Origin of the sequence: Ekhidna sp., from assembly GCF_040223195.1 — a bacterium.
In the GTDB taxonomy this organism is placed as follows: domain Bacteria; phylum Bacteroidota; class Bacteroidia; order Cytophagales; family Cyclobacteriaceae; genus Ekhidna.
The window spans coordinates 56,643-114,107 of the sequence record NZ_JAVKDX010000014.1 but is presented as its reverse complement, the minus strand read 5'-3'; the positions used below and the strand labels follow the sequence as shown (position 1 = coordinate 114,107).

Genomic DNA, 57,465 nt, shown 5'->3' with positions numbered 1-57,465 from the left:
GTCAGCCATATCGGATTGGTGCCAATGATGATGCCCTTATATTCATTTACCCGCGGCAGAAAGTAACGGAGACCTCTTTTTTCCGGGTGGTAGTTGGGTTTATCCAGTGATTCTTTTTCTTCCAAATCGCTCGTTACCCTTGACTTGAAGATTGGTTTTTCATCCTCATAAATAGGGTGGTAGGTGCCGGCCGTGCTTCCATCAGGATTATAAAGTATCCATTCCCCGGTGCGCTTGTCATCTTTGATTTGTCCCTTCATTTTCACGCTTCCATCAGGGTAGTAGCCAATGTATTCTCCCTCACCGTCCTTCAGGTCAGCCTCTCCTTCCAGTTGGCCCTGGTCGCTGTAATAGTACCATTTCCCTGTTTTTTGTCCATCAATGATCGTTCCCTTGGCTTTCTGGTTTCCACTGGGATAATATTCATTGAATTCTCCGTCACCGACATCAAATCGGGCTTCTCCCAGCAATTCGCCGGTAGGGTAGAAAAGCTTCCAGTATCCGTCTTTGTTATCATTGACCAGTGTGCCGGATTGGCTCAATTTTCCATTTTCATGAAAGTATTGCCACTCACCCTCTCTCATCCCATTTTTGTAGGTGCCGGTGGCCGCTTGCTCACCGTTTTTATGGTAGTATTTCCATACTCCAGTCTTCAGCCCATTAGAAAATTCACCGATTGCTTCAATCTCTCCGTTTTCATAATAATAAGTCCATTCTCCTTCGCTTTTATCATCCACATTCCGGCCTTCCATTCTTCGGTTTCCTGATGGATAGAACTCTGTGTACCGTCCTGATCCACTCTCAATAATTGCCTGGCCTTTCAAAGCGCCATCCTCGTAGAAATAATTCCAGATGCCAGTTTTTTGGTCGTTTTCATAGTTTCCATGACTTTTCTCACCATCATTTTCATAGTAAAATTTCCATGGGCCTTCTTTGGAGTTCCCTTCCAGTCGCCCTTCGGATTTGATATTTCCATTTTCATAATAGTATTTCCATGGTCCATTGGGCACTCCATTTTTAAATCTTCCTGTCGCTTTTTTTCGGCCGTTTTCATAGAAATAGGTCCAGACGCTATCCGGTTCATTTCCTTCATACCAGCCATAAATTTTGAGTGATCCATTCAGATAGAAAGACTCGTAAGCTCCTTGCAATGTGGAATCTTTTTCAGAGTAGTGATATACCTCACGTATTTGCGAGCTGTCTGAATCAAAGAAGTTCTTACCCTGCTTGACCTGGGCATCAGCAAAGTATGCCACACACAGGATGATGGCGATATAGCCACCAATTTTACGCATGGGGGCTCGCCAGTGCTCTTTTGAATTTTTGTCCCCACTCTTTGGTTTCTTCTGTAGTCCAAAGGTTGGGGAAGAAGATGATTCTTTGTCTTCTTGGAGGAAGGTATTTCTGCCAGTTAGTACCGCCAGATGCTTTGATGACCTCAGGGTCTCTTTGAAGGTATCGGGTCGCCGACTTGAGGTGTTGGAGAGGCCAGTCTACATTGGCTTTTTGATCCAGCTTTTTCATTTCTGATTTTATTACCTCATTTCCGATGTAATTCTCTTCAAATTTTCTTAAAAGATTACAAGTCTTTACATCCTCTCCCAGTCCGATAAACTCTTTGCTATACTTGGCTTCAAACTGCCTCAAAGTGAGCGTTTTCTTACCCGTGGCAAGCTCTGTTGCTCCAGCTTTCCAGTAGAGTGATTCGTATAATTTGGAGATGTCCTTCTCGCCTTTTAGTTCACCTCTTTTCTCAATATTTGTGAGGTTTTGGAAGTCAGTGGCCAGGATTTCGATTTTTCGGTACTGGGCAGACTGAAAGCCGCTGGCCGGCAAAAGTGCCATGCGGAAGGCCAGAAATTGCTCCTGATCCATACCATCAGTCATCACATCGAAAGAATCGATCAGGTGATCCAGGTAGCGGTTTACCCTTTTCAGTCTTTTCAGGAACGTCTCCTCACCAATTGGATCTGTGAATACTGCCTGTTCCATTTCATTGAGGATCATTCGAAAATACAACTCCGTCACCTGATGATAGAGAATGAAGATTTTTTCATCGGGAATCGCTGTGCGGGGGGACTGGAGGCTGAGGAGCGTATCCAGATGAATATAGTCCCAATAGGTCAGATAATCGGAGTAAAGAAGGCCATCCAAATAGCTGGATAAGTCCTGCCCCATGGACTCATACTTCTCTTCAAGTTTGGTAAGCTGCTTCAGAATTTTTTCGTCAATCTTCTTTTCTCCCATCGTATATCCAGTTGAGTTTTATGGTTGTAAATTTGCGCCAAAATTTTAACAACAGATATAAAAACCCACCCTCTGATGAGTGCTGAAAAGAGAAATTTTGTAGATGAATTTGAATCACCGGATTTTTACGCAATCGATGATCTACTGACTGATGAGCATAAATTGATCCGCTCTTCCGTAAGGGATTTTGTGAAGAAAGAGATCACTCCATTCATAGAAGGATGGGCAGAAAAAAACCACTTTCCGGTAGAAATCGTGAAGAAATTTGGTGATGTTGGCGCTTTTGGCCCAACCATTCCTGCAGAATATGGTGGCGGAGGAATGGACTACATTTCCTATGGTCTCATCATGCAGGAAATAGAAAGAGGTGACTCGGGAATGCGATCCACCGCATCTGTGCAGGGTTCGCTGGTGATGTATCCAATCTATGCCTATGGCTCAGAGGAGCAGAGAAAGAAATACTTACCAAAACTTGCTTCCGGTGAGATGTTGGGCTGTTTTGGCTTGACAGAGCCTAATCACGGCTCAAACCCGAGTGGGATGGAAACAAACTTCAAGGACATGGGTGATCACTATCTGTTGAACGGCGCTAAGATGTGGATTTCCAATTCGCCAAAGGCCGATATAGCCGTAGTGTGGGCAAAGAATGAGGAAGGAAGAATTCACGGCCTGATCGTGGAGCGTGGCATGGAAGGTTTTACAACACCGGAAACACACGGCAAGTGGTCGTTAAGAGCATCATGTACGGGTGAGTTGGTATTTAGTGATGTGAAAGTGCCAAAAGAAAATCTGCTTCCCGGAAAAAATGGACTGGGTGCTCCAATGGGCTGTTTGGATAAAGCAAGATACGGAATCGCATGGGGTGCAATAGGTGCTGCGATGGATTGCTATGACTCTGCAAGAAGGTACTCTTTGGAAAGGGAGCAGTTTGGCAAACCAATCGGATCATTCCAATTGGTACAGAAAAAGCTGGCAGAGATGCTTACTGAAATCACCAAAGCACAGCTGGTAAACTGGAAGCTGGGGAAAATGATGGATGAAGGAAAAGCCACAACATCGCAAATCTCCATGGCCAAAAGAAACAGCGTGGAAGTGGCGTTGAATATCGCTCGGGAAGCTCGTCAGATCCATGGTGGAATGGGAATCACAGGTGAATATCCAATGATGCGGCACATGATGAACCTAGAGTCAGTAGTGACTTATGAAGGAACTCACGATATACATCTGCTTATATTGGGTGCGGAGATTACTGGAATCCCGGCATTCAAATAATTGAAAGGAATATTGAACTTTAAGAAAGCTGCTCGGGAGGGCAGCTTTTTTTTGGAACCCGGGACAAAAAAAGGCCCGGTTTACGCAGATGATGCATCGCCGGGCCAACCAACTATCCTTAAGATAGATTAGTAGGTATCAACCGATTAGGTGATCCTATATTTTTAACCAATTACATGCCGAGGTTAATCACTTTTGGCGATATCTGACTATCAATCAGCGTGAAACTTTTTGAAAATACCCAGAAGTGGGTAGCGTTATTGGCTAAATTTTATCAAGTGATAATGGAAGAGCACTTAATCCAACTCAAAATCATCCCAGACTTTACATCCTTTTCATCAGCTCTTTGAGCAGCGCAACCAGGTCTTTTTCGGCAGCTTTTGCAGTTGCTATGATGTCTTCAATGTCGATTGGTTGAAGGTTGTCAGGATCACATTCATCTGTAAGGACAGAAATTGCAGAAACTGGTAATCCCATCTGGTTGGCCGCAATTACTTCAGGCACGGTGCTCATGCCCACCACATCGCCCCCAATCATTTTTAGAAAGCGATACTCAGCTTTGGTTTCCAGGCTCGGCCCTACCACCGAAACATATACCCCCTTGTTGAGCGCAATACCTTTTTCGCTGGCGATGGCAAGCAGCTTCTCGTTCATTTCAGTATCGTAGGGCTGGCTCATGTCTGTGAATATCTGACCAAAAGCCGTCGCTTCATGCCCTCTTAGCGGATTGTCTGGCTGTAAGTTGATGTGATCTTCGATCAGCATCAGTTCCCCTTTTTTCCAGTTGAGGTTCATGCATCCGCCAGCGTTTGAAATCAGGAGTTTTTTGATTCCCAGGCTTTGCATCACTCTTACTGGAAAAACCACCTGTCCCATGCTGTGGCCTTCATAATAGTGAAATCGCCCCTGCATTGCCACCACGGTTTTTCCCTCCAGCTTTCCGTAGATCAGCTTGCCCCTGTGAAACTCCACCGTGGCAATGGGAAAGTGAGGAATATTCGCATAGACAAATTCCTTTTCTACTTCGATTTCATCAGCAAGTGCTCCCAATCCTGTGCCCAGGATAATTCCCACCTCCGGCTTTTCAACCCCTTTTTCCTTTAAAAACTTTACCGCCGCACTTACTTTTTCAATCATTAGCATATCCTGTTTGTCTTAAGTTTATATTCACTGATTCTTCAGAAATCTCTAAATTGACCTGAAATTAATTAGACTCCAATCACAATGAAAAAAATTCTTTTCGCTTCACTGTTCTTTGTCAGCTTGCTGAGTTTTTCTCAAGATCCGATCACATCTACGAAAATGCAGCTGTTTGGGGATCATATTTTTGTTCACTTGAGTGTGGATGGTTCTGAACCCCTTGATTTCATCTTCGATACGGGGGATGGGCTTCCGGTGATTGACCTGGACGTGGCAAATGAGCTTGGGTTGAACCTCGATCATTCGGCTTCAAAGACAAGTGCACAGGGTGCGGTGAAGGGAGCATTGATTGACCACAACACCATCGAACTGAATGGAATAGAGCTCGAAAAGGATATCCAGCTGTATGCAACAAGCCTTCGCCATCTGGAAATGAGTATTGGTAAAAATATTGACGGCATCATCGGGTATGACCTACTGCACCATTATGTAGTGAGGCTCGATTATGACAATGGCATGTTTGAGCTGTATGATCAGGCAAGCTTTAATTATGATGGAGTGGGAGAGAGCTTTGAGTTTCGGCTGGACAACTACATTCCGCACATAGCGGGAGAGGTGACACTGAACGATGGAGCAGTGCTGAAAGGGGACTTTTTCTTAAACACAGGAGCTGGCACCACACTAGACTTCAATACCAAATTTGCAGCGAAGAATAAGATCATCGACCGAACCGGAGAGCACTTTTCCTACCCGGTGGCTGGTTTGAGTGATCAGGAGACGCTACACTATGAAGGTCGTGTGCAGAATTTTGGTTTCGGAACCTTTGATTTTGGGAATATGCCGGTAGGGATCAGTACTGCGAATCATGGTATTCAGAACAACAAAAAAGTGGCCGGTATACTTGGCAATAAAGTGCTGAAACGATTTAATATCACTTTCGACTATTCCAGGGAGAAGATCTACTTTGTGAAGAATCAGAATTTTGGTGATGATTTTACCGTAAATGCCAGCGGGATTTACCTTCAGCTGAGCAAAGATATGAGCAAAGTATTGGTGCATAGAGTGTATGAAGAAGGCCCGGCTATGAAAGCAGGGATCGAAACGGATGCTGAGATTGTGAAAATAAACGGAAAAGAAGTGAAGGATTATACCCTGCCGCAGTTGCGAGAGCTATTGGAAAATAAAGGTTCAACTGTAGAAATGGTGATCAATCAAAATGGGGCAGAGAAGGTAGTTTCTCTTACATTGGCAGAGTTGATTTAGGCAAAAAACTAAACCTGATCTATGGCCTGCAATATGATGTTGCAGGCTTTTTTTATTTCCTCTTCAGTTATAATCAGAGGTGGTGCGATACGCATGGATCGATCATCAAACAGAAACCAGTCTGTAACCGCGCCAAGCTCAATGGCTTTATCAATGATTGGCTTCAGAACGTCAAAAGACTCAAACTCTATTGCCATCATCAATCCTTTGCTTCGAATTTCCCTGATTTTGGGATGCTTTAAGAGCTGATGGAAAAGTTGCTCTTTTTGAGAAACTCCACGCAATAAGTCTTCTTCGTGGATCACTTGCAAGGTGGCTAATGAAGCTGCTGCAGAGACAGGATGCCCCCCAAAGGTAGAAATATGCCCAAGCACGGGGTTTTCTGTAAAAACGTGCATAATCTCTCTATCCGAGATGAAACACCCGATCGGCATGCCACCGCCCATTCCTTTGGCACTCACAAGTACGTCCGGTTGAATGCCATAATGCTCAAATGCCCAGAATTTCCCCGTTCTTCCAAACCCACATTGAATCTCGTCCAGAATAAGCAACGTGCCGGTTTCGTCACAGCGTTTTCTCACCTCTGTCCAGTAGCTTTTGTCCGCCTGTCTTACTCCAGCTTCCCCCTGTACGGTTTCCACCACAAAGGCGGCTGTTTCCTCGGTTATGTTTGTGAGTTCAGCTTTGTTTCCAAATTCGATGTGGGAAATGCCCGGAAGGAGCGGACGGTAATTTCTTTTGAAGGACTCGCTTCCGGTGAGGGAAAGTGCCCCGTGGGAAGAACCATGATACGCATTTTTGCATGCTACCAGCCCTGATCTGCCGGTATACCTTTTGGCGAGTTTCATTGCCCCCTCAATGGCTTCACTTCCTGAGTTGACCAGGTAGACCGAATTAAGCTTCTCAGGCAGTGTTTTGGACAGTGCCTCGGCCAGCTGCACTTGCGGACTCTGCACGAATTCTCCATATACCATCACATGGAGGTGCTTATCTACCTGGTTTTTGATTGCCTCCACCACTTTAGGATGCCGATGGCCTACATTAGATACCCCAATCCCTGATATTAGATCCAAGTATTTCTTCCCATCCACATCCGTCATGTAAACCCCCTCTGCAGAGGTCATTTCCAACATTAGCGGAGCATCCGAAGTTTGAGCCAGATGGTTGAGAAAGAGCTGTCTTTGAGATGGCATGCTGCAAAGATGCAAAACGATCGCTATTTAATTATTCCGTCTCCACATTTCATTATTTGAAGAATCTGCCAGTTAACCTTTTAGTTATGTTTGATATTGAATACCTTTCGCTAGATACTCACTAATCACACTAACCAACCATGACACTTTCAGTCCCAAAATTGGGTAGGAGAAATGCTGTACTTTTCACTACCTTATTCCTGATACTTGCCACCTTTGCTTATTATTTCCTGGTTTATGTCAAAATCAACGAGTCAAGATTTATAGATCGGGCGTACCGGGTGCTGGATCGCAAAGCCACCAATATTGAAAATAAGCATGACGGATATAAGAGCTACCTCACCTTCGTTTTTAATTCCGTAAAAAATGAATTGACCGAGATCATTTCTGCCGGAGGCGGAGATCAAAGAAAAATCCAGGAGCTCAATGGCAAAATCGATGAGCTTTATGCGGAAATAGAGCGTGAATACGCCACGGATAAGATCAACTATGAAGGCATCAATGAGAAGTATGAAAAAATAGACCGGTATCAAAAGAGCATCAATCAGGTCACTGCCGGACTGGATGCAAAGGTAAAGGTGCGAATAAAGGAAATCCTGGAGGATGCTACTCCTGAGAACGTGAGGCTTGACTACTTCTTTAAGGAAAATGTGGGTTATGAACGCACCGGCTACTACATGGATGGAGCCGGGTTTATCTGGAATATTGAATCGCCTGACACCTCTTATGTGAGCTTCAGCGAGGGTGCCGAATCCTTTGTTTCAGCACTACTTTCCAATGGCCTTTTTGACGAATACATTCTGCTAAAGGAAGTGACAGAATACGATGAATCCGGTGAGCGGGAAGGATATTCGATGGTCTATCAGACATTTGATAACCCGATCGACCTGGAGTCTATTGGTTCACGATTGCAGCATAATGTAGTCAATCTCTCAGAGGGCGACTCTACCTACCTGGGTATGGGGCCTAAAATGGTCAAGCCTGTTGATGTAAACCTTTTTAATAACGGATATAAGCTACTTTTTCACCGCCTGGAAATTGAAGAAAATACCTACTACCTGGGTGGATTTGTCAGGAATTCAGTGTTTAAAAAGGAGTCCCAGAAGGTAGAGGTCTTTCTGGTCGTGATCGCCATTCTTTTTATCCTGCTGCTCCTGATTGCCATGCCGGTGCTCAAGCTGGTGTACATGAGCTCCATCGAACGCCTGCATATCAGCAATGTGGTCATGACTGGCGGATCTATGGTGCTTGGGGTGCCAATTGTGCTGCTTATCATCTTCAGTATTTACGAGTTTGTGATTAAGGGCAATAAGGAAATAGACGATAATCTAAAAGATATTTCCAGCCAGATTGAAACCAATTTTGAGAATGAGATTGGCACAATTATCACTAAGCTCAATGAATTTGACCGACAGTTAAAAAATCATCCTGACAATCTGGATGAACTCAAGTTTGAACCATATACAGAATTCAATCATATTTTCTGGATTGATGAAGGTGGTGTGGCTCGTGCCAATATGCAGCATACCTTGCTGAACCTGGAGACTTCCCAAATTGAGGTATCCAGGCGGGATTATTTTCAGCGCATCGTCAATGACCGGATGTGGCGATTCACCACAGACTCGGTGGATCTTGATTTTTACCTGCAATCGATCGTTTCATGGAACGACTTTACGAATGAGGCTGCAATCTCTATTCCTTCCAGATTGGCCGATTCATCCAAATTTGAAAATAAATACCCGGTGGCGGTCATGACGAGCCAGCTGCACTCAGTCATGGACCCCATCATGCAGGAGGGGTATGGTTTTGCTATTATTGATAGCCGGGGGCAGGTGCAGTTTCATAGCGATCGTGATAGGATATTGCAGGAAAACTTTCTGGAGGAAACGGGGCATTCGGCAAGTATCCGATCGGCTATGTATTCCCGCACGACGATGGATGCGGATATCAAGTATCGAAATGTGAACCACCGGGCTTTCATAGAGCCCATAAACTCACTTCCGCTCTATCTGGTCACGTTTTATAACAATGAGTATCGGAATGCCAAGATTCAGGGAGTGGTCAGCCTTTCCGTCATTCTGCTGTTTGTAACCTTTGCTGTGGTTTGTATGATGATGCTGCTCCTGTGGGTCATTCAGCGCAGAAGATCCAAGCTCCGGATCAGCACATTCCTTTTTCACTGGATCAAGCCGGATGAGACCAAGCATCTTCAATATCAATTCCTGACCATACTTTTCGGATTGATTGGAGGGGCAATGCTTTTGATGATAGCCAATGACCGGATCACTGAACAGGACATCCTGTTTACCTTCATCATTACCAATGCCTACCTGTTTTTGATCAGCTTTACCTGGCTGGCCCCCAAGCAGACCATGCGATATACTGAGAGACCAAGCGAGCGCAGGAATTTCAACATTGCTTTCATCTCCTTCATCGTAGTGGCGGATATTGCATATGCGCCTTTATCCGGTGGGCCTACCTGGTGGATCGTGTATCAGCTGATGCTTACAGCCCTGGTGATTTTCAGCAGAAACTTTGATCGATGGGTGAAATGGGCGCAACGAAAGTTGCCTCAGAGATTTGAGATACAGCAGGTTTTTAGAAAAAACTCATACAATACTTTCCTTTTTAGCTGGCTGGTGATCAGTAGTGTGCTGCCGATCTTTTTCATCTTCATGGTTTCTCACAATGAGGAGGAGATCATTTGGCAAAAGCACAACCAGATGAAAGTAGCGGAGCAATATGAAAAAAAGGTCAGAGCCCTTGATCAGCGGACAAAAGCACTGAAGAATATTGACACACTGAAAACACATTTTTTTGATCAGAAACTGAATGGCGGCATCTATCTGTTAAATACCAGATTGTCTACAGAGGAAAAAAGCCAGTTTCCTATATGTGCAGATAGCAATACCGAGGCTGATTACCTGCTCACGAAAATCCGACCCCACTACAGCGACTTGATCGTGGAGAGCAAAGGTCTCGCCTTTGATGTTTCGGACGAACGAAATAGAAAATGGTGCTTCCCTGCAGTAAATGATAAATCGAGTGTGCAACTAACCTACAAGGAGACAGAATCCCCAACCTCCAGAAAGGCAAACCGAAACCTATTCATCACGACTGATCTTGATCTGTTGCTCTTTGGTCAGATTCGGACTATGGATGAAGAGTTCACCTCTCACTATAAGTGGATTTTCAGGCTATCAATTATCCTGATCCTTATCTGCATCTATGCGCTCATTGATTATTGCACCAACAAAATTTATGGTAGGGAGTACAACAATTTTAAGAATACCCTTCCTCTGACCGTAGAAAACTTCAAGCGGATTTCCATTGGTGATGATAGCATTACCCATCATAAGCAGCGGCAGATTTTCTTGCTGGGATTGCCCAAATCAAACAAAAGCAACCTGATAAAGTCGATCGAAGGGAACCTGCTACAAGTGGACATGATGTGGATGAACACCGAAGAAAAGTGGGAGGAAATAATGAAGGTGAAGCTGGATGGTTATGATGGGGTAGTGTTGGAAAATTTTGAATATGGCATCAGCTCGCACAAGGCTAATACATTGCGGTTGAAGCTCCTCGAAAAGCTTACTTGTGACCACTCCATCCAGTTGATCATCTCCTCCAATGTCCATCCTAGCTTCATTACGGATTTTTATGAGAACAAGCTTAGACTGGCTGAGTCTGAAGAGCAAATGATGGAAGAATACGAACATTCACTTGAAACCTGGAGACATGTCCTTGGAGGCTTCATTGTGGTGCACAATCCCATCAAGGAAAACACAAAAATCAATGGCTTTCTCAAATCGTCTTGGATTCAGAGCGAGATACTCAAGCAACTGTTCAGGCTTGAACTTAACAAAGGCAGCTTTCTCCCCAATCTTCTTCCAGGCGTTAAGGATTACTTCGTAAAATTGAAAAAGAATGCTGGTGGTGATGAGTCTAAAATTGATAAGGAGGACATCATTTTGCGAATTCAGCTTTTGGCAGAGAGCTATTATCTGGGATTGTGGAATACACTTTCCAAAGAAGAAAAGTACATCATTTATGATCTGGCAAAGGATCGATTTGTAAATATTAACAACAAAAATGGCATTCGCAGTTTGCTGGAAAAAGGACTTCTTATTTATGACAATGAGCTCAGGATCATGAATGAGAGCTTCACCAATTTTGTCCTTTCGATCATCAAAAAAGAGGAGGCCCTGAAGATGGAGAAAGAAGTGCGTGATAAAGGAGCGTGGAGCACCATCAGCTCCGTGCTGGTACTTGCCGTGGTGGGTATTTTGGCATTCCTGTTTTGGGAAATCCAGACTTCTTTCAGGACTTCAATGCGCTGATTAGTGTATTGCTGGCAATTGCGGGGCTGGTACCCAGATTAGGAGGGCTTTTCAGCTTTGTGAAGAGCCCTGCAACGGGAGAGGGTTCTTAGCCTTTTCTGGCTATCGCCTTTTTAACTTTCTCTACAATGTCATTGGTGCCCAAGCCATATTTGTCGAGTAGCTCTGTCGGCATGCCGCTTTCTCCGAATTGGTCATTTACAGCCACAAACTCCTGCGGCACCAGGTGGTTTCTCACGATTGTCTGGGCAATGCTCTCACCCAGTCCTCCGGCTATCTGATGTTCCTCGGCTGAAACAGCACAACCTGTCTTGGCAATGGATTTCAGGATTGCGGCCTCATCCAGTGGCTTGATTGTATGAATATTGATGACCTCAGCGGAGATGCCTTGCTCAGCAAGAATCGCCTCTGCCTCAATCGCCTTCCAAACTAGGTGACCCGTCGCAAAAATGGAAACGTCAGTTCCTTCTACTAAGGTGATCGCCTTGCCAATCTCGAAGGGCTGATCTTGCATAAACATTGGCCATCCCGGACGTCCAAATCTCAGATATACCGGACCATGATGGTCAGCGATCGCAAGTGTGGCAGCTTTAGTTTGATGATAATCACATGGATTAATTACGGTGAAATTTGGGAGCATTTTGGTCATCCCAATATCTTCCAGCACCTGGTGGGTTGCCCCATCTTCGCCCAGCGTGAGCCCGGCATGGGAAGCGCAGACTTTCACGTTTTTTTCGGAGTAAGCGATTGATTGTCTTAACTGGTCATATACACGGCTGGTTGAGAAGTTGGCGAAGGTTCCGGTGAAAGGAATCTTACCTGCGGTGGCCAGACCGGCAGCAATTCCCATCATGTTTGCTTCTGCAATACCCACCTGAAAGAACCGTTCTGGGAATGCATCCTGAAAAGCGTTCATTTTTAGGGACCCGGTAAGGTCAGCACAAAGGCCAACAATATCGGGGTTCTTTTTAGCTGCTTCTAGCAAGCCATCACCAAATCCTGATCGGGTATCTTTCTTGTCGGTATAGGTAAGTTTTGTTTTCATTACTTCAGAAGTGAGTGGATCAAATAGTTAATTTTAGTAATGTATGAATTTCAGGGGCTTCTATATTTCTTAATTCGCCAGCCGCGCTGCGGCTAATAGTCTCCTAAAGTTTCTTCCAATTGGCCAAGGGCATCTGCAAGCTGCTCATCATTTGGAGCCACCCCGTGCCACTTGTGGGTGCCTTCCATGAAGTCCACGCCCTTGCCCATTTCGGTTTTCATCAGGATCATTACAGGTTTTCCATTTCCTGTTTTTGATCGTGCGTCTTCGAGTGTTTGGATCAACTCTCCAAGGTTATTTCCATCGCACTCCAATACCATCCATCCGAAAGATTCATATTTTCCTTTCAGGTCTCCCAGAGAATTCACTTCTTCTAAAGGACCATCAATTTGCTGACCATTGTAATCGATCGTGGCAATGAGATTGTCAATTTTATTGTGAGCGGCAAACATGGCTGCCTCCCAGACTTGGCCCTCCTGCTGTTCTCCATCGCCCATCAGCACAAATACATTCCGGTCATCCCCATCCAGTTTCTTCGCTAATGCCACACCCGCAGCAACGGAAAGCCCTTGACCTAATGATCCGGATGCAATTCGTACACCGGGGAGCCCTTCTTCGGTGGCCGGATGCCCTTGCAGGCGCGATCCGATTTTTCTGAAAGTTGCAAGCTCAGAAATCTCAAAAAAGCCTGCCCTGGCGAGTGTGCTGTAGAAAACCGGAGAAATATGTCCATTGGAAAGGAAGAAAACATCCTCGCCTTTTCCCTCCATATTGAAGGAGGAATCATACTTCATGATGTGATTGTAAAGCGTCACAAAATACTCCGTACAGCCCAAGGATCCTCCGGGGTGACCAGAGTTCACAGCGTGTACCATTCGCACAATATCACGCCGCACTTGTGAGCAAATTTTCTGGAGATTTTCGAGGTTAGGTGGGTTAGACATGGAGGTTATATTTTCAAGAGGGGCAAATCTAATCAATCGAAAAAACTGATCGAACAAGAGTGTGTTGATATTGTTAACTTGTGAGTAAAAATTCAAGCTATGAGATTCTCTATTTTAGTATGGATACTGTTTTTTAGTTTCCAAAGTCTAGCACAAACGCCTTATGAAATAATAGATGAGGTGAGTGCGGAACGAATAGAAACAGACATTAGAAAGCTGGTTTCCTTTGGTACCAGACATACCATGTCCGAAACCGAGTCTGGCACCAGAGGGATAGGTGCTGCCAGACGATGGATCAAATCTGAATTTGAAAAAATCTCTGAATCCTGTGGAGGCTGCTATGAGGTATCCATGCAGCGAACCTTGGAGAAGGGAAATGCCAAAACCCGGATCACTCAGGACACAGAGGTGGTAAATGTGCTGGCTATCAAGCGAGGTACAAAGTATCCAAACAGGTACGTAATCATGGCCGGCGATATCGATAGCCGTATCTCTGATCCATTGAACTTTACTGATGATTCACCGGGTGCCAACGATAATGCATCAGGAATGGCTGGGGTGATTGAAGCTGCAAGGGTGTTGGCTAAATATGATTTTGAAAGTAGCATTCTATTGGTTGGATTGTCTGGAGAGGAGCAGGGACTATACGGAGGAAAGCACCTGGCTGCCAAAGCAGTGGAAGAAGGATGGGAGATTGTTGGTGTCCTTAACAATGACATGATCGGGAATATTGAGGGGGTAGATGGTGTGATTGACAACCGGACATTCAGGATTTTCTCAGAGCCTACCAATCCGACAGACACGGATTTTCAGCAGCAAATGAGAAGGTATTATGGAGGTGAGGTCGACGGGATTTCCAGACAGCTTGCGAGGTATGTTTACACAATGACTAAAACCTTTATGCCTGAGATGAATCCGATGATGATTTATCGACTGGACCGATTTGGAAGGGGAGGGCACCACCGTCCGTTTTGTGATGCAGGCTTTGCCGGGGTACGAATCATGGAGGCTCATGAAAATTATAACCGTCAGCACCAGGATATCCGGGTGGAAGATGGAATCGAATATGGAGATGTGATCGAAGGAGTGAATTTTGAGTATGCGAAGAAACTGACGGCAGTAAATGCCATCACGCTTGCTGCACTTGCTTCAGCTCCACCTGCTCCCAAGAATGTAGCCATTAGCGGTGCTGTTGAGCCCTCGACAACTTTATATTGGGAAGCAATGGAAGATGATAACCTTGCGGGATACCGTGTTTATTTCAGAGACACAACCTCACCAACCTGGGACAGCTATTTTGATGTGGACAAAGACAAAACCGAATTCACTCTGAAAGGAATCGTGATCGACAACTACTTCTTTGGTGTCTCAGCAGTAGGAAAAGATGGCAATGAAAGCTTGGTGGTGTTTCCTGGGGAGGTGAAGAGATAGTAAAGTTGAAAGTAATAGTAGTAAGTACACGGTTATTGCTTTGTACTTACTACTTTCTACTTGTTCCTAATTCATTTCAATATCTGCGAAGTGTGATCCTTCGTCTTCACCTTTTCAATCACCTCTTCGATTTTCCCATCTCCGTCAATCACAAAGGTGGTTCTGAGTGTACCCATGTACTCTTTGCCCATGAACTTCTTCATGTCCCAGGTGCCGTAAGCTTTATGTACAGACTTATCTTCATCAGCGATCAACTTAAATGGTAGCTCATACTTATCGATGAATTTCTGATGGGACTTTTCTCCGTCGCTACTAACGCCAAGCACTTCGTATCCTTGCTTTTGTAGTGCCTGGTAGTTGTCTCGCAGGTTGCAGGACTCTGCCGTGCATCCGGGGGTGTTATCCTTCGGGTAGAAATAGAGCACTACTTTCTTGCCTTTATAATCTGAAAGTTTGATGGGGTTTCCGTCCTGATCTTTACTGGTGAAATCCGGAGCTTTGTCGCCTGGTTTTAATGTGATCATAGTTCTTTGGTATATATGGTTCCGTTGTTCGAATTATCGATTACCTCTAGCATAAACCTCCCTCGGAAAGGAATGTTTTGATTGAGCTTTTGAGACCAAATAAGATTTTTCTTTGGCTCGTAGTGCATCAACACAAATTCTCCGTTGATGGTTGCTTTGAAGCTCTTGATCCCGGATAGTTCATCATCAATGGTGAATCTGAGTTGGTCGGCATTTGCAAGCTTCATCTTTATAGAAGGAGGGATCGTATCTTCCAAAACGGTGTAGGTGACCAGATCCCGAGTAGAAAAAGTGATGTGCTCATTTCCCCATTCCCCACCCATGTAGTTGAACCGATTTCCAAATACGGAGTAGACTGCAGCCTTGTCCTGGCTGTACGTCTTTTCAGTATTTAAAGTAATATCCACATTTGATCTTAGTGGATCAGAATGGTTCTTAAAGTGAAAAAGCTCCAGGTTTCGGGTAGAATCTATTTCCTTCTCAAACGCCAGATACAATGTATCGAACAAAGAGCGATGAGACATGTTCAGGGTAAACTCCTGCTGTACATAGCTGATCTTTTGATTGGAAGGAATCAAACCTACCAGATTGGTTGAAATCGTTTTTCCATCTATAAAAAGACTTCTGGGCGTTCCTTTTCTCAAGTCCCAGAGATAAAACTGGTCTTCGCCATCCTGAACATACGGTTGCATAGACACCCACTCATCCAGCATGACTGATCCTTGCTGCTTTGATTTGAAGTGTAGGTAATTTCCAATTTGCTCAGGTTCATTCAGCCGTGGTGGGGAACTGACCTCTTCATCACTCAGCAGTATCCGGGTATTCGAGGTGTTGCCATAGCTATCCTCCGTTTCGATGAGGATTTCATTTTGATCCCTAAAATCAATTCCCCGGTTAACGACCGTGTACATGTTATGCTCATTGCCATCGGCGAGGTACAGTTTATTAAACCGTCTGCTTCCCTGCTTATATGCCGGATAATTGTAATGTACCAGAATATTTCGCTGCATGCTGAAGTTGAAAGTTTCCTTGTGCTCAGCAAAAAGCGTGTCGCCATCCAATTGAAAGGTAGTTTTCACCACCCCGTTTTTATTCGGAATTCCATCCATGGGATCGTAGGAGTAGATTTCCACACCAATTTTTCCTTTCAAATTGATCGGCTCTTTGGTTTGATACCAATTCGGGGTTTTGATCAGGTCAAATTCATACCGACCGAAAAAACCATTTATTCTTGCTTCACCGTCCAGCGTTACGAAGGCAACTTTTTGCACCACCGGAGGAATGTTGTCCCTGATTTCTTTGAAGCCCAGGCTCAGCACATCGATTGGTTGATGATTGGCATCACGAATTTCAAAATGCAGATGGGGGCCACTGGAGGAGCCGGTGTTTCCGGAGTAGCCAATGATGTCCCCGCGCTTGAAGGCAAACTGGCTTTCCTCAGGGAAGAGGTCCACCTCAAATGATTGCTTTCGATATTGCTCCTTTAAGGCCCACTCAGCAATCTTCGTATCAAAAGCTTCCAGATGAGCATACACGGAGAAGGTACCATTGGGATGTTTCATGTAGAGCGCATACCCATAGCCTGACCCTGAAACCTTGATCCTGGAAATATGCCCATCAGCAACTGCATACACAGGAAGCCCGGTCCCACCACCGGTTTTCACGTCTATACCCGTGTGAAAGTGAGAACTTCGGATTTCGCCTACCGTCCCGGCCAGGTAGTTCTGCTGTCCCGGGTTGATTGGAAACTGGTATTCAATGGCGTTGAAATCCTGAGCGTGGGTGCCCAGAAACAGAAAAATTAAAATGCATGTAGATGTTAGTCGCACAAATTACTTAACCTCAAAATCAAACATCTGTTGTCCTTCCAAATATCCTACCAATCGGTCTCCGATCTGAACCGGGCCGACCCCTTTCGGGGTACCGGTGAATATGATGTCACCAGTCTTTAATAGGATGAATTTGGAAACGTAAGATATAATTTCATCCACAGGCCACAGCATCAGGCCGGTGTTTCCATTCTGCACTTCCTCACCATTTTTCTCCAGTCGGAAATTTACATCGGTCATATCCCTGTCCCCCTTCGGGATGAAATCGGAAACAGGCGCAGACCCATTAAAGGCTTTGGCGATTTCCCATGGGTATCCTTTTTCCTTTACAATCGTCTGCCAGTCACGGGCGGTAAAGTCTATACCCAGCCCAACTTCATCATAGTATTGGTGGGCAAATTCCTTCTGAACGGATTTTCCCTCCTTTTTGATCTTCACCAGCAACTCCACCTCATGGTGGATATCCTTTGAAAAGTCTGGATAGTAGAAGGGTTCGTTATTTCTGATGAGGGCGGTATCAGGCTTCAGGAAAATGATGGGATGTTCCGGGCGTTCATTTCCCAACTCTTCAATGTGTTCAGCATAGTTCCTGCCGATGCAGATTATTTTCATAGTCAATTGTGTTGACTCAAAAATATAAATGATTTAGGGTCATTCTGAACTTGTTTCAGAATCTTTTAAACGATCGGAATAGATGCTGAAATAAATTCAGCATAGCAGGTAAATTTAGTGAGCCAGGACCTCTTCCGGCTCCTCCACTTCCACGTGACCTTCGGCATTGATGGAGCGCAGGGTTACAGTTTTCAGCTCATTGATCAAAATTGGATCGTATTTGGCAGCCACGCGCACATAGTTTTCTGTAAACCCATGCATGATACCATCCTGAATTTCTTCCTCAAAAAGCACGTCAAAAGTTTTATTCAGCTGTTGTTCGTAGAAATATCTTCTCTTTTTTTCTGAGAGGCCTCTTAGCATTTTGGATCGCTTATTTCTGTCAGCCTGATCAACCACACCATCCATTTCAATGGCTTGCGTATTTGGCCTTTCCGAATAGGTAAAAACGTGCAGGTAAGAGATATCAAGTTCATTCAGGAAGTTGTAAGTAGTCAGGAATTCCTCTTCTGTTTCCCCCGGAAACCCAACTATCACATCCACGCCAATACAGCAATCCGGCATCACCGATTTGATTTTTTCTACCCTGCTGCGGTAGAGGTCGCTTAGGTAACGACGGTTCATTTTCTGCAGGATGGTATCGCTTCCGGATTGCAACGGAATGTGAAAATGTGGGACAAATCGTTGAGACCTGGCCACAAACTCAATTACTTCATTGGAAAGCAGGTTTGGCTCAATGGATGAAATCCTGAATCGATCGATCCCCTCCACCTCGTCAAGTGCTTTGATTAGATCAATGAACTTCTCTTTCCTTCGTCCGTCCTGAATACCGAAATCGCCAATATTCACGCCCGTAAGTACAACCTCCTTCACTTCCGTTTTGGCGATTTCCTCTGCCTGTGCCACAATGTTGGCGATGCTATCGCTCCTGCTTTTCCCTCTGGCCAATGGGATGGTACAAAACGCACATCCATAATTACAGCCATCCTGCACTTTCAGGAAAGTACGGGTGCGGTCTGCAATGGAGTAGGAGGCATTGTAGGCTTTGGCTTCCTTGATCTCAGAGGCAAAAACTCCCCCTTTGGTAAAATCGTCCAGGTAGTCAAACAGTCTGAATTTTTCCGCTGCACCAAGCACAGCATCCACACCGGGGATTTCTGAAATTTCTTTAGGCTTCAATTGTGCATAGCAACCGATGATGGTGACGAAGCTATCTGGTGAAATCTTCTTAGCCTCCTTTACGATCTTCTTACATTTTTTATCGGCATTTTCTGTCACTGAGCATGTGTTGATAATGAAGATATCCGGTTGATCGGTGAAATCAACTTTTGCATAGCCCCGATCCTCAAACATCCGTGAGATGGAGGAGGTCTCGGAGTAGTTTAGCTTACAGCCCAATGTATAAAATGCGACTTTTTGCATAGCGGTGCGCAAAGTTAAATCGAATAAACATTATGTACAGAAGTGCGGGTGATTATTCCATATCTTACTAAATTAGACTACCATCCGCCCACTCTTGATGAAGAGATTTTTCCAAATAGTCGCATTCGTAAGTAGTGCTTTAGCTTTTGCGCAGAAAACTGAACTCGACAGTTTGCGTGAGGAATTAATCAACTCTAACCGTGACACTACACGGGTTTTGCTTCAACTGAAAATAGGCTTCAGGTATTATCAAACCTCACCAGATTCACTTATAAAATATACTAGCCAGGCCATGGAACTAGCCGAAGAACTGGGCTACAGAAGAGGCCTGGCCAACGGATACAACAACCTTGGAACGCTTGCCTACGCCAGGTCAGAGTTTGACAAGGCGTTGGACAACTACAATAAATTTTTGGAGATATCCAGGGAGCTCAACTATGTGGTGGGTATGAACAGGGCGTACAACAACATAGGGATAGTAAATAAACTGAAAGGCAACTATGCAGAAGCTTTGAAAAACTATGAGCGGTCGCTGGCAGTAAAGGAGCAGATTGGGGATATGGAAGGGATGGGGGGTACGTATAACAACATGGGGCTGGTTTATCATGAAATGGGTGATTATAAAAAGGCGCTGGATTGCTATTTTCAGTCGATCAAAATCAAAGAACAGATTGGTAGGGAAGAGGCCTTTGCGACTACCTATTCCAATATAGGAGCCATACATAAAGAGACTGGGGATTATGATCTGGCTATGGATTACTACCAGCGAGCTTTTAAGATCGACTCGGCGCTTGGAAAGACCCTCCGCGTGGCGACCATGTACCTGAATATTGGCAGTGTTTATTCGGAGAGGGAGGAGTATGAAAAAGCATTGGAATACTACGAGAAAAGCCTGGAGACCTCTGCCGGACTGGACAATCAGATTCTGATAGGGCGACTAAAAAATGACATTGGAACAGTGTATCTGGAACAGAAAAACTACCAGCAGGCTCTGTCAAGCTTCGAGGAGGCATACCTCATTTACGAGCAGATTGGGCATAGGATCGGGTCTGCCCAGTCCAAATACCTGATCGGGCGGGTGTATCTAAATCTGGAGAGCTACGGAGATGCTATACGTGAGGGAAAGGAAAGTCTAAAAGTAGCTCAAGAATTAAAAGTGAAAAAGGAGATCAGCGAAGCGGCACAGCTGCTCTATGAAAGCTACCGCGGAGTGGGAAATTATCAGAAAGCGTTTGAGTATTCCCTCCTGCATAAGTCATACTATGACAGTGTAAACAGCGACACGCAGGCCAAAGAGATTGCCATGTATGAAAACCGCTATGAGCTGGAGCGAATCTCTTCTGAGAATCAGATGCTCTCAAACCAGAATGAGCTGAATCAGGCGGAAATCGAGAAGAACAAATTGCAGATTCAGCGGCAGAATATCCTCATTTACGGAGGTTTGTTTGTACTGCTGCTGGCATTGGGATTGGCGTATACGGGCTTTGCCTTTTACCGATCTCGCAAGCGGTCGATTGACTTGCTGGAGAGAAAAAATCAGGAAATCCTTCTCCAGTCAAAAGTACTAACCGAGCAGGCCGATGAGCTGATCCGCGCGAATGAAGAAATCAAGAGCATCAATGAATCCCTGGAAGAAACGGTGAGGAAGAGGACGGCCAGGATTCAGGATCAGAATGAGAAGCTGAAGGAATATGCCTTTTCCAATGCCCACCTAGTGCGGGCACCTCTCGCGCGCATTCTGGGCCTGGCAGACTGCCTGAAGGATAATGGAAATCTCACGGAAGACCAGCGAAAGGAACTCAATGCCAGTCTGCTATCCTCAGCAGAGGAGCTTGACCAAGTAATCAGAAAAGTAAGCGATGTGCTGGGTGGTGAGGAGGAGGTGAGATGATCGCTACTGAAAGGATGATGAATTATTCAAATAATTTAAAATCGAGGTGCTTCTTCATCAATGTGAAGTGCTTATCTAATGTGAACAGATGGAGGTTTTGTTCAATAACTTGTTGAAGTATAATCAGGTCAGGTATACCAACTTTATTAATCCCATTCTGAAGGTTGATGATTTGATACTCCCGGATAAGACTCCAGCTGATGTTCAGCTCTATCAGTTCCAGATTAAGCAATCCATCAATGACTTCTTCCTGCCTTTGAATTTGAAGGGCTGGAATGAGCTCGGATAGAATAATTTCATTCGTTGATACAAGATCCTCTTCAATGAGTTGGGCCAGCTGATCATTGCCGTTGCGGAAATAATCAATCCATACGGAGCTATCAACTAGAATAGACATTTACCTTTTTCTCAAGCTTTCTAAATCAATATCAAGATCAATCTTTCCTTTAAATGCAAGAAGACGCTTACGCTTGATGCGTTTGATTTGCGCCTCAAGTGCGTCTTTGATAAGTGCACTCTTGGTCTTGGAGCCGGTAATTTTCATGGCTTCTTTGACTAAATCCTCCGGAAGATCTAATGTGGTTCGCATAGTATTTTATGTATTTACGCATAAATATACGCATAAAAATGAGCATGATTCTGGTGGCGGCTGGGTAGAATAAAATAGCCCATCCAGAGATGGGCTTGAATTATTTCTTTTTCATGAAATAGTAGACAATGGCAGTAATAATGCTGAATAGGAGCGCAAGAATGGTCCAAACCAATTTCATTCCTGTATCCATTTTTTGTTTGGTCCATACATCGTAAATGACCCAAACAGCACAAACAAGTGCGACTACATATAAGATATTATTCATAAGGTTAGGTTTTAGTTCTTATGAATATCGTAGTTTTTTGAGTGAAAAGCAAAGAATGTAACCTCACCTCCTCCGCATCGGATAGTCCACCTTTTCCAACTCCCGTTCGATCAGCTTTTCGATGCGCTTCATCTTGTAGTTATCCGCACTGTTTACAAGGGTGATAGCCACCCCGCTGGTTTTGGCCCGGGCAGTCCGTCCGATGCGGTGTACATAGTCTGCCGCATCATTCGGCACATCATAGTTGACTACCAGGTTGATGTCTTTGATGTCGATACCCCGGGACAGTACATCGGTGGCTACCAATATCCTCAGCTTCTTTGCCCGAAATTTTAACAGGATTCGTTCCCGCTCATCCTGCTCCAGCATGGAGGAAATCCCCATGGCTTCCAGTCCGGATTTCTTCAGGCTTTGCACAATGTCAGAAACCTTCCTTTTGGTGGAGGAGAAGATCAAAATGCTTTCAAAGTTTTCGTATCGGCTGATCAGCTTACTGATCAACTGTGTTTTGTAGCCCTCTTCTACCCGGTACACTTCCTGGCTGATATTTTCTGCGGGCTTGGCCAGCTCCAGGGTGATCTTTTTAGGGTTTTTTAGAATCTCCCTGGCCAGCTTCTCAATCTTTGGTGCCATGGTGGCGCTAAACATGGATGTTTGCTTCAGGTTGGGCAGGTAGGTGATAATCTTTTTGATGTCGTCATAAAAATTCATATCCAGCATCCTGTCTGCCTCATCCAAAATCAGGTTGGATACCTGATCGAATTTTACATAGCCAAGATTTAAGTGAGAGATGAGCTTGCCTGGTGTGGCCACTACAATGTTGCTTCCTTGCGTGAGAGCCTTTTTCTGCTGGGCAAAATCAGACCCGTCACCACCGCCATAAATAGCGATCGAGTGGACAGGTAAGAAATAGGAAAATCCTTCGATTTGCTGATCGATCTGGATGGCCAGTTCGCGGGTAGGTACCACGATCAGTACCTTCACATCATTGCTTGGATTTTGTGCCAGGTGGTTGAGGATGGGGATGACAAAAGCGGCAGTTTTGCCAGTACCTGTCTGAGCGCAGGCAATCAGATCTTTTCCTTCTAGTATGGCTGGGATGGCTTCTTCCTGGATCGGGGTTGCCTCCGTGAAGCCCATGTGATCGATCGCTTCAGTGAGTTGATCGTCAAGGTTGAATTCTTTGAATGTCATTGCGGCAAAGATGCATAATCTGTCACATAAAAGAGGATGTCTCAAAAGGCTAGCAGCTCAAAATTTGAGCAAATATTATTTAGTAAATCATCAAACCTTACATCCCCCTCACCCCCTTCAAAAGGGGGAATTATCCCCTTGAGGGGATTGTAGGGGTGTTTAAATAAAAGCATTCCTTATATAAAGAATATTATTTGGTCTTGATTACTATAATGGAGCCTTTTGAGACACCCTCTAGTCACATTTAGTGTATCTATTTTTTAGTTGATCCAGCCTGAGGAGATGGACTTTTTCGCAAACCACACCAGACCTACTCCAAAAAGAAGGATCATGATCGGCATGGCCAGTCCTCCCGGTCCGTATACATCCATGGCCCCACTCATAAAAACATTGTAGAACATCTGAACAATAATTCCGATAAGGGAGACTACCAAGACCTGGTAGGCCAGTCTCTTTCTAAGTATTAGCAGGAGTGAGCCCAGCGCACCGCCCCATACTGCAATTGCGAAAGCGGCTGTAACCCAGGCAGGGGTTTGATTCAAAAGATCCTGAACTGCTGCTTCCAGTTGTGCCAATGCATCATCAGACATAAACGCCTGATCCAAATAGGCTTTTACTCCCATCAAATTCCAAAGCAGTGCAATGGCACTGACCACCCAAAACCATACGGGTGGTTTTACAGATTGATTTGTCATAGTTAATTTAGGTTGGTTGTTATTTTAAATATACCAATTTAAACCAAGTAGACACCAGAAACTCTTATATTCAAATCCATGAAGCCTATTCTGTCTATCGCCACACTTATTTTCTGCCTTATTTCTAATGCTCAACTTATCAAATCGGGTCAGTGGCGTGGCACCATTCACTATGATAGTGCCAATGTCCCTTTCACCTTTGAGGTGGGGTATCCGCAAGGGGAGGTGCCGGAAATTACGATTGTGAATGGCATGGATAGAAATGTGATAAGAAATGCTGTGATTGAAGGGGACAGCATTTTCATCCCCCTGGATCCATTTGATGTGGAAATACGTGCGAGGTATTCTGCCATGGAGATGAATGGTTTTTATAAGAAATACTATCGTGATATGTCCATTCCATTTTCCGCAGTATTTGGCAAACCAAGGATGGTAAAAAATAGTGTGCGGCCTTCGCCAATGATAGAAGGCCGGTGGGCGATCACCTTTTCCCCAAATTCGTCCGATATGTCAAAAGGGGTGGGACTTTTCCGTACTCGGGGAAATGTGGTAACCGGTACGATTATGACGCAAGTGAGCGATTATCGGTTTTTTGAAGGGATATTGGATGGGGACTCCATCAAGCTTTCCTGCTTCGATGGGGCTCATGCCTTTGCTTTCCTGGGAAAAAAGATGGAAGATGGGTGGGTCGGGGAAATGGTCTATGACAATAGCTATTCCGAGCCATGGATAGCAACCTATGATGCTGAGGCTGAGCTCGCCGATCCTTTTGGAATGGTGAAAGTGGAGCCAGGAAAAGAGAAACCCTATTATGACCTGCTGGGTGCAGGAGAAGGAAGGGATGCCATTGACCCCACCAAGTATGAAGGTAAAGTGCTGATCATTCAATTGTTTGGGACCTGGTGCCCCAACAGCCTGGATCAGACTCAATATTTGGTGGATTGGTACAAGAAGAATCAGGAGCGGGATATCGCCATCCTCGCCTCATCATTTGAAGCAAACTACTCCCAAGAGTATGGACTGGAGCGATTGGAAAAATACCGAAAAATCAATGAGATACCGTATGACATGGTGTTGGGAGGTAGGTTAAGTAAGACCGGAGCGGCCACACCGTTTCCGTTTATGCAGCGTATTGAGGCCTTTCCCACGCTCGTCATTGTGGATAAGCAGGGGTTTGTAAGGTACGTGCATAGCTATTTCAATGGCCCTGCAACAGGTGAATATTTCAAAGCCTTTGATGAGCGATTCAATGAAATCATTGAATCGCTGCTAGCCGAATGATCTGTCTGATATGCTAGGAAGTTTGAAACACTAACTCTTCTACCAGTTCGTAAAAGTCGTCAGACTTCAAAATGGCAAATTCCGCATCACTGTCATTAGCAGAGTTGTCATGGATAATCCACTGACTGGTCTCCGCTATTACACGTCCTTTACCATAGTCACTTTCCACCATATCACCGATTTTTACTCTCTTCATACTAATCGATTACAGGTTTATTAGGACAAGTAAGGTGCAAAATAATTTTGACAGGAATGGATCATTCGCTTATTGAGTTGTTAAGATTTACGAATTGTTACTCTTTCCTATTACAGAAAATCTGCCATGTGGGGTATACAAATGTCTCAGATTCGTTAACCCATTCACCTACCCAGTTAAATCCCTTTTCATTGATTTCTGAGAAAGTCAGGCGGTAAAATCCATCCAGTCCATTGGGAGAAGGTGACTTTTTGTAAAGTACGATATTTCCATCCTGAGTTTTGTTTCCTTCCCAGCTACCAAGTGTTGGAGTTGCCGCTGCATTGGAGTAATAGTGCACATACCACTTGCTGCTGTCTGAATTGAACTGACGAATGCTGCCGGAGTGAACCCCATCTTCTTTTAATGTTTCATCCTGAACAGCCATGCCGTTCATGATATACTTGAAAGTCCAGATCATGTTTACGGTATCGGTCCACGTCGTTTGATTTAATCTTGCCACTGATTTGCACTCGCAAGTCCCGATCACTCCTTTCCAGTCATTCAATTCCTTAGGCCCATTGGGGTTTGGCCTGCCATAAGGGAAGTCACCGGAGGGTTCATAATCATATTGAGAAAAGCTCAAAGTGAAACTCAAAGTGAAGGCAGCCAGTAGTAATTGCTTTTTCATAGTTTTTGTATTTTCTCAAACAAACGATGAATAGGCATCACCTCCGAAGTTTATGCAGGCAATCGATACAAAATTGCAGGGAGCTTACAATGCAGCTTTCTCCAGCTTTTGCTTCAGCACCCTGGCCCCAGCTTTGGAGAGAGGCAGCTCCTCAGTATTGGTGAGCTTTATCTTAGAAGAATCAAAATTGATCTGATGGAGGAAGCTAAGATTGAGCAATGCAACCCGGTGAATCCGGATGAATCCATAGGGGGTTAGTTGCTCCTCCAAAGCTTTCATACTTTTCCTAAGTGTAAAAGCCTGGGAATGGGTATGGATTTTCACACAATAGTCATCGGACTGAATCCATATGATGTCACTAATGGGAATAGGCTGGACTTTGTATCCGGTTTTAATATTCAAGTGTGGTTCTTCCTTGTTCGATTCATCGAGCGCCTTTTCCAGGTCTGTGCTTTTTCTGATTAGATTTTTTATCTCCACTACTTGACTTTCGATGGTTTTTTCTCTGGATCGATTGTAAAGAATCAGCGACAAAGCGAGAAAAGTCATTAGGAAAGTGAGTCCTTTTTGGAATGTAAAGAAGATGAAAGAACTGCCAAAAAGGTCAAATGTCCACGATGTATTCTGGGCCAGAATGGATTGCAGGCTAATCAGCGAAATGGCAACCAAAGCACACGACAAAATCCATCCTGCTATGACTAAAATGCACTGGATGGACGGCTGGCTATGGTCTTTGGGTAGCTTTCTCCACACCAATAGCCCAAACGGGATGCTTATTAGCCCCCAAATAGACCACCTGATGAAATGATTTTTGATCAGTGCGGTCAATGAGATGTTTACGCCGTTGGGGTATAGATCAAAAGTATCGAGGTAATACTTCTGCTGGGCTGCATCAAAGAAAATCAACAGCACGATAAAAGAGATGAGACCGATGGAGATGATGCGATTCACCTATTAAAGATATCACATCCCCACCAAAATGAATGGAGCCCAATAGTAGGGTCTCGCATACTCTTCAGAGTTTAGCAAGCTAAGCTTGGCTTGCCGTAGGGCTGTGTTATACCCGTGATGCTCGTTGTTCAGATTGTATTTGTAAAATTCAATCATCATTTGTGCCGTAGATGCATCGGCCACCTGCCACAGGGAAACGATGATATTATTGGCACCAGCGTATTGAAGCGCCCTGCTCAAGCCCACAATTCCCTCACCCTTTGCCACTTTTCCCAGCCCGGTCTCACATGCAGAAAGTGTCACTAGGTCTGCGTCAATGTTTAGATTGTAGATTTCTCCTGTGTACAAACTGCCGTCCTCATTTTCGTCTGGTTTGAGAAAAATTCTCGAAAGTGCAGGCTCGGATTCATTCACCTGGCCGTGGGTGGCAAAGTGGAGGTATCGGTATTTACCCAGATTTTCCTTTTTGAAGTTTGCCTCGCTGGCATCATTTCCTGACTGAATTTTAGTTTCACAATTGCTCCCCATAAACAGGAACCGGATCTCGTCGATCTCCTTTTCAGAGCCAGGTAGTGAAGACATCTTCACTTCATTGTCCTCAAAACTAATGGGTGCAATTAATAGAATTTCAGGACTGATCTGCTCATCATCGGCATGACGCTCATTGAACAATGTGGCAGAATAATCATAGGAAACACGATAGTTTTTGATCAGAAAGTTGGCATTCATGAAAGCATCCGACTCATCGTCTGGGTGAATAAAAGCCTCAAAGGGCAGGGTTCCCAGCGCCCCATCTGGCAGGATCACCAGCTCTTTGATATCCGACGGAAGAACAGGAATCAGCAATTCATGCAGGGATTTTGCTGATTTGTAAAATGTGCTGTTGCTGTTGTATTTGATGGCATTTCTGAGGCCGGAAATGAGCTTGTCAAAATCTTCACCTTTTTTCCGGCGCTCTGCCTGGGTACCTTTTTGGGTAATAATGAAAATGTACATGTCATTTTCGCCAACAAAATAGGATAACATGGCGGCATCTGCGCCGAGGTGCTTTTGCACAGATTCCACACTGGCGATGGATTGATCATACTTCAGCTTGAAATATTCAGGATAATTAGCTTCCAGGCTTGCTATAAAATCCCGATAGGTGTTTTGATAGGAGAAAAGCAGATCTTTCATCTCCTGATTATCTGCATTTTCAGGCTGGGCCAACTGCTGCTCCAAGTAGGAAATCTCATCCTTCAGGCTGTCTTCCAACTGGATTTGTTCATCAGGTATTCCTGCAAACTTCTTGGCCTTTGATTCGGTAATGGCCTCCAGCAAAACGGAAGACTTACTTCGCTCACAAAAGTCAAATGCTGTTTGCAAGTGTTTTTTCTTATTGAAACTTTGCTCACTGAGTATCAGGGAAAGTTGAATTCCGTTTTCATAAACCTCCTTAGCAATCTGTCCAAGCCTTAGTTTGTCCTGCTCGTTTAGTCGCTTTCTTCTCACAATTGTGATCAGCTCATCACACTTTTGATAAGTTTCAATCGCGCCAACAATATCGCGCACATTGAGCGATTTTTCGAAATGAAGAGCACCAAGTGCAATTGCTTTTGCTTGAAGGGTCCTAAGTAAAATATCCGCATTGAAATAATTCTGAAGCGTAGGAAGGTCATAGATGTCAGCATAGACTTGCTCCGGGAGATTCGCATAAATGGCACGCTGATAAAACTCCACAGAGGTCTTAAATTCTGACTTAGCCTTATATATTTCCCCAATTAGGTAATAGGTATTTGCTACGTCGGGATGCTTTTCTCCAAAGAGACTGATATACATCTGAAGCGCTTCCTTTTGGTTGAGAAGTGCTTTTTCATATTCCTTTTTCTCCAGGTGCACCCTCCCGATGATCGATTGGATGTACGCCTTGTTTGGATGGTCGGCTTCATAGGTGGCGTCATAGATGAGCTTCACCGTGTTGAGCTGCTGGAGCGCCTCATCAAAATTGCTTTGCTCCATATTGGCGAATGCAATATTCAGGTTTGCCCTTAGGGCCCTTCGGCTACTGTTGCCGAGCTTTTCTTCATAAATATCTTTGGCCCGGTTAAAGTAAATCAATGCCTGAAGCGGATCGTCTTTTAAGTACACACGCCCCAGGTTGTTGTAAGAATTAGCCACCTCAATGGATTGAGCGCCGAACAGCTTTCTCCGCATCACAAAGGACTGCTCATGATACTGAATCGCAAGCTGCTTGTTTTCATTGTTGGTGTAGACCAGCCCAAGCGCATCCAGGCAATTGGCTTTGGCTTCAGTGTCTTCCTGGGTGAAATTTTTTTCTGCTTCTATCAATGCTTCCAGTGCATCGTCATTGTGCCCCAGATTGAGAAAGCTCAACCCCAGCAAGGTGAGGCATCTGGCTTTTAATACAGGCATTTCAGAAAGCTCGGATACGATGAAAGTGAGTGTATTTTCCGCCAGGCTTTTTGCATGAAATGGATCACCAGCCTGCAGCTGGCAGTCAATCATTTTTAGATGAGTATCCGCATAATCAGCAAAATCTTCATTGGCAAAATGGATATCACCAGCAGCTTTGAATTCCTCATACGCACCTTCAAAATCCCCCGATGAATAGAGGCTCTCCGCCCGGCTTTGTTGTGATTGCTGAGCAAATGCGGCAATGGAGAGAATGGCAAAAATGAATGATCCTGTTAGCTTCATCGGCAAACTAGAATTTGTAAACATAGCTGATACTTAGTACTTCATTTCTGGTTAGACCATCAGGATTAAAGTCCCGGTCGGTGATTTTTATCCCTTGGATAATTTTCACACTGTTGTTTACGTCAAAGTGGTACCCAAAGCTCCCCAGAATAGAGAGTGCCATCCCGGTGGTTCCCGGCAGCTTTTCCCTGTTGCCTGTATCAGGATTTATTGCTTCATCTTTGGTAATCCTCCATATTGGCAATGCCCCAAGTGAGAAATTAAAATTGGTAAACCTCCAGTTTCGCTCCACTCTCAGCATCACATCAATGCCCCTTTGAAGCTCTGGTCCACGGTTGTACTTTCTAAGGTATTCCTGGTCAGGATAGTTTGGAAAGCCACTCCAGGCAAACTGATTATTATTTTCCGTCAAAGCGATTTGAATACCTGTGGCAAAGAGCCAGTTTCTGCTAATGGCTGAAACCCCAGCCACGGCATCATACGAACCCAGGCTGGTCTGATAGTACATGTGAAGGGGGGAATCCATCCCACCGGTGAGCTCACTGTTCACTTTTTCGTTGGAATCATTGGTGGGAACTTTTGCCCCAAGTGTACCACTTAGATTCCACTTTTCCGTGGCTTTCAGCAGTCGGGTATAGCTAAGCGAAATATCTCCAACCCCTGCATTCTTGCCAAGATTTCCGTCTATCCACATGTAAGGAACCTTGACTTGAAACGAGCTGTAATCATTGATTCCCAAAGTGAAATCTACGGTGCTGGCGTAAATAATGGGAGTAAGCGTGCTAGTGCCTCGGTAGAAATTGAACTCCACAGATCTCAGTTTGATCGCTATTCGCTTGCTGTAATTCTGATCCGGCTTCATCGCACCCATGGTGCAAAAACCCGCATCGCTACATCCCTGAGAAAGAACATAGCCTGAAATGGATGCTAAAAAGCAAAAGGGAATGAGTCGGCGCATAGAATCTTAATGATAGGATTAAATCCAGATACAATATTATACAATCAAGAAACATCTAAAGGTACACTTTCCCTCAGAAGTTGCACCTGTCTACCTTTCGTTTATCGATAACCTCTAAAATTTTTTCCTTCAAATTAAACCTTTCATACCCTGTGCTGTCAAAGGGACAAATCATTTGAAAAGACAAAACAAAAAATACAACGATTATGAAGAAGTTACTTTTTATTACCGCGATAGCTTTTGCCACATTGATGACCTCCTGTAGTGATGATGGCGATACAGTTGGAAACGATGACCTGGTGCAAGAGCTGGACATTGACTCAGAGGCCACTCTTGAATCAAACTACGAAGATGTGGATGCCGTAGTGGAAGCAGGAATGCTTTCACTGGAATCGGGAGGGAGAATAGATGAGGATGAAATCATTGAGTGCGCAATTCTGGATCACGATTTGGAAAATAAAGTACTCACCATCGACTATGGTGACGGATGCGAAGGACCTGCGGGAAGGACGAGAGCCGGAAAAATCATCATCTCCTACAGCGATCATCGGTTGATTCCGGGAGCGTTTAGAGAAGCTACATTCGAAAACTTCTCCATTGATGGAGTAGTGGTGGAAGGCACCAGACGAGTAGAAAATATCTCTGAAAACATGGAGGATGACCCAATGTTTAGCATAACCCTCACTGGCGGTAAGCTCACTTTTGAAGACGAGACGTTTGCGACCAGGGAATCAGAAAGAACCAGAACATGGATGAGAGCTTCTAATCCGCTAAATGATGAGGTGTATATCGATGGTGATGCAAATGGTTCCAGGCGAGACGGAGTTTCCTACCGAGTGGAGATTTTGGAGCGAATCATCTACAAAAGGGCATGCTGGACGAGTCGGGTGTTCATCCCGGTAGCAGGTGTGAAGCAGATCACCTCAGGTGACAATGTGGCAATCATCGATTATGGAGATGGTAGATGCGACAATGTAGTGACCGTGTCAATCAACGGAGGCGAGCCATTTGAAGTGACAATAACTCGCAGAGGCAGATTAAAATAAGTATTTGGCTAGTAAGTTTTCAGGTAGGTAAGGCCCCATGATTCTTCGGATGAGTGGGGTTTACTGATTTTACAGCTCTGCGGTAAAAGCGTAGGAGATAATATTTGCCCCCATTTTCAATGCCTCAAACCTAACCTCCTGAGGATCATTGTATACGGATTGATCCTCCCAGCCATTTCCCAAATCACATTCGTACGAGTAAAAGCAAACCAATTGTCCTTCGTATATGATCCCATATCCCCTGGGTGGCTTCCCATCATGCTGATGGATTTTTGGAAGGCCGTCATCAAAGTCAAATTTTTGATGATAAATCGGGTGGTCAAATGGGATTTCCACAAACTCTAGCTCTGGAAATACCTTCTTCATTTCAATCCTCACAAATTGATCCAGCCCATAGTTATCGTCAATGTGAAGAAACCCGCCCGAGGTAAGGTAGCTCCTCAGATTTTCTACCTGTGCATTGTTGAATAGCACATTTCCATGCCCGGTCATATAGACATAAGGGTACAGAAATAAGTCAGGACTCCCTACATCCACCACATCTTCAGAAAGGGCCAGGTTTGTATTGATCTGTTCGTTGCAAAACTCGATCAGGTTGGGAAGGGCCGTCTTGTTGGCATACCAGTCGCCACCACCATCATATTTCAGCTTGGCGATTTTCACCGGCTGGGCAAAGGAGGAAATTGATCCAATGAAAAGAAGCACCCACAGTTTTCTCATAGGTAAATTATACTGATCTTAATGGAAATGGTTATTCAAATAATTCCTTTAAGGGCTCGCCGCTCGCACCGCTTGGTAAGCTAATATTGAGCAACAAGGAGACAGTAGGAGCAATATCTGTAATGGCTACCGGACGCAAACTCTCCCCGGCTTTAATTCCATACCCATAAAAGATGATTGGGATGTGTGTATCATAGGTGTAGGGAGTTCGATGATCTGTACCTTGTCTTCCCCAGGCATCATTCAGATCGCTGGGGGATAGGATATAAAGTATATCTCCACATCGCTTATTATCATATCCATTTTGCAATCGCACAAGTGACGGATCTGTGAACATTCTCAATGCGACCACATCCGCATCAAATGCTTCTACTATGTAATCCTCCTGCATGAGCAGATCAATCGAATGCTGTTTCACTTCTTTGAAATCAATTCCTTTCTCGGAAATCAAAGCCTTATTCAAATACACCTGCTCATTGATGATGGAGCTGATCCATTTCCCTTCTCCAAATTTCTTAGTTAAGCCATCAGTGAGCATATTCTTAATGAACCCATTGTTGTGATACCCACCAGGCATTTTATTTTTATGCATATATGAAGGCACATCGGTAGCTCCATGATCAGCCGAAAGGAACAATGTATACTGGCCTTTACCAACCTTCTCATCCAGATAGGAAAGAAGCTCACTAATCTCCTTATCAAGCCTTAAGTAAGTATCCTGCACCTCCATGGATCTTGGCCCGAAACGATGGCCGATATCATCGGTGGCTGAAAAGCTGACAGTTAAGAAATCAGGAATGGTATCCATACCAAGCTCCTCTGCAATCACAGCTTTCATTGCCACTTCTTTGATCATAGTATTGGTGAAAGGAGTGTACTTAAGCAGTGACAGGTCTTTTTTATGGCTGGGAAGATCATGAGGAAAGGTAACTCCCATACCCTTTCGCAATTCCTGTTCATATGGATTTTCATCTTCGATGCTTTCATTGTAGACTGATTCATCTCTTAAGAGCTCCCATTTCTTGCTCAGGAAAAAGGCGGGTCTTTTCTGTTTGTTGTATTCTTTGATCCAGTCCGGTAGGTTATTTCTGTAGTAAGAACTAGTGATCATATTCCCGCTCTGCAGATCATACCAATAAGCACCTGTTGGATTGTGGCCTGCAGGGATGACAGCTCCCCGGTCTTTCAGCGAAATACCAATGACTTTAGAATTGAAATTATAGAAAAGTCTGAGTTCATCAGTGATGGTGGTTGTCTTCACATTCCTCGGTGAAACCTCTCCATTGGACACACCTCCAACTACCGTAGCTGTTGTATCCTCAACACAATTGATGTTTCTTCCTATGGCGGGAACGTACCAGTCATTCCCGACAATCCCATGTCTGGCAGGAGTGGTTCCGGTGAAAATGGATGCATGTCCAGGCCCGGTTTTGGTTGGCATGTAATCGTAATGGGCGTTCCGAAAAAGAAAACCACCTTCAATAAGTCTTTTGAATCCACCATCCTCAAAATCACTCCAATATCGGGAGATATAGTCATAGCGCATCTGGTCTACGACAATCCCAACAACTAGTTTGGGTTTTTCCTGTGCCGATAAAATGAGAGTAAAGGACAACAATAGAAGTGAAAAGGTCTTTCTCATGCTAGTGGATTAAAAAATGTGAAGGTATGAAACCAAAATTATACCAGCGTTAAAAAGCCTCAATACTTATGTGAATTTTTCAATCAAAAATCTGACTGAGTGTATCGCATTAAGCCTGTAATTTTGCGGCCATGCAAGACAAGATTCTCATCCTCGACTTTGGTTCTCAATATACCCAACTTATCGCACGTAGAGTGCGCGAGTTAAACGTTTACTGCGAGATCCACCCGTTCAGCAAATTTGAGATTACTCCTGATGTAAAAGGAGTGATTCTTTCGGGTGGCCCGTGCTCTGTGCTGGATGAAGGAAGCCCGGACATGGACATGAATGATCTCGGTGATTTGCCTGTGCTAGGCATTTGCTATGGGGCGCAATTGCTGGTGCAAAAGAATGGGGGTACGGTGGCCAAATCAAATCACAGAGAATATGGAAGGGCAAAACTGAAGACAGTTGATTCACATTTTGATTTGCTGAAAGAAGTCGAGATTGGTAGCCAGGTGTGGATGTCTCATAGCGACACAATTACAAAGATTACCGATGATTTTCAAGCAATATCTACAACAGAATCAATCCCTGTAGCGGCATATAAAATCAAAGACAAGCCTGTTTACGGCATCCAGTTCCATCCGGAGGTGACCCACAGCACCCAGGGAAAAGTGGTACTAAGAAACTTTGTAGTTCACATTTGTAAGGCATCTCAGGATTGGACGCCAGATATTTTCGTGGAGGAGACTGTAGCACAACTCAAAGAGCAGCTTAGTGATGATAAAGTGGTACTTGGCCTTTCAGGTGGAGTTGATTCTTCTGTTGCGGCCATGCTTATTCATCAGGCGATTGGAAAAAATCTGTACTGCATTTTCGTTGATAATGGGCTTCTTAGAAAAGATGAATTCAATGATGTGCTAAAGTCTTATGAAGGACTTGGCTTGAATGTGAAAGGCGTAGACGCTAAGTCCCGATTTTATGATGAACTGAAAGGGGAGAGCGATCCAGAGAAAAAGCGAAAAATCATTGGTCGTGTTTTCATCGAGGTATTCGATGAAGAGGCTAAGAGTATCAAAGATGTGAAATGGCTCGGCCAGGGCACGATCTACCCGGATGTTATTGAGTCGGTTTCGGTAAACGGCCCCTCTGTCACTATCAAGTCCCACCACAATGTGGGTGGACTGCCTGCCAAAATGAACCTGAAGGTAGTGGAGCCTTTGAATACGCTTTTTAAAGATGAAGTAAGAAATGTAGGTAAGACCCTTGAAATTCCTGATTTCATCCTGGGCAGACACCCATTCCCGGGCCCGGGACTTGGCATTAGAATTTTGAGTGATATCACACCAGAGAAAGTACGAATCCTGCAAGATGTAGATGCTATCTTCATCAATGGCCTGAAAGAAGAAGGGCTATATGATGAAGTGTGGCAGGCTGGCGCAATGTTGCTTCCTGTACAGTCTGTGGGTGTAATGGGAGATGAGCGAACATATGAAAATGTAGTGGCATTGAGAGCTGTAACCAGTTTGGACGGGATGACTGCCGATTGGGTGCACCTTCCCTATGAGTTTCTGGGTCGCATCTCTAATAGGATCATCAATCAGGTGAAAGGTGTGAATAGAGTAGTCTACGACATCAGCTCCAAGCCACCGGCGACAATCGAGTGGGAATAATCATTAGTTTTGAGGTAAACAGTATCAGCGTGAGACCAGCACTTTTCATCCTTCTGATTCTTTCCTTCTTTATCAGCTCCGCCCAATCCAGCCAGGCAGAGTACCTGGAAGCCAAGCGACAATTTTCCCTGGGAAATTACACCGTTGCAAAGCAGTCCTTTCAGATGCTTTCTGATGATCAGCTATTCGGGGAGTATGCCTCATTTTATTATGCACTTTCCGCACTAAAGCTTGGACAAGCCAAGGAAGCCGAAGAGATGTGGAAGCAGGTCCGAATTAAATATCCCGAGTGGGATAAAATGCAGGAAGTGAACTTCTGGATCACCTATGTGGCATTTCAACAAAACAAACTGTGGCAGGCTTTTAGAGAAGCAGAGTCGCTTCCGGAAGATTGGAAAATGTACCTTATTGATTCATTTTTGGGTAAAATGTCACTCTCAGGTTTGGATTCGGCCTACGCACTAAATCCGGACAATAAGTACATCGGCACATACTATGCCGAAGCGATCAAAGCCCAACCGTATGAGGAGCGTGATCAGCTAATGCTGCGAGAGCTCTCAGAAAAGTTTGATCTGACATTGTCAGTTGCCGAGAATCTTCCCCTGATCAAAAAGGATGAATATGCAGTAGCGGTTGTGTTGCCGTTTATGTTCGAATCACTGGCTACCCCACAAACGGTGATCCGAAACTCCATCATTTTCGAGTTGTATCAGGGAATGACAGTGGCACAGCAGGAGCTGGCGGGGAAAGGCATCAAGCTCAACTTGTTTCCTTATGACACCAAAAAGAAAGGGTCGATGACTTCAGATCTGGTTCGAACCAAAAAGCTGGACAAGGCGGATATCATCATTGGCCCGCTATATCCTGATCCGGCAAGTATAATCAACCAGTTTTCCAAAGACAAAAAAGTGACCATGATCAATCCTCTTTCATCCAATGGGGAGATCGTGGACGGTAATCCGTACAGTTATCTATTCAAGCCGGCCTACAGCACGCAGGGAAGAGAGGCTGCCAAGTTTGCAGCCAAAAAATTCACCGATAATAAGAAGCTCTTCATCTTCTACGAGACAGATCGCGACAGCATTATGGCCAATGCATACCGCGAGACCATAGAGCAAGATAGCTTCTTCGTGATTCGGTTTGAGCGACTGTCAAATGAAGATGCGCAGCAAATCCAAAAAGACTTCACTGAGCAATACGAGGTGAGGCTGGATACCATGTACAGTCAGTTTGAAATGGATTCCATTGCGGAGATTCCAGGACGTATTGTGAGAACCCGAAGCTTGAGAAATGAAAAGACAGGAAGAATCGTTCGTGATCCGGAGGGCAATGAGGTGATCGAAACATATGAGGTGAAATTCACCGTTCAGCCAGACAGTATCGGGCACATTTTTGCAGCAACTTCCAGCAACCTGCTGGCCAACAATTTCATCAGCATGGTAGAGGTGAGAAGTGACAGCATCGGAGTTATTGGTTACGAAGATTGGCTGGATTTTTCCCTGGTTTCTTATCCACAGCTGGAGCGGCTTCAGGTTGATTTTGTGAGTCCTTCATTTTATGACCAGGAGGATTATACGTATGAAAAACTTAGCAAAAAGTTCATTTCGCAATATGGGATGGAGCCCGGGGAGTACAACCTGTACGGCTATGAATTGATCATGCAGCTTGGCCATGCAATGAAGGAATACGGCAAATATCCGCAGCTGGGATGGTCAGATGGAGACTTTTATCCAGGCTATGTCATGGAGGGTTTGAGGTACGGGATATACAAAGACAATCAGGTGGTGCCTATTACGACACTAAGGAATCTGGAACTAAGAAATCAAAATACAGAACAGCAAGTTGGCAGGAGAAATGAAGATAGCAACGAGTAAAGAGCTTTTTGAGCGAGCAAAAGACTACATTCCGGGGGGGGTCAATTCTCCGGTGAGGGCTTTTAAAGCGGTGGGGGGCGACCCCATTTTTTTTGCTAAGGCTGAGGGAGCCTATATGTATGATGAAGATGGTAATGAATACATCGATCTCATCAATAGCTGGGGGCCGATGATCCTGGGTCATGCCAATAAGGAAATTGAAGAAGCAATCTTCAAGGCAGTGATTGGTTCGCCTTCTTTTGGTGCGCCAAACAGGATGGAGGTGGACCTGGCCGAGCTTATCACGGAGATGGTGCCATCCATTGAAAAGGTGAGGATGGTCAATTCAGGAACGGAGGCTACTATGTCAGCTATTCGCCTGGCCCGTGGATTTACCAAGCGGGATAAAGTGCTAAAATTCGAAGGTTGCTATCACGGTCATGGTGATTCTTTTCTTATTGCAGCCGGTAGTGGAGCCATGACCATGGGCACACCCAATAGCCCAGGAGTGACTGAAGGCACGGCCAAAGACACGCTTCTGGCACCATTCAATGACATGGAAAAAGTAAAAGAAGTGGTGGCCGCCAATCAGGGACAAATTGCAGCGATCATTGTGGAGCCGGTGGCAGGAAATATGGGGTGTGTGCTTCCGGAAGCTGGCTTTTTGGAAGGGCTTAGGTCTATTTGTGATGAAAATGGCATTATCCTAATATTTGATGAAGTAATGACAGGGTTTCGCCTCTCCCCTGGTGGGGCACAGGAAGTATTTGGCGTTCGGCCTGATTTGACCACTTTGGGAAAAATCATAGGAGCCGGAATGCCGGTAGGAGCTTACGGTGGAAGAAGGGATATTATGGATTTTGTTTCCCCTCAGGGGCCGGTTTATCAGGCAGGCACGCTATCAGGAAACCCGGTGGCTATGGCTGCAGGCTTTACTCAGCTTAGCTACCTCAACGATCACCCGGAGGTTTACGACAACCTTGAGAAGACGACCAAGAAGATCATGTCAGGGTATGAGAAGACGCTGAAGAAGCACAAGTTCAATTACACCATGAATCAAATTGGTAGCATGATCAGCCTGTTCTTCACAGACAAGAAAGTGATTGATTTCGAGACAGCCAAAAGCTGCGATACCGAGCTATTTGGAAAGTACTTTAGGTACAACCTCAACAATGGAGTCTACTTGCCTCCATCCCAGTTTGAGACCTGGTTTATTTCTACCTGCATCGAAGAGGAAGAGGTAAAGAAAATCATTTCGACCTTTGATGATTTTCTATCTGCTAAATGAAAGCCAGGGATAGTAGTACACCTACTATGAGCGCAATACCAATAAAGAAGAGGTAAATCATTCCTAAAAGAAACATTCGTAAAATACTCCATCCTATCTTCACCCCGTAAACTTTCTTGAAGCTGATGGCAATATAAACCGCTGTTATCAGGATGCAGATATTGCCCCCATAATCCTCAAACCCATCAAAAATCAGAGAGAATACCCAGACCCATCCCAGAAGAAAAAAGAAGAAGGAATGGATGTGAATGGAATGGATCAGGTGTTTAATGTAGAGCCCTTTCCGCCAGAAAAATAGCTTGAGCAAAAAAGCGTAAATAGGCAGAATGAAAAATACGATGACGGGGATCTGACGCAATAGATAGGTGCTCAGCGAGGCACTTGTTTCCTGATTCATCCGGATGAATTTATTTGCCACAAACTCAGTAACCCATGATTCCTTTTTGATCTTGAGTGAGTCCATGATCTCCTGAGAAGTCAGGTCAGTAGTCTCCACAAGGTGAGAGACCATTGCTTGCTGAGATCCTGATAAGGGCCACCCTTTATGAGCAGAATCCGGCAAATTATAAAGGCTATCAAATTTTGCTTCGGATAGTTCTTTGGCATCTCCAAATCCTCTTTGCTTCATATCATGCACACTTGGCTGATACATTTTTGCCATGAAGAAAAAATGAAAAATGCTTATCACCAGGTACCACCGAATAGGGTTGGCGTAATAGACCCTGCGTCCTTCAATGAAGGCATTGGTGATTTTGCCGGGGCTAAAAAGAAAAGGCTTGATCGTATGCGCAAACCGGGAATCCAGGGAGAAAAAATTGGATGTAAACTCACGCATGAGCAGCCCAAGACTCACCTGATGGTCGGTGTTTTCCTGACCACAGTTGGGGCAATAATTGTGCTTTTGTTGGAGAAGCTCGCCACAGTTGAGGCAGGCTTTATGTTTCCTTCTCTTTTTCACCAGGTTTAAACTTGTTGAGTAAAAATGCCACCCCCCATAACCCAAGCGCAACTAAACTATATATTAATTGATTGGTTTCTGTCCTCAGGGAAAAGAAAAGAAAGACAAACGCCAGGATCGTGAATGTCCAGATTAGGGTTGGGAATAATTTCATTGGTCAATTATTAATTACTAATTGTCAATTGTCAATTTGCCTCCTTCACTTTCAAACTCGTCCCCTCATCAGACACTACCACTATATCCACACCTTCATCGATGAAATTGCCCCGGGTGAATGCATCATAGATTTCTCCATCGATTTCAATGCGTCCGCTAGGTCTGAGTCGCGTGTAAGTTTTGCCCTGCTTGCCAACGAGAGATTTTGCCTTGTAAAAAGTAGAGGTATAGCCTTGTGAGCCATCCTGTACGTCCTGAAGTGCAACCCGTTTGAACACATTGCTATTGAGCAACCGGGCTCCTCCAAAGAACATGATCACGATTGCCCCGAGCATGCCTGCAATGACGGTAGCCACTGAAATGAAGATTTCTTCACCACCTACGAAGGAGAAGTCCAGCATGTCATTGTTTAGCATCACCAGCACCAGCGACCCGATCGTGCAGACCAGTCCCAACACGCCTGCCACCCCAAATCCCGGAATAACGAAGATCTCCAGTGCAATGAGGATGATCCCAACCACAAACATCAGAATCTCCCAGTTTTCCGCCAGCCCGTTCAGGTAGTTGGGCACGAAGTAGAGGATCACAGCGATGATAGAAGCAAGAATAGGAAAGCCAACTCCCGGCGTTTGCAGCTCGAAGTAAATACCCCCGATGATGATCAATATGAGAATTCCGCTGACAAATGGATTAAGAAAAAGGGCGATGATTTTCTCGGTGGCTCCCAGCTTAAATTCCTGAAGTTCATAATCTTCCACACCTGATCGCTTCATGATATCATCAATGCTGCTGACCTCTGCCTCACAAAAGCCATATTTGATTGCCTCAGAGGTGGAGAGTGTAAGGATTTTTCCTTCCGTTGCTATGCTGTCCAGGTTAATGTCTTCATCCACCATGGCTTCAGCCATGCGCGGGTCCCGGCCTTTTGCTTCGGCGGTAGATCGCATGATGGATCGCATGTAGGACTGATATTTGTCTGGTGCGGCTTCTCCATCCTGAGTAACCACCGTGGCAGCCCCGATGCTCGAGCCCTTTGCCATGTAGATGCTGTCGCAAGCAATAGAGATCAATGCGCCCGCAGATGCCGCATCCTTATTGATGTAAGTATAGATCGGGCGATCGAAATTGAGAATACGGGTACGGATGTCATCCGCATCATTGAGTGCACCACCATAGGTATCCAACTCTAAGATCACATAGTCGGCATCCAGCTCCACAGCCTTTTCCAAACCCAGCTCAGAGTAGCGGTTGGTTCGGGGATCGATCACATCATTAATTTTCAGATGAAGCACCAGTGGTTTTTCTTTTTCCTGTGCTAAAAGGAGCCCTGCAAAGAGGAAAAAGCCAAATGCAAATAGTTTTCTCATATCCATTTCTTAATCACCTCAAAAGCCTCAACTTTGAAGCCATCGTTCATTTGTTAAAGTTATCCCAAAAATGGACGATGGAAAATTTAAACTTCCGGATGATTCACGAATCGATCAAACATATTCAGGTTGACGGGCACATTTGGAGCCTTGCAGTGGATGGAGCGAATCGCCACGTTTTTTTGGATGTTCGTCGTGATGGTAACGATTCTATTCAGTTGATAAGATTGAGGATGGATGATCTCAAGCTTGAAGCTAAGGAAGTCGAAAATCCCTGGTGGTCGAAATTGATTGGAGTACAAGACGGGAAAGTGCAGTTTGTGGAATACCCGGATCAAAACGACCCCACGAGGCAGAAATACTTTACACTGGATTGGGAATCTTTAGCGAAGACATACGTTGAAGGAGTGGAAACAGGAGAAAGCCTGACGCATCCGTTTACTTATGAGCATAGTTCGGAGTACCACCAAACTGTCGCAGAGTTCTTGTCGTTGGAGTTGCCGCTATCCTGCGAATACCTGGAGTGGGGAGATAAAATCATAATCAGCTACTATCTTCGTTCTGGTAACGGTTTTGATAGATACCTGCTGCTTTTGAAGGATGGAGCGAAGCAATGGAAGGTGACACAGGATGCAGGAATGAAGGGATTTTCGCCTGGCGCATTTTTTGTATTTGAAGACCAGTTAATTTTTATAAAAGATCGAAATGAAGTTTGTATGTATACTGATTAGCCTTTTGATGACGATACTGTCATTTGCAAACCCGATGGATAGCGTGCGAGCGGAGCAGCGGGAAGAGGGGCTTTTCGTCGTGCATGAGGTGGAGGAGCAGGAGACAATCTACTCGATTGCACGACGGTATGGCGGCTCGGTTGGTAGCATCATTAAGCACAACCAAATTGTGGACAATCGCATTGAAATAGGGCAGGTCATCAATGTGCTGGTAGAGAATGAAGCACCCGTGAAAGCGGTAGTGATTGAGGAGGTAACATCAACACCTGTAAAAGATATCCATGTGGTGCAACTGGGCGAGACGCTCTACAGCATCTCCAAACAGCACGACGTGAAATTGAAAGACCTGAGAAGGTGGAATAACCTGCCGACCAACGATATCTCACCCGGAATGCAACTGAAGCTATCCAGAGAGGCGGAGATCGTCAAAACGGGAGTGACGGAAAAGCCAGAGGTGAAAGAGGAAGATAGTGTGGTCGTGGAGGAGGCCGATCCTTTCGCAGATTTTGAGAAGTACCTGGTTCAGACAGGGGAAACCCTATCTACCATTGCCAGGAAGATTGGGGTAAGCATAGACAGCCTGAAACTATGGAACGGGCTGGATACGGACTACCTGAAGATAGGTCAACAGCTATTTTTCAAAGATTCAGAAGACACGCCCAAAACCACACTAATTGAGCCAAAGAAGAACACCCGCACACAAATAGATGAAAAAGGATTTGAGCGCATCTACGAGGAAGGGGTGGCGTCTGTCATTGAGTCGATGAATACCACCCGCTTTCTGGCCCTTCACCGGACACTCCCGATTGGGACAAATCTGGAAGTACGAAACCTGATGAACAACCAGGTGGTGCACGTGAAGGTGGTGGGCAAGCTGCCAAACACCGGACTGAACAAAAACTTACTGCTCAGGCTTTCCCAGCCCGCTTATGACCAGCTCGGCATACTCGACTCCAAGTCGAGGGTAGAGGTATCTTACAGCAAACAGTGAATCGGCAGGAGTTAAAGGCGTTTCTGGATGCCAAGGTGGAGGAATACAATCAGCCGGGGTTCATCCCCAATGACCCGGTGTGCATCCCGCATGAATACACAAAAAAGCAGGACATAGAGATTGCAGGATTCATGGCTGCCGTATTTGCCTGGGGCCAGCGTAAGACCATCATCAATAAGGGCCGGGAGTTTCTAGCCCTGATGGGAAATGAGCCACATGCCTTTGTGCTACAGTATGCTGAGGATGACCTGAAGCCCTTTCTCGACTTCAAACACCGGACGTTCAACAGCACGGATGCGCTGTACTTCCTGCATTTCTTTCGGTGGTTTTACGAGCGACATGAGTCGCTGGAGGAGGCATTTACCGGATCGCTGGGAGAGGAGGCCTCCATGGAGGCCAGACTCATGCACTTTTTTGAGCTGTTCTTTTCCTTGACTGATCACCCGATCCGGACGTACAAACACATCCCAACACCTGCCCGAAAATCTGCCTGCAAGCGCATCAACATGTTTCTGCGCTGGATGGTGAGGCAGGATGATAAGGGTGTGGACTTTGGCATCTGGAAAACAATCTGGCCGGATCAGCTCATCTGCCCGTGCGACCTGCATGTGGATAGGGTAGCTCGCAAGCTGGGCCTGATCAAACGTAAGCAAACCGACTGGCAAACCGCTCTTGAACTCACCGATAACCTGAAGAAACTAGACCCCACCGACCCGGTGAAGTATGATTTTGCCCTGTTTGGACTGGGAGTGGAGGAGAGGTTTTGATGAGGTTTAGCTAGTGGCCAGGGTTGTTGTCCTAAGCCTTGGTTCGTGTCTGCACGAATCGAAAAAGGTTTGTGAGACACAAACCTTGGCAAGAGAGTAAGGGGTTTATGCATGACTGTCAGGGGTTCTTGTTGTGATGTAATGCCACACAATAAATGAGCCCTTTATTGTATGTTCCATATCAAGCTCTGATTGTTTTGTTCGGTCAGTAAGGTTAAGTGAGGTTTAGGGGTGCTTCCGTCAAAAATCAATTTCGATGAAAATAACAATTTTTCTTTGTTCCAAAATGCTACCCAATGAGGTGTATAGGGGTCGCTTTGTTGAAGAATGATTTGGCGTTTTCCATTGGCATTAATTAAATCGAATGACCTTCTGCCCCAATAAGAAAGCAATAATTCTCCTTTAGAATAATCTGCGTCAAACACTTGATTTCGGTTCATCGGTGCATTCTCTACCTTTTGGTCAATTAGGTCATTCCATTGTTTAAGGATGTTTCCATTTTGCTGCACCAAATAGCAAGTGTTATCGCTCAATAGAAGAATTTGGTTATGCTCAACTGCTCGAATTTTATTTATGGGCTGGTCAAATTTGAAATACGTTGCTGGCTGTTCTCCTTTTTTCAAGCTATATATTTCAGGATATTTTCCGAAAACCATCTGGTCGTCAGAAAGCATAAAAAAACCACCCTCTCCAATTCTATAATCATCTTTGAACCAATCCCAAATAACCTTTGGTTGCGAACCAATTGTAGATTTTAAAACTCTGATATGAAATTCATCGGATGCTTGCAAAAACCTTCTTTCTATCATGTAGATTTCATTTTGCTTATTATAAAGCATGAAGTCGCTTGCAGCATACTCCGATTGAACAAATACTTTTGGTTGAGAACCTTTTGTCCAAATCATTACACAGGCATAATGGTTTGGGTCATTTATTGGGTTTACATACGACCATAGCACATTATCACCAATAACAATCATATTCCCTGTCGGGTGTGCAAATGCATAAGATGTAAGGAGAAGCAGCAATGTGCTTAATATTTTGGTCCTGATATTCAATGTTTTCATCTTTTCAAATTAACTCCAATATCAATATAACGCATATGTCTGTTTATCCAGCTCCCAAATATTCCCTTACCTTCCTTATCCCTCTATGTTGAGGGGGTAAGGGCCTATGCGAGCCTTTCCGGGTTTATGTCACAGGTTCAGGGGTTTATGTCATCCACTCATCCATACTATCCCCCAATCTTCCCCTTTTAACATCCTGTATGCATGTGCTTCGTTCTTGATGTTATGCTCAAACTAATCCCACTATTTGCACTGCTGGCCTGTGCTCAGGCGCAGACACTGTACGACCCTCAGGAAGTAAGTGAGGATATAAGTTACCTGCAGCAGCAGCAGGAAGACTATCACCCAGGTCTCTATCGCTACACAGCAAAGGAAGAGATGGATGAGGCGTTTACTAATGCGAAGGAGAATTCAGGACTCAATGATATTGGGCTGTATCAGCGGGTGAATTACCTCCTTGCAAAAGTAGGCTGTGGACACACCCGCGCCCGCATGTCCGATGCGATGCGTAGCAAGTTTGAGCGGGAGCAAACTTTCATGCCTCTCAGCGTCAAGTTCCTTGGAGATAAAGTATACGTGAGGGAATCACTGGATGAGAGGGTAAAGCCCGGCTGGGAGATCACACACATCAACGACCGACCAGTCAATGAAATCAAGGGAAGAGTCAGTCAGTACTTGCCGGGGGACGGCACCATTGAGACGGGCAAAATGAAGTATGTCGAGCTGCTGTTTGATGCCTACTATCAGCTCTACATCGACAGCACGGCCACTAGTTATGAGCTTGACCTGATCACCCAGGATGGAGAGGAGAGGGCCATACAAGTGGAAGGCACTACCATCGATCAGGTGAATTCCATTCGTGAGTCTTTCTCGGGTGATTTCCTGTCGCTGGAGCTTAATAAAGATTATGGCTACATGTGCATCCGTACGTTTAGCGAAGGAGCACTTCGTGATAATGGCTATGATTTTGAGCAGTTCCTGGCAGAGAGCTTTAAGAAACTGAAGGAAAGCAGTACGAAAAATCTAGTACTCGATCTGCGGGGAAACGGCGGGGGAAAGGACGATTATGGAGCACTACTGGTTTCATACTTAGCTCAGGAGCCGTTTGGTTATTTTGATCGAATTGAGGTGACGAGGAAGTATCCGGGCAGATCAAAACGGGTGGGAGATCAGTATTTAATGACCTCCCACAATGGACTCAGCACCTGGCAACCAAAGGAGGATCGCTTTACGGGCAAGCTCTATGTGCTCACGGATGGGTTTAGCTTTTCTACCTGTGCCGATGTGGCTACCGTGCTTCATCACCATGGTTGGGCTACTTTTCTGGGTGAGGAGACCGGAGGTGGTTATGATGGCAACACCAGTGGACATACACGCACCATCACTTTATCCAACTCAGATATCATCGTGAATGTGCCCATGTGGATGTACACCACAGCAAATGTGGGGCATGCCTACAAAGGGAGAGGAGTCATCCCGGACTATCTGGTTATCCCGACCTGGGATGAGTACAATGGAGGTCTTGATGTGGTGATGGAGAAAGTGGAGGAGTTGATTGGTAAGAATTAATTACTCCAATTCCCCGGATCTTCTCGCCACTCTTTGAGCGTTTTGAGCACATCATTTTCAAACATGCGCTCATCCTGTGCATGATCCAGCAAGTGATGGTAGTCGCTAAGCACAATCAGGTCTACTCCTTTTTCTTTGAAATTGGCTTCCGCCACAGGAAATCCATAGGTAAAGATGGCCACCATTCCCACCACTTCGGCACCTGCTTCTCTAAGCGCATCAGCAGCAGCCAGCGAGCTTCCTCCGGTAGATACCAGATCTTCCACCAGCAGCACTTTCTGTCCTTCTTCAATCTTCCCCTCGATCATATTTTGCAGTCCGTGCCCTTTCGATTTGGAGCGCACATAGATGAAAGGAAGCCCCAGTTCCTCTGCCACCAAAGCCCCCTGAGGGATGCCTGCAGTTGCCACCCCGGCTATTACATCGATCCCGTCAAACGAATTGGAAATGGCCAGGGAGAGAGCCGTCTTGATCTTCGATCGTACATCCGGGTAAGAAAGGCTCAGCCTGTTGTCACAATAGATGGGGGATTTCCAACCTGAAGCCCAGGTAAAGGGCTTTTCCGGGCTTAGTTTGATCGCTCCGATTTTTAACAGGTCAGCGGCTATTTCGGCGGCCAGTTGGGGATTGTAGATTTTGATGCTCATGGCCTGCAAAAATAAATAATCCAATAACCCATGTACCAGCACAGGAGCATTAAAAAACTTGTCTTTTCGACGTAGGAGAAATATTTAATATTGACAGTGTGAGTACATGCTATATCACTATTCATTGACTTTGAGTGAATATTTTACTGCGTTCAATATGACAAGTTTTTAGGATGGGTTTTTGGCAAAGTAAATTTTTCACTCTCTATTATTCATCCATAATCTGATAAGCTTGTTTCATTTTTATTTTATGGTTTAATTACCGGTTCATTTTTTCTTGCATGAAAATTTTTATCAACGACATCCCTGTCTACATTCTTTCAGAGAAAAAGGTGAACATGAATCGGGCTTACGGCCTGATCGTGAGAGAATTTGAGACCATTGTGCCTGAAGTGCTCGTTGATGATACCCTGATCATGAATGCTTCCTTTGATCAGATTGATAGCCTGCTAAAGCTGATGACTGACAAGAAGCTAAAAAAGGTCCACTCTATCTTTATTTCATCCCGGGAAAAACGCGCCCTGATTGACTACCTGAAAAGCAAATTCAAGGTGATTGAAGCGGCCGGGGGCATTGTAGAGAAAGAAGGTAAGCTTCTAATGATTTTCCGCAGAAAGGTTTGGGATATCCCGAAAGGCAAGCGCGATAAAGGCGAAACGCTGGAAGAATGTGCCGTGCGTGAGGTAATAGAAGAAACGGGAGTGAAAGCCACCATTGATAAGGAGATAGATGCGGTGTGGCACACGTACACCACTAAGAAGAAATACGTGCTAAAAAAAACCCACTGGTACGCCATGCACTGCCAGGACGATAAAAACATGGCCCCACAGAAGGGGGAGGGCATCAAGAAGGTAGAATGGATGGACCTGGAGCAGGTGAGGGTGGCACTGCACGATTCCTACCGCTCCATCCGGTACGTAATGCAGGAGTATACCAAAATGATGAAAGAGGCTTAGCTCTCTACTTCATAAGGCAAAAAAGGATTCACATCACCACCGTATCGGTGCACCTCACGGATGATGCTTGAACTGATAGGAGCCAGTTCCGGCGAAGTAATCAAAAAAATTGTTTCCAGGTCTTCATTAAGGTACCTGTTGATCTGTGAGATGCTGTTTTCGTATTCAAAATCCGTGGTATTTCTCAATCCTCGCACCATAAATTTCGCATCGTATTTTTTGGCGAGGTTGGCCGTAAGCTCATCATAGACTTCCACTTCCACCCGGCTTTCATTGGCAAAGGCTTCATTGATCTTGCCCACCATCCATTCCAAATCAAAGTAGCGTTTATTTTTCTGAGTATTGTGCCCAATCGCGATGATCACCCGATCAAACAGGTCAAGGCTTCTCATCACAATATCGAAGTGGCCTTTGGTGAATGGATCAAACGATCCCGGAAAAATGGCTGTTTTCATGAGCATTAAATCTGTATGATGAGCATTAGCTCAAAGTCCCTAAACACAAAGATATCCACTCAGCACATCAAAGTATTGGTGATCTTCCACTTCGTCATATAGGTAGCTGAATTTGAGGAAGGATGGCTTGGAGCCAAAGGAGATGTTTTTGATGTAGCGCTTCAGCAGCGTCATTTCCTCGGAGTTGGGTTTAATAAAGCCCCACAGGAATACATGGCTTTCTTTTCCGCTCATGCCCAGCTCATTAAATACCAGCATGATATACTTCAGGTAGTCTTCCTTCTTGCGTGCGGCAAACTGATTATAATAAAGCAGTTTATTTTCTTCTGTGACCACCAGGTGCAGGATTCCACGATCCACAAACGCATACATACTCTTTTCATCAATATGATCTGCATGCTTCATAAATCCCTCAATAAGCGCACTGCCCTGATGGATTACATGGACTTTTTTCTTTTTATAGATGGATTCGATCCAGCGGCAAAGCTTGGTTTCTGCGGCAAACACATTCACCGTATCCACAGCAATTTGTTTGTAGTAGTTTACTTCTTCGAAAGCCGTCTTAATCTCACTATTGAGTGCCAGATAGTCTGCGGCAGCTTCCTGCACAAACATATTGGCAGGTACCAGCGAAAATTTGTGAGACTTAAGACAGAGCTTCACGTCTTTCCAGAAGCCTGCAGTAAGGTATTCGTGATTGTCAAGGATGTCTTTGATTAGTCTGAGACGTCCGTTTACCGTTTTGATTCCCTCGAGGCGGTAGTCTTCCAGACCCATGACCACATTATCCTGGGAGTCTACCACTGCAAACTGCAAATCGTAAATCCCCACTTGCATGATAAGCGAGTAATGGTCAAGCTCATCAATGGTGAACTTGGTATCCTTTACTCGCTTAATCAGCTTATATGTGGATGTGTCTTGTGCTATCAAAATATTTTTTACTCCCAGTTACCAGCAGTTGTCACACTCGTACGTGATCCAAATCGCAATGGCTTTCTGGTGTTGTATTCACTTTCTTCGTCTCTGCTAGGATCCACCGGTCGAGGGTTTTTCACCTCTATGGCGTTCACCATCAATCCGGCCTTCGAAATTTTGTCTGCCCATACGTCAAACTTCACAGCAGGCTGCACTCCCGGAACATATGGAAGTGTTTCAAGATTAAATCTTGGCCATTTGTTGTTGCCAAACAATGAATCCATCACTGCAACAGTACCTAGTGTGTCGATTTCAACATAGATACTATCCTTACCGTATGGCTGAGGAATGATCGTCTCGGTTTTTTCTGTCAAGTAGAAGTTTCCACTGTCGATGAAAGCTAAAAGCTTATCCCAATCGCTGGTATATTGGCCATTTACCGACATGTAGGCGATTTCTGCTTCACGAATCATTTTGAGCTGCTCAATGATGCGGGCTTCTGCTCGTTCAATTCGTTTTGACTCGTCAATGGATGATTTGATACTGTATACCAGGAATACGGCCAATGATACCCACACTACGAGCATGACCAGAGAAACAATTTTCGTTTTACTCATTGCTAAATTTCTTTTTCGCTAGGTTTTTGCAATTATAAATATTTAATGGTGATTCTTGAAGCACCGGAATACTATTAATGCTTAAAAGTAATCAAACCCCTAAGTTCGGTAATTTTATCTCTTGCATCAGCGGTATGAAACGCATTATGAATGGCATCTGCTGGAAGGTTGGTCATTTCATCTGCCGAAAGGAACTTTGCCTCACTCAGAATTTGCTCCTCTGGCGCCAATTCAGGATCGGAACCAAGTTTTAGTTCTCCTGAAATCCGTGTCACTCCAAAGAAGAGCTCAATCGCATGGTGCCTTTTTCCAATGAATTCATTCGCAAACAAATAGTCCCCAACCGCAACAGTCAGATTGGTTTCTTCCAGAAATTCCTTTTTTAGCGTTTCTGCAAGGCTTTCGCCAAATTCTACTCCGCCACCCGGTGGAGACCATAGATATCCTGCAGGCCCGATGGAATCATGCTTCAGAAGGAGTGTCTTACCATTTTCCTGCAAAATGCCGCAGACCCGGACCCGGACCTTTTCTTCAAAAGGGTTTTCGGTATGGTTTTCGTTTCCCATTTAAAAAAGATGTTGGTTAACTTTGAATCAAAGAACCATAACAAGTTAAGATATATGAAATATTTAGCGTCATTGCTGTTGGTTGGATTTGCATTTTTTGCGACAGCACAGGAGGAAGAGGAGCCAATGACTGGCCCGAAGATTTCGTTTGCAGACAAATCATTTGACTTTGGTGAGATCACTCAGGGAGAAAGAGTGGAGCATGTTTTCGAATTTGAGAATGTGGGAAATGAGCCACTTATTCTGTCTGACGTACGAACAACATGTGGCTGCACAGCCCCCGAATGGCCAAAGGAGCCGATTGCGCCCGGTAAATCTGCCCAGATCAAAGTAGTATTTAACAGTGCCGGCAAGATGGGCATGCAAAACAAGGTAATTACGGTGATGTCCAATGCGGTGAACAATCCGGAGCGTGTCAAAATCGTGACGAATGTGATGCCACCGGACAATAATTAACTATTCTTCTATCAAGAATGTCATTCTGAACTTGTTTCAGAATCTACATGATATCAAGTGAGATGCTGAAATAAATTGAGCATGGCCCTTATGAGCGTATACCAAATATAGCGCTCCCAATTCTGACCATATTACTTCCTTCTTCAATGGCGATGCGGTAATCCCCGCTCATGCCCATGGAGAGGGTGTTCATCTGAACATTGGTATGGTCAGAATTTTTTATTTCATCAAATAGTGCTTTTAGGCTTCTAAATTCTTTCCTTACCTGTTCTTCATTTTCAGTGTTGGTGGCCATCCCCATAAGGCCAATGATTCTGATATTTTTCATCGCTCTCAATTCTTCTCCATTTAGGATATCCCACAGTTCTTCTTTGTCCAGCCCAAACTTGGTGTCTTCCTCAGCGATGTGAATTTGTAAAAGGCAGTCGATTACCCGATCCACTTTTTGACCCTGCTTGTCTATTTCCTTCAGGAGTTTGAGCGAGTCTACCCCATGGATCAAATGAACAAATGATGCGATGTATTTCACCTTGTTGCGCTGCAGGTGGCCAATCATGTGCCAGCGAATGTCTTTGGGTAATTCCTCAGCCTTGCCAGCAAGCTCCTGCACCTTATTTTCCCCGAAATCCCGATGGCCGGTTGCATAGGCTTCCATCACATCAGATGCAGGCTTGGTTTTGCTCACCGCTACCAGTGTACACGTTTCAGGTAAACTTCCCTTTAAATCTGACAGATGGTTTGATATTTCGCTCATTATTGTCTCTTTTACATCCCTTAACTTTGAAAGCGCAAGAATACGATTCAATATACTGAATGGCAATTTTAGGGACATTACTCAAGAAAGGGATTACACTGAGGGAAAGTTTGGAGCAGTTGTACACTTCCCCGCTTGATTTGCAGAAACAGGAGCTTAGAAACTTACTGATCCATTGTCAGGGCACAAAATTTGGGCAGGCCTATGCCTTCCCGAAAATCCTTTCTTCTTTTAAGCAAGGCAAAGATGATTTCTACCAATCTTATAAAAGGGAGGTTCCCATTTTTGATTACGATAAAATCTATGCAGAGTGGTGGCACCTGGCAAAGGAGGGCAAGCAGGACGTTTGCTGGCCTGGCAAAATCAAATACTTTGCGCTGAGCTCGGGGACATCTGGAGCACCCTCCAAATACATCCCTATTACACGTGAAATGGTTAAATCAATCAGGAAGACTTCAGTACGACAGATCCTTACCATGAGCAAATATGACCTGCCGGCTTCCCTTTTTTCCAAGGGTATCCTAATGCTTGGCGGTAGCACAGATTTAAAGAAGAGTGGTCATTACTTTGAGGGAGACCTGAGCGGGATCACTGCATCTCAAATTCCATTCTGGTTTCAGCACTTTTATAAGCCGGGCAAGAAGATTGCCAAGACCAAAGACTGGAATGATAAGTTGGAGGAGATTGTGAAAAAAGCACCAAACTGGGATATCGGGATCATCGTGGGAGTGCCGGCCTGGCTGCAGATCCTGATGGAGAAAATCATCGAAAAGCATGGGGTGAAAACCATCCATGACATCTGGCCAAACCTCAAAATCTTTGTTCATGGAGGAGTTTCTTTTGAGCCATACAAGCGTGGATTTGAAAAGCTTTTGAAACATCCCCTTTATTACATGGAGACCTACCTGGCTTCCGAGGGATTCATTGCGTTCCAAGCCTACCCCAATCAAAAGTCGATGAGGCTGGTGCTCAACAACGGGATATTTTATGAATTTGTGCCGTTTACGGAAGCCAACTTTGATGAGGATGGAAAAATGCGACCGGATGCAGTGACCCTTAAGATTGATGAAGTGGAGGAAAATAAGGAGTATGCCCTTCTGATCACCACAAACGCAGGAGCATGGAGGTACATGATCGGGGATGTGATCAAGTTTACTTCGGTGGAAGAAAGCGAAATTGTGATTACGGGAAGAACAAAGCTGTTTATGAGCTTATGCGGGGAGCATCTGAGCCTCGATAACATGAACAAGGCCATTGAACTGGTGGAAGATGAATTGAAGATCGATATCAGGGAGTTCACCTTGTTGGGAGATCGGTCGGGAACGTTGTTTGCCCATCACTGGTACATTGGCACAGACGACAAAGTGGACGAAAGGCAACTTATTGAACGCATAGATTTTCATTTGAAGGAATTAAATGATGATTATAAAGTGGAGCGTGGCTCGGCATTGAAGGAACTGAAAGTCAGTATTTTACCTACTGGCACATTTTACAATTGGATGGAAGCGCAAGGCAAGGTGGGGAGCCAAAACAAATTCCCGAGGGTACTTAAGAAAGAAAAAGCCCAACTTTGGCGAAAATTTTTAAGCGAACAAAACCTTCAAGCGAGCTAGATGCCACCAATCATCAACGGATTAATCTTTGGCCTGATTTTCATTTTTGCACTAGGGCCGGCATTCTTTGCTTTAATTCAAACCAGCATCCAGCAGGGGCTAAAAAAGGCCATTTTTCTTGCCATTGGCATTTCGGTGAGTGATGTGTTTTATGTGGTGCTGGTACTGCTTGGGATGGCCAAAGTTCTGGAAACGGATGACTTCAAATTCTGGATGGGTATATTCGGTTCTATCATGCTGGCAGCCTATGGTATTTACTCATGGTTTAAAACGCCGAAAATCCAAAGTGAGGATACACTGGTTAACGATTCTAATTATTCGAGGCATTTCCTGAAGGGCTTGCTGCTAAATGGACTCAACCCTTTCATTATTGTCTCCTGGGCAACATGGGTTAGCGCCATTGCCATAAATTTTGAGTACAACTTTGATCAACAACTTCAGTTTTTTGGCGGCATGCTATTCACAATACTAAGTATGGATATCATTAAGGCATTCATCGCTCACCGCCTCAAGCATCTCATCACCGTGAAGTTTGTAAAGAAAATGAACCGGACAGTAGCAGTAATTTTATTGCTGTTTACCCTACAGATTCTGTACTTTCTGCTAACAAACTATGCATAAAAAAAGCGCAACCGGGATGGATGCGCTTATCTTTTCAAAAACCTAACTAACCTATTTACTGAATGGTAAAACCAAATACCTTTTCTTCAGTGTTTGTATTTATGACTAAGGTATAAGTGCCTTCTTTCAGGCTGGTGATTTGAGATAAGTCTATCTTGTCATCTTTCACCTCTTTTTCCGCCTCATTCAGATAAAGCTTTATTTCTTCTTTTTGAGGATTGGACACCCACACTTTTGTTCCTTTTTTAAATACAGGCTGCCCACTTTCTATTGCCACAGCTTCATCGCTAAACTCAATTTGAACTTCTTGAGGCTGACTATCAGTGGTAGTGATCGATACGTAAAAGTTGAACGAGACTACCGAAATAAGAATTGCTACAAACTTTACCATAACCTGCTTTTTTAAGATTGTAACACAAACAACGAGAAAAACCCTGATATCGTATCAGGGTTTTAGGCAAGGGGTTGAATACCTTAGGCGAAAGTCCAAAATTATTCGTTTAGCCTTTCAGGTCTTTTTTGTTGAGAATCCAGGTGATAAAAAGCATAAAAAATGCGCCCCAACCTATGGCGATTAGCCACTCATACCAGAGCACATAGTCTTTGATTTCCTGAAAAAAATATCTGGCAAATGGGCTTTCATAGATCTTGCCACTTAGTTTTTCCATCGAATAGATTGGGAAAAACTTAACAATCCCTGCAGTGTAACCTTTTGCAAAAGGCGCAAACTCTAAAATTGAAGTAATGATCGGCTCGAAAACCAAACTGTAGAGCATAGTAAACACAATAGCAAAACCTGCTTTTTTGATCACCATAGCCAGACTAAATGCAAAAAGTGAGAAAACCACAAGCTGTATAAAGTAGGCCAGCAGAAATTCCATTTCATCAAATATGTACTTCAGGTCTGTGACATGTGAATAGATTAGGCCAGCGATCATGCCAGAGCTAAAAAGCACCAGCGTGCACACCCCCGCAAGAAAGAGTATGAGGGATAGCTTGGAGAGAAGAAACTCTCTTTTACTCACCCCATCAATGATATTTTGTCTTAATGTATTGTAGGACAATTCATTGTTTACCGATACGATCACGATGAAGGAAATCAGGACTTTGACAAAGGAGGCCAGCCAAACCGAATTTTGCCAAATGTCAGGAAAGTCGTAAATGGGTACAATGGTCGGGTCAATGCCATCGAAATCTACATCTTTGCTTTTGAGCCACTCAAGGAAGAATACACCGCCATTGGTGATGATCAATTGGGCCAATAGATAAAGCCCAAACAGAATCCAGAAAACCCTATAGTGCTTCAGTTTTAGCCATTCTAGTTTAAATGCTCTAATCATTTTCTTTCAGGATTTTTAAGAATTCTTGTTCAAGTGATTTGGATTGTGGCACCAGCTTTTTCAGTGCAATGCCCTGATCAAAACAGAAACGGTTCAGGTGGTCAGAAGACTGGCCTTCTTTGAGAAAGACCATGATGGATCCGTTTGACCGCTCCAGGGACTCCATTCCTTCAAATTTTTCGAGCAGGGTAGACAGTCCATCCAGGTCCCTGGCAGAGATTTCCACAGCGTTAGTTTCTCCTAGTATTTCATGCACAGATCCTTCGTGAAGTTTAACCCCTTTTCTAAGGACACAGAAATGCGTACACACTTTTTGTACTTCGTCCAGCAGGTGGCTGGCCATGATGATGGTCTTTCCTTTGGCAGCTATGTCCCGGATCAGTTGTCTCACCTCGGCTATGCCCTCTGGGTCAAGTCCATTCGTAGGTTCATCCAGCATGAGCACCGGCGGATCGGACAGGAGAGCTGCTGCCAGAGAAAGGCGCTGCTTCATCCCCAAGCTATAGGTTTTGAACTTGTCATTCCTCCGATCATACAGGTTTACCTGTTTCAGAATTTTATCGATGTTATCAGTTCCGCACTTTTTGATGTGTGCTACGATCCTGAGATTTTGAACCGCGGTTAGATAGCTGTAAAAGCAGGGGGTTTCTAAAATAGAACCAATATTTTGTCGTGCTTCTACATTATTCATTCCGCCAAACCACTCGAAATCTCCACTTGTTGGGGCTACTACTTCAAGGATCATACCGAGGGTGGTTGTCTTCCCGCTTCCATTAGGCCCCAATATTCCGTATACCTGGCCCTCCTCAATGGTCAGGTCAAGCTGATCCACAGCAGTAAGCCGGCCAAATTTCTTTGTTAGCTTATTTATTTTAAGTACGCTCATTTGAACTGGTCAGTGATTAGTGGTAAAACATCATTGCTGCGAAAAGTCTCCAGCAGCTTGGGGATTTTAGCAAAGGGTATCTGACCTCTCATGTAGATGGCCATGGCTTTACCTTCAGCCGACATCACGCCCACATACTCATCTTCTTTTCCGATGATGAGCATTTCCTGCTTGCCCATCAGACTGATATATTCTTCATATCCAATAGCCTCATAATCTTTTAGCCAGTCTTTATGTTCTTTGGTGGCTACAGTTGCCGAATCAAGGGTATAGATGAGGATTTTTTCAATGTCGTTGACAAGCTCATTGAATTGAGGATCTCCGGATAGATTGATCATTCTCAGGGTGCTTGGATAAAGACAAATAGGGTTCATCCACTCTGTTGGTCTTCGCGGCTCTGCAAACTTTTTGATGATGGATTCCTGAGCCAGAAGGCTTCCGCTAAAAACGAGGGATAAAGTAAGTAGGTGTAGTTTTTTCATATGAGCAAAAAATAAGGCAGGTAGAACGTGATTCATACCCGCCTTGTCAACTAACTATTATTTCAATCTATCGCTTTGTCAATGTTTTCCAAATATTTCAGCTGGTTTACTCTCATCAGGCTGGCAAGCTTGGATATCTGCTTCAGGTCAATTTCTCCATACAGGCTCACCATTGCAAACTTTTCTTTTCCGCCAGCCACAAGGATCAGCTCTTCAATGATGCCGCCTTTTTCGCGGATGGAAATTTTTACGTTTTCCTCGGCATCTTTTACAGTCATCAATTCCTCAAACCCGGCTTTTGACACATCGCTAATAGCGCTGGCATATAGTCCTTTTGGGTCTGAGACTTTTTCGCTGGCCACCACTTTCATGCCTTTCAGCTTGCTGGTGATGTCATAGAAAAGTTGCTCATCTTCTTCACTTCCTTCCATTTCTGAAAAGAGCGAAAACATTTTGCTACTCACAGATACCTTGGTAAAGGTCTCGTCATTTTCATACTTATCCATGTATTTGGTTACTACCTGCTGGCTGAAGGCCAGGCTTGTAATGGATAAGATCATCAGGGTTAATACTACTTTTTTCATGGTTATAATTTTTTATGGTCTTAAATCAAGGTTTTGGTTTTCTGGAGCTTAGGATTCTTCCTCCAGCTCCTCTTTTGCTTTGTTGAATTTTGTCAGCTCTAGTGTGTGATC

55 protein-coding genes (2 of these 55 running past the window's edge) are annotated in these 57,465 nt (G+C 44.5%); 18 read left to right on the top strand and 37 right to left on the bottom strand.

The annotated features are described in order from the left end of the window. Both RLN88_RS07100 and RLN88_RS07095 read right to left on the bottom strand, forming a co-directional pair. Positions 1–1,295, bottom strand: partial view of a toxin-antitoxin system YwqK family antitoxin gene (locus RLN88_RS07100; protein ID WP_350220694.1) — the 5' portion only. It extends 541 nt beyond the left edge of the window; only the first 1,295 of its 1,836 coding nucleotides appear in the window; its start codon is at positions 1,293–1,295; its stop codon lies beyond the left edge, outside the window. Next, the gene (locus RLN88_RS07095) at positions 1,288–2,247 is read right to left on the bottom strand and encodes a tryptophan 2,3-dioxygenase family protein (RefSeq protein ID WP_350220693.1); all 960 of its coding nucleotides are present in this window, start codon (positions 2,245–2,247) and stop codon (positions 1,288–1,290) included. The genes RLN88_RS07100 and RLN88_RS07095 overlap by 8 nt, the downstream gene beginning before the upstream one ends. Positions 2,248–2,322: 75 nt before the next feature. On the opposite strand from RLN88_RS07095, the gene RLN88_RS07090 reads away from it, so the two are divergent. Next, positions 2,323–3,519 carry an acyl-CoA dehydrogenase family protein gene (locus RLN88_RS07090; protein ID WP_350220692.1) on the top strand — a complete coding sequence of 399 codons (1,197 nt, stop codon included), beginning with the start codon at positions 2,323–2,325 and terminating at the stop codon, positions 3,517–3,519. Positions 3,520–3,843: 324 nt separating this feature from the next. On the opposite strand, the gene RLN88_RS07085 is transcribed toward RLN88_RS07090, so the two are convergent. Then, positions 3,844–4,656, bottom strand: coding sequence for a purine-nucleoside phosphorylase (locus RLN88_RS07085; RefSeq protein WP_350220691.1), 813 nt, complete (start codon positions 4,654–4,656; stop codon positions 3,844–3,846). 87 nt (positions 4,657–4,743) lie between these two features. Between RLN88_RS07085 and RLN88_RS07080 the strand changes: the two genes are divergently transcribed. Then, a complete protein-coding gene (locus RLN88_RS07080; RefSeq protein WP_350220690.1) occupies positions 4,744–5,922 on the top strand; it encodes an aspartyl protease family protein in 1,179 nt (392 codons plus the stop codon). Positions 5,923–5,930: 8 nt separating this feature from the next. On the opposite strand, the gene RLN88_RS07075 is transcribed toward RLN88_RS07080, so the two are convergent. Next, positions 5,931–7,115: an aspartate aminotransferase family protein gene (locus RLN88_RS07075; protein WP_350220689.1), complete on the bottom strand. Its 1,185-nt coding sequence runs from the start codon at positions 7,113–7,115 to the stop codon at positions 5,931–5,933. A gap of 140 nt (positions 7,116–7,255) precedes the next feature. On the opposite strand from RLN88_RS07075, the gene RLN88_RS07070 reads away from it, so the two are divergent. After that, entirely contained in the window at positions 7,256–11,455 is a 4,200-nt protein-coding gene (locus RLN88_RS07070; RefSeq protein WP_350220688.1) for a hypothetical protein, read from the top strand. 88 nt (positions 11,456–11,543) lie between these two features. Here RLN88_RS07070 and RLN88_RS07065 read toward each other — a convergent pair whose 3' ends face one another. Together RLN88_RS07065 and RLN88_RS07060 are read right to left on the bottom strand one after the other, a co-directional pair. Next, complete coding sequence (locus tag RLN88_RS07065; protein WP_350220687.1) at positions 11,544–12,500, bottom strand: transketolase family protein; 957 nt, start codon at positions 12,498–12,500, stop codon at positions 11,544–11,546. 92 nt (positions 12,501–12,592) lie between these two features. Next, entirely contained in the window at positions 12,593–13,444 is an 852-nt protein-coding gene (locus RLN88_RS07060; RefSeq protein WP_350220686.1) for a transketolase, read from the bottom strand. A 99-nt stretch (positions 13,445–13,543) separates the two neighbouring features. Here RLN88_RS07060 and RLN88_RS07055 point away from each other — a divergent pair, with 99 nt between their 5' ends. Continuing rightward, complete coding sequence (locus RLN88_RS07055; protein WP_350220685.1) at positions 13,544–14,875, top strand: M28 family peptidase; 1,332 nt, start codon at positions 13,544–13,546, stop codon at positions 14,873–14,875. 71 nt (positions 14,876–14,946) lie between these two features. On the opposite strand, the gene bcp is transcribed toward RLN88_RS07055, so the two are convergent. From bcp to mtaB, 4 genes are all read right to left on the bottom strand, one after another. Next, the gene (bcp, locus tag RLN88_RS07050; protein WP_502880100.1) at positions 14,947–15,399 is read right to left on the bottom strand and encodes a thioredoxin-dependent thiol peroxidase; all 453 of its coding nucleotides are present in this window, start codon (positions 15,397–15,399) and stop codon (positions 14,947–14,949) included. After that, the gene (locus RLN88_RS07045) at positions 15,396–17,228 is read right to left on the bottom strand and encodes a M23 family metallopeptidase (RefSeq protein ID WP_350220684.1); all 1,833 of its coding nucleotides are present in this window, start codon (positions 17,226–17,228) and stop codon (positions 15,396–15,398) included. Before RLN88_RS07045 ends, bcp begins: the two co-directional genes overlap by 4 nt. A gap of 3 nt (positions 17,229–17,231) precedes the next feature. Next, on the bottom strand, positions 17,232–17,840 hold the full coding sequence (locus RLN88_RS07040) for a fumarylacetoacetate hydrolase family protein (protein WP_350220683.1): 609 nt from the start codon (positions 17,838–17,840) through the stop codon (positions 17,232–17,234). A gap of 114 nt (positions 17,841–17,954) precedes the next feature. Beyond that, positions 17,955–19,262 carry a tRNA (N(6)-L-threonylcarbamoyladenosine(37)-C(2))-methylthiotransferase MtaB gene (gene mtaB, locus RLN88_RS07035; RefSeq protein ID WP_350220682.1) on the bottom strand — a complete coding sequence of 436 codons (1,308 nt, stop codon included), beginning with the start codon at positions 19,260–19,262 and terminating at the stop codon, positions 17,955–17,957. A gap of 97 nt (positions 19,263–19,359) precedes the next feature. Here mtaB and RLN88_RS07030 point away from each other — a divergent pair, with 97 nt between their 5' ends. Further along, complete coding sequence (locus RLN88_RS07030) at positions 19,360–21,153, top strand: tetratricopeptide repeat protein (RefSeq protein WP_350220681.1); 1,794 nt, start codon at positions 19,360–19,362, stop codon at positions 21,151–21,153. Positions 21,154–21,175: 22 nt separating this feature from the next. Here the strand turns inward: RLN88_RS07030 and RLN88_RS07025 are convergent, their stop codons facing one another. The 5 genes from RLN88_RS07025 to RLN88_RS07005 form a co-directional block, all read right to left on the bottom strand. Further along, positions 21,176–21,550 carry a PIN domain-containing protein gene (locus RLN88_RS07025; protein WP_350220680.1) on the bottom strand — a complete coding sequence of 125 codons (375 nt, stop codon included), beginning with the start codon at positions 21,548–21,550 and terminating at the stop codon, positions 21,176–21,178. Then, a complete protein-coding gene (locus tag RLN88_RS07020; RefSeq protein WP_350220679.1) occupies positions 21,551–21,742 on the bottom strand; it encodes a type II toxin-antitoxin system VapB family antitoxin in 192 nt (63 codons plus the stop codon). Positions 21,743–21,842: 100 nt separating this feature from the next. Continuing rightward, a complete protein-coding gene (locus tag RLN88_RS07015) occupies positions 21,843–22,010 on the bottom strand; it encodes a PLDc N-terminal domain-containing protein (protein WP_350220678.1) in 168 nt (55 codons plus the stop codon). 63 nt (positions 22,011–22,073) lie between these two features. Further along, entirely contained in the window at positions 22,074–23,204 is a 1,131-nt protein-coding gene (locus RLN88_RS07010; protein ID WP_350220677.1) for a DEAD/DEAH box helicase, read from the bottom strand. Between the two features lie 260 nt (positions 23,205–23,464). Next, positions 23,465–23,899, bottom strand: a complete 435-nt coding sequence (locus RLN88_RS07005) for a hypothetical protein (RefSeq protein WP_350220676.1) — start codon at positions 23,897–23,899, stop codon at positions 23,465–23,467. A gap of 78 nt (positions 23,900–23,977) precedes the next feature. Between RLN88_RS07005 and RLN88_RS07000 the strand changes: the two genes are divergently transcribed. After that, a complete protein-coding gene (locus tag RLN88_RS07000) occupies positions 23,978–25,180 on the top strand; it encodes a peroxiredoxin family protein (RefSeq protein WP_350220675.1) in 1,203 nt (400 codons plus the stop codon). Positions 25,181–25,193: 13 nt separating this feature from the next. Here RLN88_RS07000 and RLN88_RS06995 read toward each other — a convergent pair whose 3' ends face one another. From RLN88_RS06995 to RLN88_RS06975, 5 genes are all read right to left on the bottom strand, one after another. Beyond that, positions 25,194–25,376, bottom strand: a complete 183-nt coding sequence (locus tag RLN88_RS06995) for a hypothetical protein (RefSeq protein WP_350220674.1) — start codon at positions 25,374–25,376, stop codon at positions 25,194–25,196. Between the two features lie 97 nt (positions 25,377–25,473). Further along, positions 25,474–26,046 (bottom strand): hypothetical protein, encoded by a 573-nt coding sequence (locus tag RLN88_RS06990; protein WP_350220673.1) that lies wholly within the window; start codon positions 26,044–26,046, stop codon positions 25,474–25,476. Positions 26,047–26,130: 84 nt separating this feature from the next. Further along, complete coding sequence (locus RLN88_RS06985) at positions 26,131–26,997, bottom strand: LytR/AlgR family response regulator transcription factor (protein ID WP_350220672.1); 867 nt, start codon at positions 26,995–26,997, stop codon at positions 26,131–26,133. Between the two features lie 12 nt (positions 26,998–27,009). Continuing rightward, positions 27,010–29,694 (bottom strand): CHAT domain-containing protein, encoded by a 2,685-nt coding sequence (locus tag RLN88_RS06980; protein ID WP_350220671.1) that lies wholly within the window; start codon positions 29,692–29,694, stop codon positions 27,010–27,012. 7 nt (positions 29,695–29,701) lie between these two features. Continuing rightward, positions 29,702–30,652, bottom strand: coding sequence for a hypothetical protein (locus RLN88_RS06975; RefSeq protein ID WP_350220670.1), 951 nt, complete (start codon positions 30,650–30,652; stop codon positions 29,702–29,704). Positions 30,653–30,858: 206 nt separating this feature from the next. Between RLN88_RS06975 and RLN88_RS06970 the strand changes: the two genes are divergently transcribed. Further along, on the top strand, positions 30,859–31,698 hold the full coding sequence (locus RLN88_RS06970) for a hypothetical protein (protein WP_350220669.1): 840 nt from the start codon (positions 30,859–30,861) through the stop codon (positions 31,696–31,698). 69 nt (positions 31,699–31,767) lie between these two features. Here the strand turns inward: RLN88_RS06970 and RLN88_RS06965 are convergent, their stop codons facing one another. Together RLN88_RS06965 and pafA are read right to left on the bottom strand one after the other, a co-directional pair. Next, positions 31,768–32,418, bottom strand: coding sequence for a DUF4159 domain-containing protein (locus tag RLN88_RS06965; protein WP_350220668.1), 651 nt, complete (start codon positions 32,416–32,418; stop codon positions 31,768–31,770). Positions 32,419–32,449: 31 nt separating this feature from the next. Beyond that, positions 32,450–34,060 (bottom strand): alkaline phosphatase PafA, encoded by a 1,611-nt coding sequence (gene pafA / locus RLN88_RS06960; protein ID WP_350220667.1) that lies wholly within the window; start codon positions 34,058–34,060, stop codon positions 32,450–32,452. Between the two features lie 131 nt (positions 34,061–34,191). Between pafA and guaA the strand changes: the two genes are divergently transcribed. The 3 genes from guaA to hemL are packed head-to-tail and all read left to right on the top strand — an operon-like array spanning position 34,192 to position 38,856. Further along, the gene (gene guaA / locus RLN88_RS06955) at positions 34,192–35,715 is read left to right on the top strand and encodes a glutamine-hydrolyzing GMP synthase (RefSeq protein ID WP_350220666.1); all 1,524 of its coding nucleotides are present in this window, start codon (positions 34,192–34,194) and stop codon (positions 35,713–35,715) included. A 29-nt stretch (positions 35,716–35,744) separates the two neighbouring features. Further along, positions 35,745–37,589, top strand: a complete 1,845-nt coding sequence (locus tag RLN88_RS06950) for a hypothetical protein (RefSeq protein ID WP_350220665.1) — start codon at positions 35,745–35,747, stop codon at positions 37,587–37,589. Next, positions 37,570–38,856, top strand: coding sequence for a glutamate-1-semialdehyde 2,1-aminomutase (gene hemL, locus RLN88_RS06945; protein ID WP_350220664.1), 1,287 nt, complete (start codon positions 37,570–37,572; stop codon positions 38,854–38,856). The genes RLN88_RS06950 and hemL overlap by 20 nt, the downstream gene beginning before the upstream one ends. Here the strand turns inward: hemL and RLN88_RS06940 are convergent. Continuing rightward, entirely contained in the window at positions 38,849–39,814 is a 966-nt protein-coding gene (locus RLN88_RS06940) for a DUF3667 domain-containing protein (RefSeq protein ID WP_350220663.1), read from the bottom strand. The genes hemL and RLN88_RS06940 overlap by 8 nt on opposite strands. A 185-nt stretch (positions 39,815–39,999) precedes the next feature. After that, positions 40,000–41,337, bottom strand: coding sequence for an NfeD family protein (locus RLN88_RS06935; RefSeq protein WP_350220662.1), 1,338 nt, complete (start codon positions 41,335–41,337; stop codon positions 40,000–40,002). A 77-nt stretch (positions 41,338–41,414) separates the two neighbouring features. Between RLN88_RS06935 and RLN88_RS06930 the strand changes: the two genes are divergently transcribed. Genes RLN88_RS06930 through RLN88_RS06920 form a run of 3 tightly spaced genes read left to right on the top strand, consistent with a single transcriptional unit; the run spans position 41,415 to position 43,826 of the window. Continuing rightward, positions 41,415–42,068 (top strand): hypothetical protein, encoded by a 654-nt coding sequence (locus tag RLN88_RS06930; protein ID WP_350220661.1) that lies wholly within the window; start codon positions 41,415–41,417, stop codon positions 42,066–42,068. A gap of 7 nt (positions 42,069–42,075) precedes the next feature. Then, positions 42,076–43,059: a LysM peptidoglycan-binding domain-containing protein gene (locus RLN88_RS06925; RefSeq protein WP_350220660.1), complete on the top strand. Its 984-nt coding sequence runs from the start codon at positions 42,076–42,078 to the stop codon at positions 43,057–43,059. Beyond that, positions 43,056–43,826 carry a TIGR02757 family protein gene (locus RLN88_RS06920; RefSeq protein WP_350220659.1) on the top strand — a complete coding sequence of 257 codons (771 nt, stop codon included), beginning with the start codon at positions 43,056–43,058 and terminating at the stop codon, positions 43,824–43,826. The genes RLN88_RS06925 and RLN88_RS06920 overlap by 4 nt, the downstream gene beginning before the upstream one ends. A gap of 164 nt (positions 43,827–43,990) precedes the next feature. On the opposite strand, the gene RLN88_RS06915 is transcribed toward RLN88_RS06920, so the two are convergent. Beyond that, entirely contained in the window at positions 43,991–44,893 is a 903-nt protein-coding gene (locus tag RLN88_RS06915; protein WP_350220658.1) for a hypothetical protein, read from the bottom strand. A 225-nt stretch (positions 44,894–45,118) separates the two neighbouring features. Between RLN88_RS06915 and RLN88_RS06910 the strand changes: the two genes are divergently transcribed. Beyond that, the gene (locus RLN88_RS06910; protein ID WP_350220657.1) at positions 45,119–46,462 is read left to right on the top strand and encodes a S41 family peptidase; all 1,344 of its coding nucleotides are present in this window, start codon (positions 45,119–45,121) and stop codon (positions 46,460–46,462) included. Here RLN88_RS06910 and pyrE read toward each other — a convergent pair. Beyond that, positions 46,459–47,103 (bottom strand): orotate phosphoribosyltransferase, encoded by a 645-nt coding sequence (pyrE, locus tag RLN88_RS06905; RefSeq protein ID WP_350220724.1) that lies wholly within the window; start codon positions 47,101–47,103, stop codon positions 46,459–46,461. The two genes, RLN88_RS06910 and pyrE, sit on opposite strands and share 4 nt — an antisense overlap. Before the next feature lie 287 nt (positions 47,104–47,390). Between pyrE and RLN88_RS06900 the strand changes: the two genes are divergently transcribed. Beyond that, complete coding sequence (locus tag RLN88_RS06900) at positions 47,391–48,065, top strand: NUDIX hydrolase (protein ID WP_350220656.1); 675 nt, start codon at positions 47,391–47,393, stop codon at positions 48,063–48,065. Here RLN88_RS06900 and coaD read toward each other — a convergent pair. The 4 genes from coaD to RLN88_RS06880 all read right to left on the bottom strand — a co-directional run bounded on the left by coaD (position 48,062) and on the right by RLN88_RS06880 (position 50,618). After that, positions 48,062–48,520, bottom strand: coding sequence for a pantetheine-phosphate adenylyltransferase (gene coaD / locus RLN88_RS06895; RefSeq protein ID WP_350220655.1), 459 nt, complete (start codon positions 48,518–48,520; stop codon positions 48,062–48,064). The two genes, RLN88_RS06900 and coaD, sit on opposite strands and share 4 nt — an antisense overlap. A gap of 39 nt (positions 48,521–48,559) precedes the next feature. Next, positions 48,560–49,450: a DUF3822 family protein gene (locus RLN88_RS06890; protein WP_350220654.1), complete on the bottom strand. Its 891-nt coding sequence runs from the start codon at positions 49,448–49,450 to the stop codon at positions 48,560–48,562. 8 nt (positions 49,451–49,458) lie between these two features. After that, positions 49,459–50,052, bottom strand: coding sequence for a hypothetical protein (locus RLN88_RS06885; RefSeq protein ID WP_350220653.1), 594 nt, complete (start codon positions 50,050–50,052; stop codon positions 49,459–49,461). A 74-nt stretch (positions 50,053–50,126) separates the two neighbouring features. Further along, on the bottom strand, positions 50,127–50,618 hold the full coding sequence (locus RLN88_RS06880; RefSeq protein ID WP_350220652.1) for an NUDIX domain-containing protein: 492 nt from the start codon (positions 50,616–50,618) through the stop codon (positions 50,127–50,129). 54 nt (positions 50,619–50,672) lie between these two features. Between RLN88_RS06880 and RLN88_RS06875 the strand changes: the two genes are divergently transcribed. After that, positions 50,673–51,074, top strand: coding sequence for a DUF1573 domain-containing protein (locus RLN88_RS06875; protein WP_350220651.1), 402 nt, complete (start codon positions 50,673–50,675; stop codon positions 51,072–51,074). An 88-nt stretch (positions 51,075–51,162) separates the two neighbouring features. Here the strand turns inward: RLN88_RS06875 and RLN88_RS06870 are convergent, their stop codons facing one another. Next, positions 51,163–51,828: a YggS family pyridoxal phosphate-dependent enzyme gene (locus RLN88_RS06870; protein WP_350220650.1), complete on the bottom strand. Its 666-nt coding sequence runs from the start codon at positions 51,826–51,828 to the stop codon at positions 51,163–51,165. A gap of 59 nt (positions 51,829–51,887) precedes the next feature. On the opposite strand from RLN88_RS06870, the gene RLN88_RS06865 reads away from it, so the two are divergent. Next, positions 51,888–53,441, top strand: coding sequence for a GH3 family acyl-acid amido synthetase (locus RLN88_RS06865; RefSeq protein WP_350220649.1), 1,554 nt, complete (start codon positions 51,888–51,890; stop codon positions 53,439–53,441). Further along, the gene (locus RLN88_RS06860) at positions 53,442–54,062 is read left to right on the top strand and encodes a LysE family translocator (protein WP_350220648.1); all 621 of its coding nucleotides are present in this window, start codon (positions 53,442–53,444) and stop codon (positions 54,060–54,062) included. Between the two features lie 55 nt (positions 54,063–54,117). Here the strand turns inward: RLN88_RS06860 and RLN88_RS06855 are convergent, their stop codons facing one another. The 6 genes from RLN88_RS06855 to RLN88_RS06830 all read right to left on the bottom strand — a co-directional run. Continuing rightward, positions 54,118–54,453, bottom strand: a complete 336-nt coding sequence (locus tag RLN88_RS06855; protein WP_350220647.1) for a hypothetical protein — start codon at positions 54,451–54,453, stop codon at positions 54,118–54,120. A gap of 109 nt (positions 54,454–54,562) precedes the next feature. Next, positions 54,563–55,402, bottom strand: coding sequence for a DUF2705 family protein (locus tag RLN88_RS06850; RefSeq protein WP_350220646.1), 840 nt, complete (start codon positions 55,400–55,402; stop codon positions 54,563–54,565). Continuing rightward, positions 55,395–56,288 carry an ABC transporter ATP-binding protein gene (locus RLN88_RS06845; RefSeq protein ID WP_350220645.1) on the bottom strand — a complete coding sequence of 298 codons (894 nt, stop codon included), beginning with the start codon at positions 56,286–56,288 and terminating at the stop codon, positions 55,395–55,397. Before RLN88_RS06845 ends, RLN88_RS06850 begins: the two co-directional genes overlap by 8 nt. After that, complete coding sequence (locus RLN88_RS06840) at positions 56,285–56,770, bottom strand: hypothetical protein (protein WP_350220644.1); 486 nt, start codon at positions 56,768–56,770, stop codon at positions 56,285–56,287. The genes RLN88_RS06845 and RLN88_RS06840 overlap by 4 nt, the downstream gene beginning before the upstream one ends. 62 nt (positions 56,771–56,832) lie before the next feature. Beyond that, entirely contained in the window at positions 56,833–57,354 is a 522-nt protein-coding gene (locus RLN88_RS06835) for a DUF4252 domain-containing protein (protein WP_350220643.1), read from the bottom strand. A 48-nt stretch (positions 57,355–57,402) separates the two neighbouring features. Continuing rightward, positions 57,403–57,465 carry the 3' portion of a PG0215 family putative anti-sigma factor gene (locus RLN88_RS06830; protein WP_350220642.1) on the bottom strand. 357 nt of this gene lie beyond the right edge of the window, so 63 of the gene's 420 nt are visible here — the last part of the coding sequence; its start codon lies off the right edge, out of view; the stop codon is at positions 57,403–57,405.

Bases quoted from the DNA above. Each gene is read 5' to 3' on its own strand.
- RLN88_RS06865 (WP_350220649.1), top strand. From the start codon at position 51,888: ATGGCAATTTTAGGGACATTACTCAAGAAAGGGATTACACTGAGGGAA.
- RLN88_RS06860 (WP_350220648.1), top strand. From the start codon at position 53,442: ATGCCACCAATCATCAACGGATTAATCTTTGGCCTGATTTTCATTTTT.
- RLN88_RS07020 (WP_350220679.1), bottom strand. From the start codon at position 21,742: ATGCGAACCACATTAGATCTTCCGGAGGATTTAGTCAAAGAAGCCATG.
- coaD (WP_350220655.1), bottom strand. From the start codon at position 48,520: ATGAAAACAGCCATTTTTCCGGGATCGTTTGATCCATTCACCAAAGGC.
- RLN88_RS07015 (WP_350220678.1), bottom strand. From the start codon at position 22,010: ATGAATAATATCTTATATGTAGTCGCACTTGTTTGTGCTGTTTGGGTC.
- RLN88_RS06925 (WP_350220660.1), top strand. From the start codon at position 42,076: ATGACGATACTGTCATTTGCAAACCCGATGGATAGCGTGCGAGCGGAG.
- RLN88_RS07080 (WP_350220690.1), top strand. From the start codon at position 4,744: ATGAAAAAAATTCTTTTCGCTTCACTGTTCTTTGTCAGCTTGCTGAGT.
- RLN88_RS06975 (WP_350220670.1), bottom strand. From the start codon at position 30,652: ATGCGCCGACTCATTCCCTTTTGCTTTTTAGCATCCATTTCAGGCTAT.
- mtaB (WP_350220682.1), bottom strand. From the start codon at position 19,262: ATGCAAAAAGTCGCATTTTATACATTGGGCTGTAAGCTAAACTACTCC.
- RLN88_RS07090 (WP_350220692.1), top strand. From the start codon at position 2,323: ATGAGTGCTGAAAAGAGAAATTTTGTAGATGAATTTGAATCACCGGAT.
- RLN88_RS07095 (WP_350220693.1), bottom strand. From the start codon at position 2,247: ATGGGAGAAAAGAAGATTGACGAAAAAATTCTGAAGCAGCTTACCAAA.
- RLN88_RS07075 (WP_350220689.1), bottom strand. From the start codon at position 7,115: ATGCCATCTCAAAGACAGCTCTTTCTCAACCATCTGGCTCAAACTTCG.
- RLN88_RS06980 (WP_350220671.1), bottom strand. From the start codon at position 29,694: ATGAAGCTAACAGGATCATTCATTTTTGCCATTCTCTCCATTGCCGCA.
- hemL (WP_350220664.1), top strand. From the start codon at position 37,570: ATGAAGATAGCAACGAGTAAAGAGCTTTTTGAGCGAGCAAAAGACTAC.
- RLN88_RS06935 (WP_350220662.1), bottom strand. From the start codon at position 41,337: ATGAGAAAACTATTTGCATTTGGCTTTTTCCTCTTTGCAGGGCTCCTT.
- RLN88_RS07000 (WP_350220675.1), top strand. From the start codon at position 23,978: ATGAAGCCTATTCTGTCTATCGCCACACTTATTTTCTGCCTTATTTCT.
- RLN88_RS07010 (WP_350220677.1), bottom strand. From the start codon at position 23,204: ATGACATTCAAAGAATTCAACCTTGACGATCAACTCACTGAAGCGATC.
- RLN88_RS06915 (WP_350220658.1), bottom strand. From the start codon at position 44,893: ATGAAAACATTGAATATCAGGACCAAAATATTAAGCACATTGCTGCTT.
- RLN88_RS07030 (WP_350220681.1), top strand. From the start codon at position 19,360: ATGAAGAGATTTTTCCAAATAGTCGCATTCGTAAGTAGTGCTTTAGCT.
- RLN88_RS06845 (WP_350220645.1), bottom strand. From the start codon at position 56,288: ATGAGCGTACTTAAAATAAATAAGCTAACAAAGAAATTTGGCCGGCTT.
- RLN88_RS06900 (WP_350220656.1), top strand. From the start codon at position 47,391: ATGAAAATTTTTATCAACGACATCCCTGTCTACATTCTTTCAGAGAAA.
- bcp (WP_502880100.1), bottom strand. From the start codon at position 15,399: ATGATCACATTAAAACCAGGCGACAAAGCTCCGGATTTCACCAGTAAA.
- RLN88_RS07060 (WP_350220686.1), bottom strand. From the start codon at position 13,444: ATGTCTAACCCACCTAACCTCGAAAATCTCCAGAAAATTTGCTCACAA.
- RLN88_RS06910 (WP_350220657.1), top strand. From the start codon at position 45,119: ATGCTCAAACTAATCCCACTATTTGCACTGCTGGCCTGTGCTCAGGCG.
- RLN88_RS06875 (WP_350220651.1), top strand. From the start codon at position 50,673: ATGAAATATTTAGCGTCATTGCTGTTGGTTGGATTTGCATTTTTTGCG.
- RLN88_RS07055 (WP_350220685.1), top strand. From the start codon at position 13,544: ATGAGATTCTCTATTTTAGTATGGATACTGTTTTTTAGTTTCCAAAGT.
- RLN88_RS07085 (WP_350220691.1), bottom strand. From the start codon at position 4,656: ATGATTGAAAAAGTAAGTGCGGCGGTAAAGTTTTTAAAGGAAAAAGGG.
- RLN88_RS07025 (WP_350220680.1), bottom strand. From the start codon at position 21,550: ATGTCTATTCTAGTTGATAGCTCCGTATGGATTGATTATTTCCGCAAC.
- RLN88_RS06840 (WP_350220644.1), bottom strand. From the start codon at position 56,770: ATGAAAAAACTACACCTACTTACTTTATCCCTCGTTTTTAGCGGAAGC.
- RLN88_RS07070 (WP_350220688.1), top strand. From the start codon at position 7,256: ATGACACTTTCAGTCCCAAAATTGGGTAGGAGAAATGCTGTACTTTTC.
- RLN88_RS06870 (WP_350220650.1), bottom strand. From the start codon at position 51,828: ATGAGCGAAATATCAAACCATCTGTCAGATTTAAAGGGAAGTTTACCT.
- RLN88_RS06970 (WP_350220669.1), top strand. From the start codon at position 30,859: ATGAAGAAGTTACTTTTTATTACCGCGATAGCTTTTGCCACATTGATG.
- RLN88_RS06855 (WP_350220647.1), bottom strand. From the start codon at position 54,453: ATGGTAAAGTTTGTAGCAATTCTTATTTCGGTAGTCTCGTTCAACTTT.
- RLN88_RS07040 (WP_350220683.1), bottom strand. From the start codon at position 17,840: ATGAAAATAATCTGCATCGGCAGGAACTATGCTGAACACATTGAAGAG.
- RLN88_RS06995 (WP_350220674.1), bottom strand. From the start codon at position 25,376: ATGAAGAGAGTAAAAATCGGTGATATGGTGGAAAGTGACTATGGTAAA.
- RLN88_RS06850 (WP_350220646.1), bottom strand. From the start codon at position 55,402: ATGATTAGAGCATTTAAACTAGAATGGCTAAAACTGAAGCACTATAGG.
- RLN88_RS06835 (WP_350220643.1), bottom strand. From the start codon at position 57,354: ATGAAAAAAGTAGTATTAACCCTGATGATCTTATCCATTACAAGCCTG.
- RLN88_RS06885 (WP_350220653.1), bottom strand. From the start codon at position 50,052: ATGAGTAAAACGAAAATTGTTTCTCTGGTCATGCTCGTAGTGTGGGTA.
- RLN88_RS06880 (WP_350220652.1), bottom strand. From the start codon at position 50,618: ATGGGAAACGAAAACCATACCGAAAACCCTTTTGAAGAAAAGGTCCGG.
- RLN88_RS07065 (WP_350220687.1), bottom strand. From the start codon at position 12,500: ATGAAAACAAAACTTACCTATACCGACAAGAAAGATACCCGATCAGGA.
- RLN88_RS06990 (WP_350220673.1), bottom strand. From the start codon at position 26,046: ATGAAAAAGCAATTACTACTGGCTGCCTTCACTTTGAGTTTCACTTTG.
- RLN88_RS06930 (WP_350220661.1), top strand. From the start codon at position 41,415: ATGGAAAATTTAAACTTCCGGATGATTCACGAATCGATCAAACATATT.
- guaA (WP_350220666.1), top strand. From the start codon at position 34,192: ATGCAAGACAAGATTCTCATCCTCGACTTTGGTTCTCAATATACCCAA.
- RLN88_RS07005 (WP_350220676.1), bottom strand. From the start codon at position 23,899: ATGACAAATCAATCTGTAAAACCACCCGTATGGTTTTGGGTGGTCAGT.
- RLN88_RS06965 (WP_350220668.1), bottom strand. From the start codon at position 32,418: ATGAGAAAACTGTGGGTGCTTCTTTTCATTGGATCAATTTCCTCCTTT.
- pafA (WP_350220667.1), bottom strand. From the start codon at position 34,060: ATGAGAAAGACCTTTTCACTTCTATTGTTGTCCTTTACTCTCATTTTA.